Here is a 47,419-nt window from a genome sequence, read left to right on the forward strand (position 1 = left end):
TCAGCATGGAACTGCTACTGAAGAGACTGGCTCGCCAAAAGCTAAAATGTTTTTTATGAATCAAAGAGATTTCAATATTTTAGCAAATGCTACTGAACGTATTTTCCCTGAGGACGATTTAGGTCCAGGGTCAAAGGGCTTAGATGTGCCTTACTTTATCGACCATCAGCTAGCAGGGCAATATGGCAGTAATTCTAAAGAATACATGCATGGACCATTCGGAGAGGGTGCTCCAACACAAGGTTATCAGAGTCGTTTAACGCGTGCGGAAATTTTTAAGCAAGGTGTCCAAAGATTAGAATCGGAAGCACAGAATCGCTATAAAAAGAGCTTCAATGATATAGATGCTAAGCAGATGGATGAAATTTTAACTGCCTTCCAGAAAGGCGATGTACAAATGAGTGGCGTCACATCTGCTTTCTTCTTTACTTTATTACGTGCAGCAACATTAGAAGGTGCTTATTCTGACCCAATATATGGTGGAAATCGAAATATGGATGGCTGGCGTATGAAAGGCTTCCCTGGTCATCAAATGGCGTATATTTCTCAAATCGAAGATCCGAAATTCCAAAAAATTGAGCCTACTTCATTAGGTAGCCACTAATATAAGGGGGTTAGAAAATGGCAAAAACATTACCAGGTGTAGACGTTGTAACAGTCGGGGTAGGTTGGACCGGCGGCATTGTCGCTGCAGAGTGCTCGAAGGCAGGCTTAAAGGTCGTTGGCTTAGAGCGTGGACAAAAGCGCGGCACAGAAGATTATATGACAATCCACGACGAGTATCGTTATGCAATTCGTTACGATATAATGCAAAATCTTTCAAAGGAAACGATAAGCTTCCGTAATAATCGCAATATGAAGGCATTGCCTATGCGTCAGCTCGGTTCCTTTTTACTTGGTGAAGGGCTTGGAGGCTCTGGTACACACTGGAACGGTATGACGTATCGCTTTTTACCTTATGACTTTCAAATTAAAACATTGACGGATAAACGTTATGGTGCGAATAAACTTGGACCTGATTATTTATTACAGGATTGGGGATTAACATACGACGAACTTGAGCCCTATTTCGACAAATTCGAAAAAACGGCAGGTATTTCCGGAGATGACAAAAATCCATTTAGCGGAAAACGTTCAAATCCTTATCCTACTGGGCCTATGAAAATGACACCAATGCTTACGCAATTTGAAACAGCTGCAAAAAAATTAAAATTATCACCTTACATGGTTCCATCTGCAAACTTATCAGAAGTTTATAAGAACCCTGACGGTGAAACGATTAATGCCTGTCAATATTGCGGCTTCTGTGAGCGCTTTGGTTGTGAATATGGCGCCAAATCATCTGCGGAGGTTACTGTTGTTCCTACTGCAGTAAAAACAGGTAACTTTGACTTACGCTATAATTCCAATGTTGTTGAAATCTTAAAGAAAGGCAATAAAGTAACTGGTGTCCGATATATCGATACGATATCTGGTGAAGAATTTATTCAACCAGCAAACACTGTTGTACTTACTAGTTATGTCTTTAATAATGCCAAACTATTGATGGTCTCTAACATTGGGGAGCGCTATGATCCAGCTACTAGAAAAGGGACACTTGGAAGAAACTATTGCTATCAAATACTACCTGGAGCAGCAGGTTTCTTCGATGAGCAGTATAACACCTTTATGGGTGCAGGTTCACTCGGCGTAAGTTTAGATGACTATAATGGTGATAATTTCGACCATAGTGACTTAGATTTTATTCACGGTGGAAATATAGCTCTAACACAAACAGGTGCGCGCCCTATCGGCTCGAACCCGACACCCCCTGATACGCCAATATGGGGATCAGAATTTAAAAAGCAATCTATTCATTACTATACTCGCTCATTCGGGATTGGTGCACAGGGTGCTTCAATGCCACATAAAGAAAATTATTTGTCTCTTGATTCTACTTATAAGGATGCTTACGGCTTACCTCTAATGCAGTTAACGTACAACTTTACGGATCAGGATCGCGCACTTCATAAATATATTTCAGCACGTGCGGCTGACATTATGAAAGAAATGGGCGCTAAAATTGTTGTCCCAAATGCCGAAATCACTGATTACAATATTGTACCTTATCAAACAACCCATAATACAGGCGGAACAGTTATGAGCCTAAAACCCGAGGATGGCGTTGTGAATAACTACCTGCAGCATTGGAATGTAGAAAATCTTTTTGCTGTGAGTGCCGGTAACTTTGCACACAATAGTGGCTATAACCCAACAGGTACTTTAGGGGCACTAGCTTACCGCTGTGCAGAGGGTGTTGTGAAATATAGCAAATCAGGTGGTTCCTTAGTTTAAAAACTAGATGTTTTATTAAAAGGAGGCAAGACTATGGGAGGTCTTGGAGCAATTGGATTACCTGGGTTAATCATCATTTTAGTAATTGTTTTAATCGTGTTTGGTCCGAAAAAATTGCCTGAAATCGGCGGCGCAGTCGGTAAAACATTTGCAGAGTTTAAAAAGTCCACGAAGGGGCTTATTGATGATGAGGATGATCCAGCGAAAAAAGAAGAAAAAAAATCTGACGTTTCGTAGGAGGTTGTCCTATGGATCCATATGAAGAAGGAAAAAGAAAATATTTAAGTCCACTTGATAAGAAAGAAGCTGAGCCTCTCACCCATGTGGAGGCTTTTGTTGAAGTTCCAGTAGAGACAATTGAACAGGATGTGGTAGCTGGTGAACCACTTTTCCCAGTTGCATCATTACTCGAACATCTTACTGAACTACGAAAACAAATTATTAAAGGGCTTTTCGTATTTATTTTATTTTTTATTATCGTATTCTCTACTATTAATATTTGGTTTCCTTATGTAACACGAGGACATTCACTAATTATTTTAGGGCCATTAGAGGTTGTTAAATTTTATATGACGATTTCCACAACACTAGCATTCGGGCTATCTATGCCGTTTTTAGTTCATTTTTTGTGGAGCTTCGTAAAGCCCGGTTTAAAAGAAGATGAAAGCCGCTTCCTCGGTCTTTATGCACCTGTCATGCTTATACTCTTTTTATTAGGCGTAGCTTTCGGTTATTTTATTGTTAATCCACTCAGCTACTCATTTTTAGTAAGTGTAGGAGCAACTAATTTTGATGTTATGGTATCCGCAAACGAATACATGCATTTTTTAGTGATGACAACTATACCACTCGGACTACTCTTTGAATTACCGATCGTAGCCCTCTTTTTATCGTCTATTGGTGTACTAACGGCTGAATCCATGAAAAAAATACGAGGCTGGTCTTATATCGGGATGGGGGTTGGTTCTGCTGTAATTACACCACCCGATTTTATTAGCCAGTTACTCGTCTTAATTCCAATGATTATTTTATATGAAATAAGTATCTATCTTGTTAAACGTATAGAGCGTAAACAAATAGAAAGCACTGCGTAGCAAAGACGCAGTGCTTATTTTTTCTTTAATTCCATGACAACAATCTCTGGTGGATTAAAAATTCGTATAGGTACTGTACTATTACCTAATCCTCGACTAACGGCCATTGTTGTTGTTCCTGACTCAAAAACGCCAGCCGTATATTTTGGGAGTATTCCCTGTCCTCGTGCGAAAAGACCACCAATACCAGGGATTCGAACTTGTCCGCCATGTGCATGTCCTGCGAATACTAAATCAATTCCAAAATCTACATACGTATTAAACACTTCTGGTCGATGTGCTAGTAAAATCGTTAATATATTCGGTGGAACATTTTTTGTTGCTATCTTCAGCATTTCTTTCGTTGTTCTACCCGATAACGGATCTTCTATGCCAACAATCGCCAAGCGCTCCCCGTCGCGCTCAATAACGGTCGATTCATTGGACAATACATGTACACCTAACGATGATAGCTCCTCATAAATTACATTCACTTTATTCGTCGCTACTTCATGGTTTCCTAATACATAATAGACATCCGCTAATTTAACTAATCCTCTAGCAGCTTGCAAGCTTCGCTCCAAATCATACCGATTACTATCAACTAAATCACCTGTAATAAAAATCAGGTCAGGATTTGTTGCTTTCACCTTTGCTATGAGCTTCTCTTGCCGTTCGCCAAAGAGAGCATCCTGTAAATCTGATATTTGTGTAATGCGTAGCCCCTCGAAGCTGGCGGGCACTTTTTCTGACTCGAATTCATACTTGCTTACAACCAGCCAGTGATTGTTTACGTACAAAAAAATGACTATAAAAACAAGAAAAAAAGCTACATATAATAATTTTTTCAATCGCAATCGCTCACCCTAGGCTACTTTTTCATCAGAGTAATTTCGCCTTGGCGTAATTGCGTCCGGATTTTGAATTGTGCCCGCACAATTCATTCCCTTAAAATCCGCGACATCCGCCGGAGGCTTTGGGCCAACAAATGTTTTCTGTGCGGAAGCGTAGTGTTAACGCAGCGGCAGCAACATGATGTTGGTCACTCAGTCATTGCCACAGGACGTGGCGCTCTTAGACTGAGTTCCTCTATTTCAGTAGGTGTTTGGATATCCACTGAAAAGGAACACATTCGCTTTCATCTCACCACCTTCAGAGGTGGGAGCTTCTAGTGAATGAAGATAAAATCTGACCCCCCTATTATAAGCATAAAACAAAGTAATTGTAAGCACATACGCATAAAATCATTAGATTGCACAAAAAGAGTAACTCTAAAGTGTTACATTTAAAGAGGTCCCTCTAAATAGAGAATACAATAAAATTTATTAAAAAATCATGAATAGGTGGTGCTTTATGTGTTAAAAAATACAACTATAGTATCTTTTGCTTTAGTACTCCTCTTTTTTTGTACTGGGTGTTCTAATAATGCCCAAAAAATTATATTGGATATTGCCGATGAAAAAGGAAATTATAAAGAACGTATAGAAATCCTAGATAAAGACCAAGTTTCAATCGTAAATAAAATTCTTAATAACGCTAAATGGGAAGAAGAAAGTGAGGCATCATTTGGGTTATTAAAGTACAGAATGTCTTTTGCTTTTATCGATTCCAATAAAGAGGTTAAGTCTTCTTACTATTTAATTTATTTATATTCAAATGAACAATTAATTTTGGTAGAGAATGATGCGAAGTTTACTAAATTATCAATAGAAGATTCTAAAAAGTTATTTGATATACTACCTAGCGAAACTTGAAGATGATCGATAAGGCGACTACGTCATACAGGCAAAAGAATACCAATTGATTAACAAACTTAGCCGTGGAAAGTTATGAAGGTCCCGAAGAGATAAACCAAGATGAATACCTCAAAAAAAAACAAAAAACGCATTTAGATCCTCCTTTCAGAAAGTCTAAATGCGTTATCTCGTTTATAATACTTTCTCTAAAAAATCTTTCGCACGCTGTGTAGATGGTGATGCAAAAAACAGTTCTGGTGGTGCGTCCTCAATTAACTTTCCGCCATCAAGGAATAGTATACGGTCAGCCACTTCACGTGCAAAGCCCATCTCATGCGTTACGATTAACATCGTCATCCCAGTATCAGCAAGATTTTTCATAACAGCTAATACCTCTTTTACCATTTCAGGGTCAAGAGCTGAAGTAGGCTCGTCAAATAAAATTACTCTTGGATCCATTGCTAGTGCTCGAGCAATAGCAACACGTTGCTTCTGTCCTCCTGATAGACGGCTCGGATATTCATTGCGCTTATCAAATAGCCCTACTTTCGTTAATAAATCTTCAGCCTTTTTGATAGCCGCTGTCTTATCCATTCCTTTTACATTAATCGGTGCGTATGTTAAATTTTCAAGTACCGTTTTATGAGGGAAAAGATGAAAATGCTGAAATACCATACCGACTTCTTCACGGATTTTCATAATGTTTGTCCCTTTGTCCGTTAGAATGTCACCCGCAATTGTAATCTTTCCGCTCGTTGGCTCTTCTAATAAATTTAAGCAGCGCAGGAATGTTGATTTACCAGACCCTGATGGACCAATAATAGCAATTACTTCTTTTTCTTTAATTTCTGTTGAAATACCCTTAAGTACTTCGTTTTGTCCATATGATTTGTGTAAATCTTCAATTTTAATCACTTCTTCTCATTCCTTTCTCAATTCGTCTACCAAGGAACGTTAATACTAGCGTCATAATGTAGTAGATTACACCCGCAAATAGTAATGGCTCAAGATAGCGATATGTTGAACCACCTACAATGTAAGCTCGGCGCATAATATCAAGTGCACTAATAACCGTCACGACAGCAGTTTCTTTATTTAATGTAATAAACTCATTTACTAAAGATGGTAAAATATTTTTTATGGCTTGTGGGATAATAATATCCTTCATCATTTTTGCATATGGAATACCAAGTGCTTGTGCCGCTTCCATCTGTCCTTTATCTACCGCATTAATACCAGCGCGAATGATTTCAGAAATATAAGCACCTGAGTTTAACCCAAATGCAATAATAGCCGTTGGAACTGGATCAATTTGAATATCTAATAATTGTGGCACTGCATAATAGATAATCATTAATTGTAGTACGAGCGGTGTACCACGAAAAATTGATGTATAAAAATCTGCAAACCAACGTAAAACACTTACTTTACCAATTTTGCATAATGCTAGTAATATACCAACTATAAAACCGATGATTGATGCACCGATTGCAATTTGAAGTGTAACACCTATCCCTTTTAATATGTAAGGGATAGAGGGAATGATTGCTGTAAAATCTAAATTCACAGTGCCCCCTCCTTTCTTGTGCTCTTTTATAAGAAATGAAAGTATAAGCGATAGCTCTATTAGAGCTATCGCAGTTCAACTTACTTATTTAACTTTTAACCATTTATCTTCTAGCTCTTTAATTTTGCCTTCAGCAGCTAATTCTTTTAATGCTTTGTTAATTTTATCTTTAAGATCGCTACCTTTTGGAACAGCGATTGCTTTGAAATCTTCAGGTTGCTCTTTAACAGGGAATGCCTCTAGTTTATCGTTCGTATCAAGATAGCCTTTTGCTACACCACTTTCTACAATCCCAGCATCTAAACGTTTAGACATCATATCTTGGATAATTTCGGGAATTCGAGTACGTCCTTCAACTGTTGCATCTACTTCTTTAGCAATTTTGTTACCTAATTTTTCTTGGATAGAAGCGTTTTGAACACCTATTTTTTTACCAGCTAAATCAGCCTCTTTTTTAATTCCACTATCCTTTTTCACAATAAACACTTGCTCTGTTTGATTGTATTTATCAGAGAAATCTACAACTTTTTCACGTTCTTTATCAGGTGACATACCAGAAATAACAACATCCACTTTACCTGCTTGTAGAGCTGGCACTAGACTATTGAAATCGATATCTTGAACTTGCATTTCTGCACCAATCTTGTCTCCAACTAATTTAATTAAATCAATATCAAAACCAATAATATCTTCACCCTTTGCAGCGTCAACATACTCAAATGGTGCATAATCAGATGAAGTACCTACTTTTAAAACTTGCTTTTCTTCTGTGCCTTCGCTTGCGTTTGATTTTTTATCGCTCGCCTTATCATCTTTTGCGCCACATGCTGCTAATACGCCAATTACTAGAACAAGCATTAGCATGAAAATTTTGTTTTTCATATTCACGATCCCCTTTTTTTATGTTTTATTGTCTATAAAAATCTACGTTCTTGAAAATAATCAAATGGATATTTATTCACTTTAGAGAATAAAAAATCTATCTGCTAATAAGATATACCCTTTTGAAGTAATAATCAAGCAAAACTAAAAATTTTCCGATAAAACATTATACATTTAATTTTCTGATAAATCAATCTACTTAGATTTCCCTATAAAAAATAGGCTCATCACCATAACGTATGGTTGATTTCCGTTCCGGCTGAGCCCTTTCCTTGGGGCGTCCTACGAGCCATGAGGAGTCGCTGAGCCTCTACTCCAATCAACTTATACATGGCTTACCAAATGCAATCTCTAACTTTTGGTGATGAACATGTTTAAGCAGTTTTATTCAACAAAAGACCCCCAAAAATGGAGGTCAACCACTTATTTTATTTTTCATCTGCAAATAGCTTTTCCTTCAACTCATCCTCCCCAGACCCTTCTGCTAAAGGTACACGAGAGCGATACGCTGCACGACATATTAAATGCCCTGCTACAGGAGCTGTTACGAAAACGAAGATAATTCCTAAAATTAAACGTACACTCACATATCCATCATGCACCCAAAAGTAAATAAATGCGCCTAATAGACATGTTAAGACCGACAAAGTTGAACTTTTCGTTGCAGCATGTGAGCGTGTGTATACGTCCGGTAAACGAATCATCCCTAATGCACTAATAACACTTACAATGGAGCCAATCAATATAAGGATGACTGCCGCCCATTCAATCATTTGATTTACGTTCAACAATCACACCTCTTTCAATATATTTCGTAAACGCAATCGTGCCGATAAAAGCTAAAATCCCCAATATTAAAATAGCTTCTAAATACGCCTTTGTTTTCAAAATAATTGAGACGATAGCGATTGCTGAAAGTAAATTAACGCCTATTGTATCAAGTGCTATGGCACGATCGGGCAACGAAGGACCTCGAATCACACGAAACAGCGACAACGCAATCGATACACTGAATAACGCAAGAGCCAATAGTAAAATTTTTTCAGTCATTAACGTGTCACCTCCATGATTGCTTGTTCAAATTTCCCTATTGAACGAATGACAGCTTCTTTTGATTGTTCAATGTCCATTGCATGAATATAAAACATATCTCCCTCTTCAGAAACTTCCATCACTACTGAGCCGGGAGTAAGAGTGAGCAACAACGCCAGTGCTGTTATTTCCCAATCTCCTTTAAGCGCTGTTTTATACGTAAATATACCAGGCGTAATATTGAGCTTCGGCGTAGTAATTTGTCTTATTACGCTATAACTCGATAATAGTAGCTCCCAATTAAAGAGCCATAATAATTTAATGATTGAAAACACACGTCGTAAATAAAATTGCGTGCCATAAAAGCGATGCATAGCATATAAAATCCCTATTCCGACGATAAACCCCATTAAAAATGTCGAAAACTGTGGGATCACTTCATCCTGTAACAAGAGCCAAAGTGCTGCGATAAATAAATTTAAGATAAATTGCATCGCCATTATTTATTCACCTCACCTTGCCATGTTGTGCCATCTAGCACTGCATCAATATAGATGGATGGTGTGTAGAGCGTTTTTGCTGCATCTGTTACATACGGAGCCATCCATTCAGCTCCAATTCCTAAACCAATTGTACAAGCTGCCAATAATGTTAATGGCAAGACCATACGCCTTGGTAACGGCTTTTCATCCTCTAGACTAATAATGGTTTCGCCAAAGAATGAGGAGAGAAATATTCGTAATAGTGAATACAAAACAATTAAACTAGATAAAAATCCTAATCCTAGTAGAACAAAATTTTCGCCCTCAATAGCACCTTGTCCTATTAAAACCTTCCCTAAAAAGCCACTTAATGGTGGGATTCCAGCAAGGGAACACATGACAATAAAGAATAACCAGCCAAAAAGAGGGTAATTTCGAATAAGCCCACTCATTTTATCAATAACCGTTTCGCCCGTAACATACATCATCATTCCGACTGCTAAAAACAGCATGGCCTTAGCTACCATATCATGCATTAAATAGTATGTTACGCCCTGTAAAGCAGATTCCGTACCGATCGCTAGACCAGCTACTATAAAGCCAACACCAATCAGGACATTATAAGAGGCAATTGTTCTTACATCTCGCCCTGCTAATGCTCCCATACATCCAGCAATAATCGTAACTCCCGCCATAATTCCTAGCACCATATGAGTCACTTCAGTATTAGTTGGGAAAAGTAATGTAAAGGTGCGGACGAGCGCATAAATTCCAACCTTCGTTAATAATGCTGCAAAAAGTGCGGCTATAGCTGTTGGAGGTGCACTGTATGAGCCTGGAAGCCAGAAGAATAATAATAGACCTGCCTTCAAGCTAAAGACAATTAAGAAAATAAGAGCCACAGTCGTTATTAGTGGGTCAGCTCCTGCCTCCATAACACGGACAGAAATATGTGCCATATTCAACGTTCCAACGGTTCCATATAAAAAAGCTAATGCCACTAGGAAAATCCAAGATGCAACAATATTGATCAGCACATATTTTAACGCCTCGCGCAGTTGAACTTTATCGCCACCTAAACTAATAAGTGCATAAGAAGCAAGTAACATAACCTCAAAGCACACAAACAAGTTAAAAATATCCCCTGTTAGAAACGAGCCGTTAACTCCCGCTACCATAAGTAGGACAAACGGGTAAAAATACATCTTTTCAAAGCTCTTACCGATTGTAAAAATGGCATACAACAAACAAATGGCTGCCACTATATTCGCTACTAATACAAGAAGCATCGCGAATGAATCAGCAACAAATAAAATGCCAAATGGTGGTGCCCAGCCACTAAAATCAATACGCATCACACCTTGTTTTTGAATCTCTAGTAATAAAATGACACTAATAAAAACAACAAAGCTTAATGTCAGTAAACTAATGAAGCGCTGCAAAAAAACATTTTCACGTAAAAACACAAGTAAAATCGCCGTTATAACCGGCACAATTAATGGTAAAACAATCATATTACTCATCCGGCGTACCTCTCAATTCATCAAAATTCGCCGAACCGTTCGTTTTATAGGCTCGGTAACCGAGAACAAGTACGAACGCCGTTACTGCAAAGCTAATTACGATCGCAGTTAAAATTAATGCTTGCGGCAAAGCATCTGTATAAGGACCTTCCGATTCTTCTAAGAGTGGTACATCCCCCTTTTTCAGTCCACCCATCGTTAAAATCAGTAAATGTGCCGCATGCGATAAGACCGCAGTTCCTAAAATCACACGTAGTAACTGTTTCGAGAGGATTAAGTACGTCGCAACAGCTACTAATACACCAACTAACACTAGTATTAAAGACTCCATTGGCTACTCATCCTCACTTATACTTAAAATAATTGTGACTACAACACCTACTACCGTTAAAGCTACGCCAGCCTCGAAAATGGTTACCGTCGAAAAACCCATTTTCCCGAATATCGGTACATTTATATAACTATGTGTCTGCGTTAAAAACGGAACATCAAAAAATAGTGAGCCGATTGCTGTGCCTGTTGCAAGTAATACGCCAAGCGCTGCAACTTTTTTAAAATCAAATGGCATTCCTTTGTGCACCGTTTCAATGTCATACGCTAAATATAGTAGAACAATGCCAGAAGCCAGCACGAGACCACCTATAAAACCTCCGCCTGGAGCATGATGCCCTGCAAAGAATAAATAAATGCCAAGGGTTAAAATAATGAATACGACTGTCTTTGTGATAGTACGTAAAATGACGTCATTGATTTTCATGATCCGTTTCCTCCTTTCGTGGCTTTAGCTTCGTTAATGTATACACTCCTAAGCCAGCAATCAGAAGAACGACCACTTCTAGCATCGTATCAAATGCACGGAAATCGCCTAATATTGTGTTGACAATATTTGAACCACCCGCCAGTTCATAGGAATCATTGAAGTAAGTAGCCACTGGCTCAAAGCGATCAAAATGGACAACCGCTAAGCCTATTAATGTAACTGTGGCGCCAACGAAAATGGATATAATCACCTTCGACCATTGCGTTTTTTTGCGAGAGGCTTCCGGCATTAAATCCGGTAAATATTTAAAGCATAGAAGGAATAATGCAGTTGTCACAGATTCAACAACTAATTGGGTTAATGCTAAATCAGGAGCACGGAAAATAACAAAGAAAAATGCGATTGAATAGCCGAGTACGCCATTTAATAACATGGCTGTTACGCGCCCTTTAGCAAAAATCATCCATACTGCCGCGAACATCATGACAAACACTAAAATGAGCTCATAAGTCTCAATTGTGGAATCCTTCGCAAAATTAAATGCAATAGCATCTGACCAAATAAAGTATCCGGCAATTAACGCAACAAAACATACATAGATATAGACAAAATAATGCGTTAAATTACCTGTCATATAGCGATTAGTAAGCTTTGTAGAGCTATTTTCACTAAACTCAATCATTCGATTGTAATACGTATTGAATGTATGTCTTTGCGGGAATATCCGATACAAAGGCTTCCAGCTTTTTAACGTTTTAAATAAGATGATCCCAATAATAATTACACCAAGAGTCATTAACATTTCTGCATTAAAGCCATGCCAGGCATGAATATGTGGTGTTAATTCACTAGTTGATGGGAATGTTGGATAAATACTTGCCATAGCAGGCTCTAAAATATAATGCCCTAGTACGTTTGGGAAGAAGAAAATCCCAACTACAAAAAGGCACAGAATGATTGGCGAAAATAGCATACCTAATGGAGCTTCATGCGGTTTTTTATCCAACTTCTCTAGCTGTAGTTTTCCGAAAAACGTTCGACTGATCAAAATCATACAGTAAACAAATGTAAAGATACTCGCCACCCATGCCACTATTGGAAAGAGTAATCCCAAATCAGCAATTGAAAATGCCTTTACATCGCGAATAGCTAGTACTGCGGCGAAAAACATTTCTTTACTTAAGAAGCCATTAAACGGAGGTAAACCGGCCATAGAAAATCCACCAATGACTGCAATTGTGAAAGTTATCGGCATTAAGGCCATTAGCCCTCCGAGACGGCGAATATCGCGTGTGCCTGCCTCATGATCGACAATACCGACCATCATGAATAGTGCACCTTTAAACGTGGAGTGATTAATAAGATGGAACAACGCTGCAAAACTTGCCTGCGTATAAAGAACAGTATCTGCAGCATAACCGTAATAATGGCCTACTGATCCTAGCCCAAATAAACTCATAATCAATCCGAGCTGACTAATCGTTGAAAAGGCCAGTAATGCCTTTAAATCGGTCTGACGCACAGCATTAAATGAACCCCAGAACAACGTTACAAGACCAATCACACTTACTAGCCAGAACCAAACAGCCTCTCCTCCAAATACTGGAGAAAAACGTGCAACTAAATATATACCGGCCTTTACCATCGTTGCCGAGTGTAAATAAGCACTAACTGGTGTTGGCGCCTCCATCGCATCTGGCAACCAAATATGGAAAGGAAACTGTGCAGATTTTGTAAATGCACCGATTAGAATAAGGATTAACGCTGGGATAAACAGTGTATGATCTCGTATAATGCCCACATTGGCTACGATTTCGCGGATACTAAATGTACCCGAAGCTACATAGAGCATCAAAAAGCCTGCTAACATTGAAAGGCCACCAAAAACGGTAATTGTCATAGCTTTCCTTGCACCAGCACGAGATGCTTTTCGATGATGCCAAAATGCAATTAACAGGAACGATGACACACTTGTTAACTCCCAAAATGTGTATAAGACCATTAAATTATCTGAAAAGACGACGCCAAGCATAGCGCCCATGAATAGTAATAAATAGCAGTAAAAATGGTGAAGAGATTCTTTCGTTGATAAATAAAAAATAGAATATAAAATGACTAAACTACCTACACCCGTAATCAGCAAGCCAAAAATCATACTGAGTCCGTCGAGATAAGTTGTGAAATTTATATTAAAAGAGGGAATCCACTCATATGTATGAATAAACGTTTTACCCTCGGCAATTTGAGGAATGTAGCGCGCGAGTAAAAGAAACAAGATGAATGGAACGGATAAAACAAACCAGCCAAGATGTGCAACACGCCTTAGTCGCCTATAAAGTAGTGGAATAAGTGCAGCACAGACAATTGGTAAAAGAATCGCAAAGAGAACTATAACCAAGTGAAAACCTCCTACTAACAATTTCGTTCAGCAACTGTTTGATATGATGCGAAAAACTGTGTATATGAGAAAATAACCGATAATAAAGTATTCCCAAATCTACTGAAGTTACTACTGTTTTATACTTTGCTTCACGCACAAAAATCTATAACAATTGCTGGAGATCATTTAAAAATGAATAAAGCTAACTAACATATTAGAAATTCTCTTGAAATTTGATTCATGTAATAAAGTGTGTACTCCTTGAATCGGAAAGTAAGTGGTATGTGTTGAAGTGTCATCTATGATTTAATGATAAAGATCTAGTTCATTCAACATTCAGCACATATTTTATGCAGGGAGAAGCTTTTGATGATTACACTGCATAAAACCAGGGGAATTTTTCAGGTTTACTGAGAAGCCTGAATAACCAATAGCGTATTGCCTTAAAGCCTTTAGAAAATGGCGTGACTTTTGGAGAGATAATAGGTACACACTATCCATGTCACTATGGCGTACCAAGTCACTTGACTAACCATTTAACTAACTGCATAATAGTGTGGCATATAGAAGCAATTGGTTTAAATGCACGAAATGCATATTTCAAATAACTGTAAAATATAGAGATAACCCTGTTTCCTCAAGGTTTTCCCAATATATTATCATTAACTTTTATACGTTTTTTAGTATACAATATAAATGAGCATAATGCACTGCATCAGTATCGATTTTTGCTGTTTTAGACTAATTTTCTCAAAACCGACTGTAGAAATGACAAAATAACGACAAGATAAGAGGTGTTAATTTTTATGAAGCATGTAAAAGGGCGTTTAGACGAAAGTATATTAGTTTGTGTCTACTATGGGCTTAATGGTGAGCGATTAATACGACGTGGCCATAAAATGGCTACAATGTTAGATTGTCCGCTCTATATTCTTTCGGTCGATTCGCAACCCCTTGATGCATTTGATGTAGAGAAATCTAGCTACATTGAGCAATGGAAAAAGTTATCTGATGAGCTTGAAATTGAAAAATTCATATTACAAGATAATGAAAAGCGCCCCATACAAAAGGTTATTGCAGAAGTGGCAAAAAATTATGGAATTTCCCAAATCATCGTAGGCCAAAGTGCACAAAGTCGCTGGGAAGAGATTACCAAGGGTTCCTTCCTAAACGTCTTATTAAAAGAGGTTCCTTTTGTTGATTTTCACATCGTTGCTGTCCAACGTCCAACTGACGACGATGCAAACGATACATATGAAAAAGGTGTACGTGCTTATTTAATCCAAGAACACGAAGATTTTAAAGTAGCATTTACATGTCCTAAATATGTATCAATCGAAGGTATATTTTTCAAAGAGATTGGCACTGACTTTGATAATGGTATTTTTAAATTCACTTACAATGATAAAATGCATGAAGTTCACGTATCAGAAGGCTATGTACTAGATAAAGAAAAACTTCCGGCTGAATTTTTATCCCCATTACGTCAATAATAAAAACGCGTTTCTCTAACTGGAGAACGCGTTTTAGCTTATCTATAAAATAATGGATATAAATTAAAGTGTAGCATTAATCAAAAGTTGATTTTCACTCCGAGTTGGCGCTTTCCGCGGGCTTGGCTTCAATCTCCTCGTCACTACGTTCCTGCGGGGCTTTCAGCGCAAGCTCATCCCGCAGGAGTCGCCACTCTCCGTGAAAAATCAACAGTTCCTCATCATTGGTGAATAGCAAGCTGAACTAAAATAGTTTAATAACTTTGATTAAAATACTAAAAGTTCCAACCTATTTTATTCTCCCAATACAAGCCTCACCTTGGAGGAAACAGACTGTTTCGCTGCCCCTCTCAAAAAATCACCATACAGCTTTATGCAATCAGGCGTAGCATTTTTATCTTTCACTCTTACCTGATTGTTACACCGCCGAAGCTGGTTTATCCTTAGGTAAGAAAAATGCTACTAGTAATAATAATGGTAGTAAAGAAACGACCATCATCGTAAAATCAATACCTTTATGATCCATTAATACACCAATTACCATCGCACCGATTGCACCCATTCCGAAGGCAAAACCAGTTGTTAAACCAGCCATTGTACCAATCTTTGTCGGAACAAGCTCTTGTGCATAGACAACTGTTACCGAGAAGCTAATCATAATGAGTGTACCGATAATCACTAAAAATATCATTGCTGCCCATAACGGTACATAAGGCAATGCTAAACAAAATGGCATCGGCACAACAACGGACAGTAAAATAACGTTTTTTCTACCAATTCGATCTGATAATGAGCCTCCGAAAAATGTGCCAACTACGCCAAAGGCCATAAAGGTGAAAATTAATATTTGTCCAAGACGAAGGCTAACATCATAATGATCCATTAAATAAAACACATAGAAACTTGTAATATTAGTTGTATAAAAGGATCTCGCAAAAATAATCGTAAATAGTAACGTCAACGCAATGCCTACTTGTTTCTTTGTTAATGGAGGCAAATTAGAAACTAATACTCGTTTTTTCTTTGTCAAACGTTCTTGCTCTAACTGCTTTCTATACCACGCTGCAATTTTGCTCAATATAACAATACCTATTGCTGCCACTACTAAGACAATTGCGGCACCACGTTGCCCAAAAATATCAAAAATATAAGCACTAATTAGTGGTGCGAGTGCTTGCCCAGAGTTACCCCCAACTTGATAAACTGATTGAGCAAGTCCTCTTTTTGAGCCTGCCGCCATAAATGAAACACGTGAACCTTCAGGATGAAAAATAGCTGACCCAAACCCTAAAAATAATACTGCGATAATAATTATCCAATATTGTGATGTGAACGCTATAATAGCAATGCCTATGAATGAGCTTGCCATACCAATCGGTAGAGCGTAAGGCATCGGCTTTTTATCGCTAGCAAAACCAACAACAGGCTGCAAAGCAGAGGCAAACATATTTAATGCAAACGAAATAAGACCTATTTGTGTGAAAGTTAGTCCTAAATCACTCTTCAATATCGGGAACATCGCTGGAATAACAGCTTGCATCGTATCATTGATAAGATGGGCAACAGCTATTGCTATCATTATTGGATAGACTGGATTGTTAAAATTCTCTATTTTCTTATTCATATCGCCACCTACTTTCTAATTTTTGTAAACTTTAGGTATAAGAGATCGTCGCATACTATTGACCTTTTTGCACAAGCTATTCATTGAAAATAGCAGTTTTAAGGGAGTTGATTTATGTATGAATATAGATGAATTTTTTAAAGCCGATTTTTGGGAAATGATACTTAGGGCAACACTTTCCTTCTTTGCTCTACTCATCGTAACTCGATTACTAGGGAAAAAACAACTTGGGCAACTAACCTTCTTCCACTATACAACAGGTATCACATTCGGTTCCATTGCTTCTGAAATAGCAGCACAGGCGGAAACACCCTTTTTAGATGGTCTTATTGCCCTCATTTGGTGGAGTATCTTAACATATATCATGACCATCATTACCATTAAATCTAAAAAAGCTCGTGTAATTGTTGATGACAAGCCAACAATCCTTATTCAAAATGGTCTTATTTTAGAATCTGCCTTAAAGAAAAATCGTTTGCATATGGATGAGTTAGCAATGATGCTACGGGAGCAAGCCATATTCTCTATACAAGATGTACAATATGCATTACTGGAAACTACGGGTAAACTAAGTGTACTACCAAAGCCCGCTGAGCAACCAGCTACGAAGCAAGATGTAAAAGCCGATGTTACACCACCAACCTATATACCAACAGAAGTAGCTTCAGATGGGAAAGTTATTTATGAAAACTTAGTTGAACTTGAATTAACGGAAGATTGGCTTATGAAAAAGCTGAAAAAGCAAAATGTCCAATCCGTAGAAGATGTTTATTTTGCTCAAGTTCAAGGAAACGGTTCCTTATATGTAAGCTTAAAAGACAAAGCAAGACGATCAAGCCCTTAACAGCTTGTATCGTCTTGCTTCATCTTTTTTTACAATATTAAATTTTCGTCATCGATGCATTCTTCTTCATTGTCCAAATTCCTATGCTCACACAAATTATCAAGACGACTATTGTAATAGATAAAGTCCACCAATAATCCGACATCTCCATTGTGCCTCTCATTAATTGAACGCCATATACCGGTAATTTCCAAGGTGATATTGTCCAAAACGCCCCCACTACAGAATCCAATATTTGTCCAATAAATATGACAGCGAATGCACATGTTGTTGCTACCACTGTTTTAAAGGCAGCACTCATCATTAATGTCACTGCTATCACAAAGAGTAGCCAAGAAAAATACGTGAAAAAACTTGCCACAAGTGGCCCTATCTCAAATGTCCCATAAAGCACGACCGTATAGTATATGCTCGCAGCAAAACCAGCTAAAATACTAACAAGGCCAACAGTACTCATGATGATAAATTTGCTCATAAAATAAGCGCCGAACGATATAGGACGGACGTACAATAAAGTAGCCATTCCACTTGCTCTTTCTTTACTAATGGTCCCTACGAAAGTAGCCATTAATACGAGTAAACCTATCGTTTGAAACTGTCCAATGGTAGCTTGTAATAGGTCAACTGGCATTAATTCTGGCATCAACATTTCAAAGCCTTCTGGTACATTACCAACAGCATTTAAAATATCCATCATATAATAGTTTGTTAGTGGATCGCTCATACCGAGCAAAGCAAATACAAGAGGTATCCATAAAAACTTCCAGCTTCGCCAAGCTTCTTTGAATTCCTTTTGCAGAAGTACATTAAATCCTCTCATATTTTTCTCGCCACCTTCATGAAAATCTCTTCAAGTGATGCTGTTTGTCGCTCCACTTTTCGTATTTTATAAGGACAACTACTCAAATGTTGAAGAAGATCCTGCATACTCGGTTGCTCATCAATAATTTCTATATATACATGGTTGCCCTTTGCTTCTCCTATAAGTTCAGACTGACTGGCAAAAAGTTGTGCCTCTTTTTCAGTGCCAAACTCTACAACATAATTTGATTCATCGAAACGTTGTCGAACTTCACGTAATGTCCCCTGTTCTACTAGCTTTCCACCACGTAAAAACAATAATTGATCTGTCATCTCTTCGGCATCATTTAAAATATGTGTCGAATATAAAATCGTTGTTTCTTGCTGTAAGCCCTTCAATAAATCAAGAACTTCCCTACGACCTACTGGATCCAATGCAGACACAGGTTCATCCAATAACAGTAATTTAGGCTTATGAACAATTGCCTGGGAAATTCCAAGACGTTGCTTCATGCCACCAGAAAACGTGGAAATTTTCTTATTTAAATCATTACCTAGACCTACAAACTCAAGTGTTTTTTGTGCTTCTGCTTTTGCTTTTTTTGCTGGTACACCATTTAACTTTGCCGCCATTTCAGTAAACTCTAACGCACTTAACCAAGGATGGAATTGCGGATATTGTGGCAAGAAACCGATATTAGCTCTTAAATCACCACCCAGCATTGTTACTCTTCCGGAGGTTGGTTTTAATAAACCTGTTAGCATCGATAATGTCGTAGTTTTGCCAGCGCCATTTGGTCCAATTAAAGCTGTCGATGTGTTTTTTTCTAATGTGAACTCGATTCCATCCACAACTACTCTCTCTGCATATTGCTTTGTAAGTCCTGTTACCTGAAGTAATATTGTCATGATTGTTTTCTCCCAACTATAAAGTATGCAATCGATCCAATATAACTAGTAAAAACAATAAGAAACACCCATAAAATTTTAGGCCCATTTGTGGCATGGATTTTACGTAAATCAACTAGAGCAACAATCATTAAAATAAATTGAACCACAATTAGTGGTGCTATGACTGCCCACGGAACTTTCGCTAACTCCTCCATCATACTGCTCACCTCATCTTTGTTATATTATCACTATAACAAAATCTGTTCTAATCTGTATAGCACAATTTTATGTATCTGCAGTTACAAACATTCCGGCTGAGCACTTTCCCAGGGTGTCCGATGAGCCTCATCGCTTGCGTTATAAGATCTCATCAGTGACGCTGATCCCCAAGGAGTCGCTCTGCCTTCACTCTGATCAATTTAACAAATATCATCCATATGTTTCTTCCACCTATATCGGGTATGCATTAATTCGAATCAAAACCGTTAGAACCATCGATTGCTAACGCCATAGCTAAAGCGTAGAATGTGCGACGTGCTCCGGCACAGTTTGGAGATTCTTTATCAGTTGTAGTTAGGTCTGTAGCCGAGCTAACATTCCCATCTGTATTTGAAGCATCGGCTAATATATCTAAGCGGGCTAAATCCCAAAGACCTGAACGACCGTGTGATGGGAAGGCACTTTGACCATGTAATGCTCGACCAACTTCAAGTTGGAGTTTAATTGCTTCCCCGATTTTATTATTTATACTTGCAAGTCCTTGACCTGTGAATCCAGGATAAACATTGAACAACCCAACCATGGCTTGATTGATCCCCTCGCCTTTATTAGGTATTTGCCACGGATTTTTAATCAACTCGGATGAACCTAACATAGCATTTTCTGGAATGTACATCCCCCAATATTTAGCCTGGCTAAACAAATTATTAATTAAAGTGTTTTTGATAGTTGAATAGTTTGTAAAAATATCTTGGTAGGTATTAATCATCTGAACTACCATAATTCCTGAATCTGAATCAGAATTTGGAACAAGATTGTACCATGATGAAACTGTTGGATTTTCAATCAAGCTTGCAAAGATTTGTAAGAATGTTATTGCAAATGTATTATATGCCGGCGAATCAAATCGAGATCGTAGCATATTATTCGTTAAGTTTACTTCGGAATATCCATGAACCGGAAGAACTCTTTTAGCCGTTAATGCATCGTTAAATGGCTCTTGTTGAAAACACCCTTTAGAATCATTAGCAACTGACGTATTTGAACCCCAATGAGTATAGCTAAGAACATCTCTGATAGCATTTTTCAAATTATATGCAGGATTTAATGAAGCTCCAGTCTTATTTACTTTTACATCATAAACATGTGCCGCCATCCATAAAGCAATTGTATTTAGCGATTCGTTAAGAATAAATCGCTGGTTTTTAGTGTTGAAATAGGCATGATGATCTATATAATCTCTACCACTTGTTCCTGGTTGAATACCAGCAAAAGAAACTTGTCCTGAGCTATCGAGAACTGTTGGCATCTCTAAGTATTTTTTTTGAGGTTCGGTGGATAAATCTGCGGTAGTTATCCAGTATCCTATTTGACCCGAATATGGTCCAGTAGCAAAACGGTACGCTTTTTCTGAGTCATTGTATGTCCAAGCAGACGGAGTCCGATGATACATTAAAGCATGGTATTCTATAGAACTTAATACTTCATTAGCAAAATAGTCTCTGTATCGCACTAACAACTCATCTACATTAGAAAGTGATACATCGCTTTGAGATTCATCCAACTTTTTAAGCATCGCTACACCAAGATAAAGAAAGCCTGCTAATGGATTGATTGACGGAAAATTATATGTTCTTTCCAAAAGTTTAGGAATAACCGTATTAACCATTTCCTTGTAAACTGCATCACGCTCTCCAACCAATGCCTTTTGTTGAGCGAACTGGGCGCAGAACATCATTAATTGCCCAACACCTTGTTGATAGGTGGAAGCATCACTTGTACCATTTAACAAATGATTTTGGAAAAATTTCCGCACTCGTGGATATCGACCTTTATCCTTCTTATAAGGATGATTTAAAGATATCTGCTCGTTAGACAATAGAAAAGCTTCAGTAAAGGCTTGAGCCTCTTGTAAGGGTGTAAATGTAGTCAATTGATTCACTCCTAAATTTGTATTTTTAACTTACAAACATTAAAGTGAATTATATTTTCAAAAATAAACCAATTTATTATTTTTTATGCTTATCACCATAACGTGGAGTTGTATATCCAACTTTTTTGTTTTATCGACATCCACCATTCAAAGCGCAAAAATGTATAATTCACTAACTAAAAAAAGAAGATGTACCAAAGTTGAAAAAACCTTTTGGTACATCTTCTCATTTATTTGTATAGCTTCTGCAAAGCATCTGCCATTTTTGGACGAATTGTTACTTGTGGTCGGGCGTTCTTTACGACCTCTTCCGCTTCCGCTAGAGAGTTGGCCATGCCAAGTTCCAGTAATACAGCAGTGGCAGCGACTCCCGCGCGACCTCCTCCGCTTCCGCAATGGAAGTACACTTTTTGCCCCTTCTCATAGGCAGAAACAATTTCTTTCGCAACTTTTTGAATAGATGGTGCTACTTCTATGTCCTCATCAGCAATTGGCATATGCTTGTACGCATATGAAGCCGCTTCTTGCTCCTCATTAGATAAGCCATTTACTCGAACATCAATGACAATATCAACCGTTTCTTGTTCAAAAGCTGAATCTGCATCTTTCGCACCGCCAAAGAATAATCGATCCTTTACTAATACATCGTAATTTTTCTCCATTGTATGCACGCTCCAAACGACTATTTAAGTAAATGCTTAATATCATCATAAAATGGAAGAGCTGTTAATGCCCCCGCTTTAGTGGCTGCTAAAGCACCTAGCTTATTGCCAAAGCTTACACAACGAACAAGTTCCTCTTCCGTTGTAGGTAAACCATTGTAATGAACATCGCGTAATACACCAGCCATAAATGCATCTCCAGCACCTGTAGTATCTACTGGCACAACCTTTTCTGTCGGTACATGGATAACCTCACCATTTAATACCGCATATGTGCCATTTTCCCCTACTGTTACTAAAATAATGGGCACTAAATAACTGTTTAATTGCTCAATGCCCTCTTCCAAGCTAGTTGTTTCTGTCAAGAAAAATAATTCTTCATCAGTAACCTTTAAAATATCTACGTGCTCAAAAAATGACGTGATCGTGTCGCGGCAAACCTGCTCACTGCTCCAGCGTAAAGGACGAATATTCGCATCCATTGCGATAATTGCCCCTTTTTCCTTTGCCATCTCTACAGCAGCGCGTGTTGTATCAAGGGCTGTAGGATGGAACATTGTACCTGAGCACACAGTTAAAGCAGATGCATGTTTAAATGCTGCTTCATTTAATTGTGTTGCTTCTACTTGTAAATCTGGCGTCTCATCGACATAATCTTTAAAAATCCGCTCACATGCTTCTGTTAAATGTACATAGACACCACTAACACGCTTCGTAGGGTTAAATACTGCATAATCTAGGCTTACCCCTTCTTGTGCAAGGCCATCTCGAACAAACTGAGAACCTTCGTCATCTCCTGTGATCGTAATTAATGACGACGGAGCACCGATACGGCTAATTCCCGCAGCAACATTTACCGTTGCGCCACCCATATATTTAGTAAATGATGTGTTTGTTACATCATCAGCGATATAGTCAATAAAAGCATCTCCATAAACTAAAATATAATCCTTATCTTCCTTTGTCATTGTTGTCCTCCCGAAACTCTAGTCATTATAGATTAACACGAAAATTGATGTCGTATAAAGTTTTAAACTTTCGGAAAAATAGTATCAGAATATCACCATTTACCCAAAAACTTGAGTCATCCTCTATCTTTGTTATACTTGCCTATAGAAAGGTAGGGATTTTGACAATGAGTATTACAATTCGACAAGCGCAACCACAGGATGCCCATGCCGTTGTACCATTAATTATTGATGCGATTGGTGATATTGCCAACCGTTTAACAGGTGAACAAACAGCGAAAGCCGTTGAACAAGAACTTACTGTACTATTCAAGCGTGAGGACAATCGACATTCCTATTTAAATACTTTTGTTGCTATGGAGAATGAGCAAGTATTAGGAACTCTTGTTTACTATAATGGTGTCGAAGCCATTCATATGGATGCAAATCTCGTAAAATGGCTTGAAGAAAAAAATGCGCCATCCATCATCATCGATAAAGAAGCTCATGAAGATGAATATTATATTGATACTATTTGTGTAGCACCAGAAGCTCGTGGTAAAGGAATAGGAACATTATTACTGCAATTTGCCATTGAGGAAACACAAAAACGAGGCTATACAAAATTATCATTAAATGTTGAAACAGAAAAAGAAGACGCTCGTCGCCTTTATGAACGCATGGGCTTTGTCATTACTGAGCCATGGTCCATAATCGATGAACCATTTCATCATATGGTAAAGCAATTTTAGGAAGTGAAACAAAAAAACATGAAGAAAAATTTATTTTATCCTCTTTTAATTGTCATTGCTTCTAGTAGCTACGGTGTACTATCGACAATTGTCAAAGTAGCTATGCAGCATGGCTTTACAACAGGAGAGGCAGTATCAAGTCAATATATTATTGGCTTTATGCTTGTTGCAACTATTTTTATAGTGACACAAAGACAATTACCGAAGCTTTCTAAAAATGGACTGCTTATTTTAGTGTGCGCCGGGATATTTACTGGGACTACAGGGATTATATACGGCGAATCATTAAAGTATCTACCAGCTTCTCTTGCAGTAGTAATGCTCTTCCAATTCACTTGGATCGGCTTATTAATAGATTGCGCACTTCATAAACGCTTACCAAGTCGGACTGAAGTGATTTCCATCATTGTATTATTTGCTGGGACTATTTTAGCAGCTGGCGTACTAAATGTAGATTTAAGCGGTATTGCTATTCAAGGCTGGCTACTAGGCTTTGCTGCTGCCTTTACCTTTGCTTGCTTTATTCAATTTAACTCTCGTCACGTGGAAGGTATTACAACTACATCACGCGTGTTGATTGTTTCCTTTGTCGCTCTGATCATGATTAGTATTTTCCTAAACCCTGAAGTACTTTGGAACGGCAAATTATTTGCCGGCGGTTTATGGAAATTTGGACTAGCATTAGGGCTATTCGGTATTATTTTGCCAATTTATTTATTCTCTATAGCTGTTCCGAAAGTAGGAGGAGCTCTTGCCTCTATTTTAAGTGCTATGGAGTTGCCTGTTGCCGTAACCGTTTCAGTTATTGTTCTCCATGAACCATTAACTTCTTTACAAATAGCGGGTATTATTTTAGTTATTTTAGGTATGATGCTACCGACAATACTTTCGCAACGACGACAAAAGGAAAAATCTTTAGAACCTATCCGTAAGTAAATACTTTAATCTAAAATTAGAAAGGGAGATGTATCATTTTTTTGATACATCTCCCTTATTTCTTTTATAAACCAAGCGCTCGGTACATAAAAGCTGTAAATTGTGCGCGTGTTAAGTTTTCATCCGGTCTAAAATTACCGTTTTCATCGCCTAATGTGAATTTTTTAATTATTCTAACATCAATGCCGGGTTTTAGTATTATACTGATAGTATGTAAGTTTTTCACTATTAGGGAGGGGGAAGATTATGCAGAAAACACGTATTTTCGGTTTTTTACTTGTGCTGATGCTTCTTGTCTTAGCTGCTTGTAGTAGTGACAAGACTGCTACAAAAGATAGCGACAAAACGTCCAGTTCTGAAAAGACCGATGTAGCAGCTAAGCCATCTGGAAAGCTTGTTATTTATACAGGGCGCGATGAAGAGATGGTGCAAAAAGTAATCGATCAGTTTAATGAAAAGTACCCGGACATTGAAGTGGAATTTTTAACGATGGGCGCACAGCAAATTTTAGAACGCCTACGTGGTGAAAAAGCAAATCCTCAGGCTGATTTTTGGTGGGGTGGTACGCAATCTGCACTAACTGTCGGCGCCAATGAAGGTTTACTACAAGCTTGGAAGCCTAGTTTTAACGACTCCATTGATGCGGCTTATAAAGATGCAGATGGTCGTTGGTTTGGTGAAATGTTACTGCCAGAAGTTATTATGATTAACAAGGATGTATTAACGAAAGAAACGGGTCCACAAGATTGGGATGATTTATTAGATCCAAAGTGGAAGGATAAAATTTTAATTCGTGGTGTGTTAGCATCTGGGACGATGCGTACTATTTATTCATCTATGATTTTACGTCAAGGTGCAGATTCGCCTGAGAAGGGCTACGATTGGTTATTAAAATTAGATGCCAACACGAAGGAATATACACAAGATCCAAATGCACTTTATTTAAAGATGACACGACAAGAAGGCAGTGTTTCTTTATGGAATTTACAAGATATTTTATTAAAGAAATATACGACTGATTATCCGTTTGATTATATTTATCCGAAAAGTGGTGCACCGATTTTAGTTGATGGTGTTGCTGTTGTCAACAATGCCAAAAACTTAGAAAATGCAAAGCTCTTCGTAGAGTTCTTATTTGAAAAAGGAATGGTCACTCAGCTAGCAAACGATTACTATCAAATTCCTACTCGCTCAGATATCGATAAAGCTACAATGCCTGAGTGGTATAAAGAATTAGACTTAAAAACGTTTGATATAGACTGGAAACTCATGACTGATAAAGAAGCAGAATGGATAGAGTATTGGGATAACAATATTAAAGGACGCGGAAAAAAGTGATCGAGGACTAAAAAGTTGTGAACCTGTCCTATGTTGCTGACAGGTTACTCACAAAAAATCAGGAATGATATTTGTTAAAACGTATGCCATGTATATAAGTTGATTGGAGTGGAGACTGGGCGACTCCTTGGGGATCAGCGATAGAGGAACGAAGGCTAAAACCATCACGTCCTGTGATAACGCCTTCGTGTTGGCGCGAGACCCTGGAGCGCAGCGGATGTTTTCTGTGCGAAAGCGTAGCGACAGCAACAACAAAAGCGGCTCATCGGACGCCCCCAGGAAACGCCCAGCCGAAACGGAAATCAACCCTACGTTATGGTGATGCCTTTTAATATCATAAAACAAACATCTACGAATATTGTTCATATTTTTGAGCCTCGAGTAATTTTTGCTCGAGGCTTCATGTAACTAATTTTCTAACGAGAAAGGAGCATTTCAGTTGAAAAGTGTCAAAATAAAAAATGTCTCTAAGAAATTCGGTCACATTCATGGCGTAAAAGATTTAGATCTTCATATTAAAGCTGGTGAATTTTTCACCTTCCTCGGCCCAAGTGGTTGTGGGAAAACGACTACACTAAGGATGATAGCCGGCTTTTATTACCCAACAGAAGGGAAAATTCTTTTTGATGATTTTGATGTGACAAGGCTTCAACCTAATAAACGGAATATCGGTATGGTGTTTCAAAATTATGCTCTCTTTCCACATATGACGGTAGATGAAAATATCGCCTTTGGATTACAAGTACGAAAATTTTCGAAGTCGGAGATCAAACAAAAGGTTGACCGTATTAGAGGGCTCGTTCATTTATCGCAATATGGTAATCGGAAAATTAATGAATTATCTGGTGGGCAGCAGCAACGGGTTGCATTGGCAAGAGCACTTGTGATAGAGCCTGATATTTTATTGTTAGACGAGCCATTGTCGAATTTAGATGCTAAATTACGCGAAGAAACGCGCATTGAAATAAAACGTATTCAATCCGAGCTCGGTGTTACAACCATCTATGTTACGCATGATCAAATGGAAGCTATGTCCATGTCAGATCGGATAATGGTCATGGAAAATGGGAACGTCAGACAAATCGGTACTCCACAAGAAATTTATAATCGACCTTCAAACCGCTTCGTAGCAGATTTCATTGGTGAGACAAACTTAATTGAGGCGACAATTGATGCTGTTAATGGTGACGATGTACAAGTAAAAACAGCAAGTGGACTTGTTCTGACTGGGCGAAAGCAACAAAGCTCCCCCACTTTAACGCATATGATTGGAGACAAAGTGTTTATTTCTATTCGCCCTGAATCCATTAATCAAGGTACTGGTGAAAACACCTTAACAGGTAAAATCACTTTTGTTGAATTTACGGGAATTAGTGTGAACTATATTGTGGAATGTCTAGATTTTTCACTAAAAGTAATGATTATCAATATGAACGGTCAATTGAAAAAAATTGGCGAAGACATCACCTTAAATATAGCCCAAGATTCACTGTATTTTTTGGGAGAATAGGAGGGTAACAACATGGAAAAAACACACCTCAATCCTTCTGAAGGAAATGCATGGACACGGCTAACTAGGTCAAATTGGTTTGTCTATATTTTAGTTGCACCTTTATTTTTAGTGTTGTTTGCCTATGTAGTATACCCGTTCTATCAAACTTTTACAGAAAGCTTTTCTGGTGATAATGCGCTATCTAATTATAAAAATTTCTTTAGTATAGCTAGCCCAGCAAATATAGAAGCATTATGGACTAGTATTTATATATCCGTTATCAGTGTTATTTGCTGTGCAATCGTCGGTGTAACTATGGCATTTTTGCTGGAACGCTATGATTTCCCAGGCAGACGGATACTCTCTGTTTTAGTATTGGTACCTATGGCCCTTCCGCCGCTAGTAGGTGTGCTGTCCTTTACATTTTTGTATGGAGAAAGTGGAATTTTCCCACGTGCGTTTCAGCACCTATTCGGTTTAGAGCAAGTTCCGTTTTCATTAAAAGGCATATGGGGGGTTATCGTAGTACATACATTCACTATGTACACTTACTTCTACTTAACCGCCTCAGCAGCTATAAAAGGTCTTGACCCAGCCTTAGAAGAAGCCGCAACTAGCTTAGGTGCCGGGCGTGTTCGAGTATGGACAAAGGTTATTTTGCCCATGTTAACACCCTCGATTGTTGCCTCATCCTTACTCGTATTTATGATTTCTATGGCATCCTACACTGCACCTTTAATGTTCGGTGTTGAACGCACGATGACGATGCAAATCTATTTATCACGTACGAATGGGAATTTAGATATGGCAGCGACACAATCTATGATTTTATCCTTTGTGTCCATTACCTTTTTAATTATTATGCGCTGGTATCAAAACCGCCGAAATTACCAAAATCTCAGCAAAGGTATTAGTGTTCATCGATCTGAAGTGTCTTCAAGAGGCATGAAAGTTATGGCGACTATTGCGTCTTTCATAGGTACATTAATTTTAATTTTGCCGATATTAGTGCTTATATTAATTTCATTTTCCGTTGATGGTGCATGGAAAACGCAAATTCTCCCAACAGACTATACATTGGATCATTATCACGCTCTTTTTACAGATGAACGGACGTGGCGACCGATTTGGAATTCTGTTCGAATGGGGATTATTGCCACACTAGGCAATATCATTTTCGGTGTTGCAGCAGCTTATGCTATGGTACGGTTAAATTTTAAAGGTAAAACATTACTCGATATTTTAATCATGGTTCCTTGGGCATTGCCGGGAACGGTTGTAGCTGTCAATTTAATCGCAGCTTTTAGTACGGAAAATATTTTCTCCTTTAATCAGGTTCTTATCGGGACGTTCTGGATTTTGCCGTTAGCTTATTTTATTAGACATTTACCTCTTGTTTTCCGATCTACCTCGGCATCACTTGTGCAATTAGATCAATCTATCGAAGAAGCATCGCGAAGTTTAGGGGCAACATGGTGGTATTCATTTAGACGTATTGTACTGCCACTTACATTTACCGGCATTTTAGCAGGGACATTACTTGCACTTGTTCAAAGCTTTGGCGAATTCGTAGCGTCTATTCTTCTTTACAGTACGTCAACAATCCCATTATCAGTGGCGATATTCCAAAAATTATATTCCTTTAAATTTGGAACTGCTTGTGCATATGGTGTCTTACAAATTTGTTTAATTTTAATTGTACTTATTATTTCCGAGAAGTTATCTAAAGGCAGTGCTGGTTCGGCCATATAACTGCTAATCTACTAGGAGGCAATAACTATGTTTGAAGATTTCCGCAACAAAACCCAGCGAGAAGATGGGATGATCTTCCCTTCTAATATTTATCGAAAAATTGTCTTGCAGCCGGCTTACGATGAAGCCAAGAAAAACTTTTTAACAATTATGTTGCAAATCAATATTGCACACTTAAAAATGTTAGAAGAACAGGGTTTAGTTAAAAAAGAAGAAGCTAAAGAAATTGGTGCTGCTTTAAAAAAACTAGACTTGAACTATTATCGTATAGAGGATTACAGCCCGCGATATGAGGATTTGTTTTTCCGCATCGAAAATAAATTAATAGAGCTTGCTGGTGATGTTGCAGGGAATCTTCACATTGGTAGGAGTCGTAATGATATGGGCATTGCCATCTATCGCATGACTTTAAGAAAAAAATTGTTGTTGCTTATGCAAGAATTACTGACTTTACGGGATGATTTAATCGCAGCTGCTGAGGAGCACGTTGATACGATTATGATTGGCTATACACATACGCAGCAGGCTCAGCCAACAACCTTTGCTCATTATTTGAAAGCTGTCATCGATCAACTTGAACGAGACTTTGAACGTTTACAGCATGTCTATAAAACGGTGAATCGCAGTAGTATGGGGGCTGCGGCATTAACGACAACAGGCTTCAATATTAATCGAGAGCGCATGCGTGAGTTATTGGCATTCGATGATATTATCGAAAATGCGTGGGATGCTGTTGCTGGAGCAGATTATATTGCAGAGGCAGCGAGTATCGTGCAACTTGCAGCACTTAATCTTGGCCGCACATCCCAAGATTTCTTACTATGGGCTACACAGGAGTTCAATGCATTTACGCTGGCAAGCCCGTACGTGCAAGTTAGCTCTATCATGCCACAAAAGCGCAATCCTGTTTCGATCGAGCATACACGTTCATTACTATCAGCGGTTGTTGGTGATGCTAGTACAGTATTACAAATGGTACATAATACACCTTTTGGAGATATCGTAGACACAGAGGATGATATGCAACCATATTTATGGCGCGCCATCGACCGTTTAATAGGTATTTACAAACTATTTGGTTCGCTTGTTGTCACGATGGATGTAAACAAGAAAAAACTAAGAAATCGAGCAGAAAATAGCTTTGCCAATGTTACAGAGCTCGCCGATACGTTTGTGCGCTCTGAAGGAATTTCCTTCCGCCAAGCACATAGTATTGTTAGTAAATGTATTAAAGTATTGCTCTCTCATGGGGAGGAATCTCTAGCAAGTCTTACATGGGGTCTTGCCAATACACAAGCTAAATTAATTACTGGTAAACCATTAAAAATTTCTGAGGAAGATTTTTATAGCACATTAAAACCAGAAACTTTCGTTGGTGTACGTACATTACTTGGTGGTCCAGCGCCCGTAACGATGAAAGAATCTCTTGAACGCTCCAAGGCAAATTCTCAAAACCTTAAAGAGTGGGTTAGCTTGAAAGAGTCTATGATTGTTGAGGCAGAAAAACAATTAACAGTAATAATCGAGGAATGGAATCAATGATGGAATGGCTACTTATTATTGACGGTGGTGCTACAAAAACGGCATGTGCGCTCGTACATGCCGAGTCTGGTGAAATAAAATATACAACATCAACAAGTGGCTCGAATTATCAAGCAATCGGTGCTGCATCTGCTACAGAAATATTGCTAGCATTATTATTAAATGTGCAGGACTTTTTACAACAGCAAGAGGACTCACATATTGCCGTTGCTACCTTTGCAATGGCTGGGATTGATTCTCCCAAAGATCACGAAGCTGTATCAGCAATCGTTCATAGTGCACTATCTACATTACAGCTAAAGATAGATACGCTTATTATAGAAAATGACGCACAAGCCACTTTACTTGGTGTTACTGCTGGACAGGCAGGCGCATTACTCATTGCTGGAACAGGAGCCATTGCGTACGCATATGATGGTACACAAATAGTACGTGCAGGTGGTTGGGGGCATCGTGCAGGAGATGAAGGCAGTGGCTATTGGTTAGGACAAGAGGTTATACGCGCCATTTTCCGGATGGAAGACGGGCGTGGTGAGCCGACCCTATTAAAAAGTACTGTCTATGATTACTTACGGATCCAAGATGTTACAGAGCTAGCTTCATGGCTGTTTTGTCCATCCTACACGAACGCGCAGCTTGCAAAAATGGGTGCATTTTTGGCAGATGCCGTGACCAAAAAGGATTCATGTGCCATTCAAATATCAATGCGTGCTGCTCACGAATTAGTACTCCTTGCATGCGCTGTGTTGAAAAAAATTGACTATAAGGGCGATGCATTCAGCCTTTATTGTAATGGTGGTGCCGTTAAGCATAATCCATTAATTTTCAAAACATTTTCACAGGAAATGAAATCGATGTATCCGCAAATTGAAGTTTCTCTGTGTCAGCATCAACCTATCCATTATCTTATAAAGCGAACAAAAAAAGCCTATGACAGTTTGTAATGTCATAGGCTCTTCATGTTGTTGAAAAACTAGCCACTCTGCAAAACGTGGGGTTGATTTCCGTTCCGACTGAGCGCTTTCCTGGGGGCGTCCGATGAGCCGCTTGGGCCAACACGATGTTGGTCACGAAGGCGTTATCACAGGACGTGATGGTTTTAGCCTTCGTTCCTCTATCGCTAATCCCCAAGGAGTCGCCCAGTCTCCACTCCAATCAACCACTACACATAGTATTTACCTTCTGGAATGTCACTCATATCGTTTTCATTGATAACGTTAAAGTGCCATTTTTTTCAGCTCATTTGTTGTGAAATACAAATAGTTGTCCTGCACAAATAAATCCTTCGTTTCTTCCCTATTTAATACTGTTTCTCCGCTTCCATCCGGGCGAATCTTTGTTAAATACGCTCCGTGTGAATAATTACTAAAATATAGCCAGCCATCTGCATAAACGATGTACTGTGCACGTGATTTAGAGACGCGTTTCGATTTACCTGTTTGTAAATCAAGCACGTACAACTTATTATCATCAGCAACATTACTATAAAATATTTGTTGCCCTACTTGTGTAGCGAAATCTACATTATGAAAGTAGCTATACATTGCACTCGTTGCTTTCGGGTAGTCTTTAGCAATCCACGTATGATCCTTTGCCATCGTTCGATCATCCACTAAAAAGTATTGATAGCGCACCGCTCCTTTACGATCAGGCACCGGGTCATTCCATGTAGTATCGAGGTGATACCATTGACCATCCAGCTTTACTAAATTCCAAGCATGTCCTTCCTGTCCGACATAGCCTACGATATATTTTGTTTCTATACCTAGCTTTTGTAACATCGAATGAGCCAGCAACGCATAGCCCTGACAAACGCCACCATGTTCTGCAAGCACTGTATAAGCGCTATGTGGACTTGAATTCGTTTGATCCGTATAGGCGGTATTGGCAACGATATAATCATTAACAGCCCTAACCTTCTCTACATCACTTAATGATTTCTTATTGATAGAGGCTACAATCTCTTGCACATTCATTTCAACGAATGCTGCCTGTTCTGGAGTCATTAAATAACTTTGCTCTCCAAAGATTTTGGCTGTTTTTCTTCCATATTCAAAACGAATTGAATGCTTACTAATATGTCCATATACATAATCATCTCGTTTTATAGCCTTTTCATAGGCTTCTTCCACTAGCTTTTCAATTCGTTGTGTATCGCCTTTATATTGAATCTCAAACGCAGGTGAAAAACTACTATAGTACGCATACATCGCATCAGCCATTTCCTTTGCATTTGTTACAACTAACTTTGCTTCAGGTTTTTTGGCTACAGGAGCTGTAACGGCTCCTCCTTCTTCTGGCTTTTCTTCTATAGGTGTGGCCGTTTCAATGGAGGTATTCTCTGAAAGTTTAGCAGTAACATCTATGATTTTGTCCTTTGTTGAAAGAAGCATCGTTTCTATTTCATCATTATTTGCCCAAGTTATTACTTGTTGTACAACTGCTTTACCAGCCGTATAAATAGGGTCAATAAAAATAATTAAAATTACGATAATGGCTAATTTTTTCCACAAAATCCTCACCTCCAACCGTTTTCCTGTTTTCATTATATACAAAAAAAGCACAAAGGACTCACTTGGAAGTCCTTTTGTGCTTTCATTTTATAAGTAGATAAGAATATTTGAAGTTTATTTTATTTTAAGCTTCTGTTCTTTGCCATTAACATTATAAACTAAATAGTTATCATTAATTCTTAAATCAGAAACTACTTGCTTCGCGAGCACCTCAGTTTTCAATGTTTTAAGATTTAATTTTGTTAAGTAGCCACTGTTACTGTAATCACTGAAATATAAAAAGTTATCCGCTCCTGTAATATACAAGGCGCGTTTATCAATAACTATTGTTTTCTTACCACTTGCTAAATCAAGCGTATACAATTTATCTTTATCTGCCGTATTGCTAAAGTACAGTGTATTATTAACCTGATAGGCAAAATGAACATTTTGCATATAGCTATATTTTGTACTTGTTGCAGCAGGATAATTTGATGCTACCCATTTATGATCTTTCTTTAGCTGTGCATCCGTTACTAAAAAATAATCGTACGAAGAAGCACCGAAACGATTTGGTAATGGATCATTCCATGTCGTATCTAAATGATACCATTCACCTTCAACCTTCACTAAATTCCATGCATGTGCCTCGTTACCATTAACAGTACCAACAACATATTTTACATCGAATCCAGCTTGTTCTAACATTTTATAGGCTGTTAACGCGTAGCCCTGACATACAGCTTGTCCTTCCATTAACAATGCATAAGCACTATGGGGACTAGCCTTTGTTTTAGTACCATATGTTGTATTTGACACTATATAATCATTAATCGCTTTTACTTTTTCGAATTCTGTTTTCATTGAAGGCTTAATAATCGTTTTTAATATTTGATCTACCTTTTTTTGTACGGCCGCTTCTTGCGTTTGGTTTGTCAAATATTTCACTTTAAATGTCACATTGCCCGTTGAGTCTGCAGAAATAGAAGTACTTTCCATATGACCACTCGCATAGACCGCTTGCTCCTGTGCTTTTTCAAAGGACTCCATAAATTTCTTTTTAAAATCGGTCATTGATCCACTATATGTAATTTTAATTTCGGGAGCGAAATTATTTAATTGCTTTACGATTTCTGTTGTGAATTGATCCCAAGTCGTTACTTTTGTATCAGCTACTACATTATAAGCAAACACAGAGGAAGTATTTACTGAGCGAGCGTCTGCATTTTGAGCATATGCTGCTGTTGGACTTAACATCAGTAATGCTGCTCCGCTTATCAACCATTTCTTCACAATAAATCACCTTCCATTTGTTATATTCTTGTAATTAGAATAACAGAGAAAGGAACTACAAATCTATCCGACAAGTTCACTATCCATGACTTTTAACTATATACACAACACTTAACATATAGGTATAAACTCCCTTAAATAAAATATAAGTATCGAATTAAACTATATTTTTGTAAAAAAATAAAAACTCACTCCATTTTGAGTGAGTTTTCTATATATTAATGATCTTTTTTTAGGGTAGGCTTCTCTTTATTCAACGACTTTTCACTACTAAATTGACTGCTTCTTGAATAGCTTCATTCATTTTCTCGCCATCACCTTCAGCATTTTGTACACATTCTAAAAGATTCGTACTAACAATGACACCAACTGTACGATCTACCGCTGAGCGTACTGCCGATAATTGAGTAATGACTGCCTTACAGTCCTTTTCTTCTTCCATCATTTTCAAAATTCCACGTAGCTGACCTTCCATCCGTTTCACACGATTTTTCACTTGATCTGAATATTCCATCATCATTGCTCCTTCTTTCCATACTCGCTACGTTCTTGAGTAATTATTATTCTTTATCCTAGCTGTAACTATTTTTTCTTTGGTTTTAAATAATTCATAAGCATTTTAGAAATAATTGATCCTGCATTTGTTATTTCATCATAATGTATCACTGAATTTTTCTTTATTCGTAGCTGACCTATCTCTACTTCAAAAATTGGACACTTTCTTTTAAGTGCAGTAACTAACATATTTGTGTCGTAGTCATATCGTTCACCTTTTACTTTTATTAACCATGGTAGCTCCTTTATAGAAATAAACCGTAAACCTGTTTGTGTATCCATTAGTTTTCTATGATAAAGGATTTCAAAAAACAAACTTGTTGTTCGATTACCCCAATATGATAAAAACGTGCTGTCTGAGGAATGGAAGTTACGTACTCCTAACACAATTCCTTCAGAAAATACCTTTGTCATTGTTAAAACTAGCTTTACATCTTGTAAAGTATGTTGGCTATGTGCACCTACTGTAATAACACCTTGAAACATACCCCTTTGCGCCCTTACATAGGCAAAGGCTGTTTTTAGTGCGCCACCCTTACCAATATTGTTGTCATGCTCTAGCACTCGACAGCAGTCAATCTTTTTCAACTCTTCAAATACACGTACATATTTTTGATCGCTGCCATCATTGACAATAATAACTTGGTTAATGGTGGTGGCTAATAATTGATGGACATAGGTTATAAGTGACTGTTGTGGATTATAGGCTGGTATAATTGCCGCAATATTTTTCATCATTTCTATCCCCCGGATAACATGAAACTTTGACATATGCACTCGCTAGTAATCGTTACTGGAACTTCAACGAATCTCCTTATAACAAATAGTATCATGTATCGAGGACAATTCAACAATAACGGTATTTTCCCGATATATGAAAAAAGAGGATATCTTCGTAGCGTATGGTTGATTTCCGTTCCGACTGGGTGCTTTGTTGTTGCTGTCGCTTCGCTTTCGCACAGAGCAAAGCTTCCTGGGGGCGTCCGATGAGCTGCTTGGGCCAACATGATGTTGGTCACGAAGGCGTTATCACAGGACGTGATGGTTTTAGCCTTCGTTCCTCTATCGCTAATCCACAAGGAGTCGCCCAGTCTCCACTTCAATCAACTAATATACACGGTATACGTTTTAACAAATTAAACATCCAGATTTCGTGATGAGCAGAAAAAGAATAATGTTATGAAAGTGGTGAGTTCTATCGTCATACAATATGAAATTCTCCAAGATCAATGTACAAAATTAAAAACTTTATACTTGGTTAAATTGGCTAATAATTTACAGGATGCTAGCTCGCTCGCCATCGCAAAACCAGCTATATCTCTACAAAAATCACTCCTTGTACTAGAGGAAATTCTATATGAACTTTATAAGCTGGAAATGCATACCGAACCGAAGCTAAAAAATATTCGATCATTACTCAATAATCGTAGCTTTGTTGCAAAAATTCATCCACGTCGTATTTATTTATTAATGAATCTTGTAAGCAAAATGACTTCTAGTAATAGTAGTGAAGTTGTAGAGACAAAGGCAGCAAAAATTGTTCTTGATTATATAAGTGATATTGTAGAGTGGTTTATTGAACGCTATGACCGTACCTTAAAGGCAAAATTGGTACGCAGAGGCTCCAGCCTTAAAGATATAACTTCAGCTTTTGATATAAATACGCTACTTCAAGATGACCAATCAACTGAGGCCTACAAAACCGCAGCAGACTGGTTTGAGCTTGCCGCGAAACAAGGGAATGCAAGTGCTCAATATAATTTAGGGGCTCTTTATAATCAAGGGCGTGGTGTTAAGAAAGATTATGCAATCGCAAAAATGTGGTATGAACGCGCCGCTGCGCAAAAAGATGCAAACGCACTTTATAGCTTAGGCGTACTCTATCATTTAGGTCATGGTGTTGTACAAAATTATGAGGAAGCCGCTCATTATTATAAAGCTGCTGCAGATTTAGATAACGCAGATGCACAGTACAATCTAGGAGTCCTATACAATCAAGGACTCGGTATGCCACTAAACTTTGCCGAGGCAGCAAAATGGTACATGTTAGCAGCCAATCAAGGGAATACAAGCGCTCAAAATAATCTTGGATTCCTTTATCACAATGGAACTGGTGTCGAGCAAAGCTATGAGGAAGCTATAACCTATTTTGAAATGGCTGCATTGGCTGGTGATGCAAGTGCTCAGTATAATCTTGGTTATATGTACCTTAAAGGTCGTGGCATCTCACAAAATTTTGAAGAAGCTGCGCAATGGTTCCATTTAGCTGCACTTCAAGACCATACAAATGCAGAATTTCAATTGGCTATGCTATATAACACTGGACAAGGTATTCCTCAAGATCACCTAGAGGCTATAAAATGGTTTAAGCTCGCAGCACATAAAGGACACTTGAATGCCCAATACTGTCTCGGTGTGCTCTATGTTAAAGAAAACGATATAACTTTAGCTGAGACATGGTTACAGCTAGCCGCTGACAATGGACATATAAGTGCGGGCTTTGAGCTTGGACGTATTTATGTATACCACCTCCAGCAACCTGAAAAGGCACTCCCTTACTTCAAAGCTGCTGCTGAAAAGGGTTATGCTGATGCTCAGTACGAGCTCGGATTATTATATGAAGCTGAATTGAATTATGATGAAGCAATAAAATGGTGGAGGACCGCTACTGATCAGTCCCATATTCAGTCTGAATATCAATTAGGTTTATTATATGAGCATGGATTGGGGATCGAGCAGGACTTAGAAGAAGCACGACGCTGCTATCGACTAGCAGCCATCCAAGGACATTCAGGTGCTCAATATCAACTCGGTAATTTATTTGATAAGGGCAAAGGTGTCAAACAGGATTATACTGAGGCTGCAAAATGGATTGAACAAGCTGCCACTAAGGGACATGCCAAAGCACAATATCAATTAGCTCAAATGCACAGTCATGGGCAAGGGGTACCGAAAGATTTTGCGAAGGCTGCCCAGCTGTATCGGCTGGCTGCCAATCAAGGGCATCAAAAAGCACAATTCCAGCTTGGTATGCTTTACAAAAAAGGACACGGTGTTGCACAGGATTATACTGAGGCAACAAAATGGCTTAAGAAGTCTCTTGAAAATATAAAATAAAGGACTCGTTAGCATAGCGTGGGGTTGATTAAAAGATTCACATACAAAACTGTGTGTGAATCCTTTTACTTTATTTTATCGCTAAGTCCCCACCCCAATCAATTTCCAACTTTTGATAACGAGCAAAACAAAACTGTTCTTCATAAAAAATACCATGTCACCTCTTATTAAAGACAGTGACACGGTATGTTGATTAGTTTTTCATTTCTTCTTTTTGATCTACCATAAATGTTGCAACGATGAATAAAGCAAAGCTAATTAATAGTGTTGTTCCACCTACGATAAAGAAAACCGTTGTAAATATTCTGCTAAAACTAAATGGATTTAAATTGTAGAACCACATGCCTAGTGTTAAGCCAAAGACGCCGAGAATGGCGGACCAACCATGTGCTGCCACTAATTTTTGTGATTTCACTTTAAAGGCACGATAGAAAATACCCCATGCAAACATACTTAACCAACCTACGAGCAAAATATGTGCATGTATCGGTCTATATTCATAACTACCTGAGCCAGACATATGTGAGCCTAGATACGTACCTAATAAGGCAAAAATCGCAGCAAGACGAATAAGACGTATACTCCATTTTTGTTCCAAACGATAACCCCCCTAAGTTTTTTCAACTTAGTTAGCAGTTTATCTTGTGAACATGAACTTTACATGAACTCCTCATTACAGTTTAGGTAAGTGGACACGGACCTTTGTACCGGAATTCATAACACTGTCCATATGAACATTTCCTCCATGTAACTCAGCAATTTGCTTTACGATGGCTAGTCCTAGCCCAGTACCTTGTTTTGTTCTGGACGCATCTACTCGATAAAAGCGATCAAATACCTTTTGTTGTTGTTCGGCAGTCATTCCTATGCCACTATCCTCAATAAGCACTTCAACTGAGGTTGAGGATTCTTGCAAGTGAATATGAATCTCTCCACCTACGACATTATATTTAATGGCATTCGTCAATAAATTATCCCACACATTTTGTAATAGCCCAGCATCACCATCATATGTCACTGGTTCAAGTTGATACGATAATTGTACATTTGCTTCTTCAAGCTGCCAGCGGTATTTTCTTACTGTTTCCTTTAATTGCTCATCTAAACGATAAGATTCACGCTTTAACAACCTTGTAGATTGATCGAGTGACGTTAGTAAAAGTAATTGTTTAGTTAATGTCGACATACGCTTCGTTTCTAGCTCAATAATCGTTGTATATTCCTGCCTTTCCTTGTCGGTCAGCAAGGGATTCTTTAGTAAATCTACATAGCCTTGAATATTCAACAATGGCGACTGAAAATCATGAGATACATTACTTATAAATTCTTTACGTATTCGATCATTTTCCTGTAATTTTTCTGTCATGACATTAAAACTAAGCGCTAATTGTCCAATCTCATCCGCTCGATCTATGTCCAGTAGCGTATCGAATTTTTCATGTGCAAGCTGATGTGTTGCCTCCGTTAGCTGTGTGATAGGGCGAATTAGTGCCTTAGCAAAAAGTAGCATTCCCAATAGACTAAGTACTGTCATCACAAGAATTAGTCCTCCAAGTATCGTATGCACCTCAGAAAACAACAAGCGAATATCAGGTCTAATGAACAGTGCATACTGCTTATTTTCATAAGTGAATGGCACACCTATCGTATTAATTAACTCATTCGCAAAAAAGCCTGTCACAAAAGTCTCTTTTGGAAAATCACGCATACCATGATAAATTCCCCCGTTTAAAACATGCTTGACTGTATTAGACGGTAGTGTTTTATCTCGATACTCACCGCCAAAGAAATGTCCTTCGTTACCAGTTGTTGCATAAATTTGATAACCTATTTCACCAAGAGTCGTTAAATAATTATCTAAATCGTCAGGCTTTGACGACTCAATGTATTTCGCAATATCCTGCGCAATCTTCACATTTTTAGCATCATTTTTTTCCTTCACAACTTGATGATAATAAGTATTTGTCGCTAAAAAGCCGATACACAAGCTACCGATCATAACGAGCATCGTCGTGACAACAAATTTGCTATATAACGTTTTCATCATGCAATAACCTCAAGCTTATAGCCAACGCCACGCACCGTTGTAATCTCAACACCTGATTCATAACGATACAGACGCTCACGAATCCGCTTCACATGTGTATTTAAAGTCTGCTCATCTCCATCGTAGTCATAGCCCCACACTTGCTCCATAATAAAACTACGTGTAAATACCTGATTCGGGCGGGATGCTAGTAATGCCAATAGTTCAAATTCCTTTAAAGGCAGAACAAGTGTATCTTCCCCAATGACAACCTCAAAGCTTCGACGATCTATAACGAGCCTACCCACCTTGATGGTTACCTGATTTTTCTTATCAAATCTACGCAATATCGCGGCTATGCGAAACAGCAATTCTTTAGGTTCAAAAGGCTTCACAACATAGTCGTCTGAGCCTGCCAAAAACCCTCGTTCCTTGTCCTCAAGCTCACCTTTTGCTGTTAATAACAATACAGGAATATCATAATCCTGGCTCAATGTTTCGGTTAATGTATAACCATCCATTCCCGGCATCATAACATCTACAACAGCCAAATCAGGCGAGTTTCCTTCAAGTAATTTAAGGGCCTGTTGTCCGTTTTCCGCCTGTATCACCTGATAGCCCTCTCTTGTCAGATAAATATTCACTAGCTGTAAAATATGTACATCATCATCTACAACGAGAATTTTCATTCAGGTTTACCTCCATCCAACTTGTTTCCTGTAACAAAAAATCCGCTCCATTCCGCGAACAATCTGCAAGCATTGCGTTGCTCGCAGTCCAAGCAGCAGTGTAGCTAATTTTTTTCATAACAACTTTCATTTATATTATAACGAAAAGAAAGAAATAAACAGCAATATAAGTAACGGCAAACCGATTACAATATAGCCTCGAGGATTTGCAAAATTCATCGTCCAACCTACCCCAAAGCGTTTCTCTACAAAAACGGAAGGATCTTGACGATTCACATAAATTAATCCACCCTTCCAATAGCGATCCTCATCAACATCCATTACTTCTGAAACGACTTCATCCCCATAGTTCACTCTCAGCTTGCGTTTTTTCCATGCGTAAACAAGGACTGAGCTCAGAACAAGCAATAAGAACAAAATAAATACCGGTAGTAGACGTTTTCCTGTAGTCATTGAAGGATAGATGTTGCTTAGCTGTAATACTGTAAATAATACTGTAAAGGCATAGCTTAATAACATAATGCCCCAGCTCATATACTTTCGACTTTTTAGCTGATCTTCCAATGATTCTTCTTTACGATTTACAGCCAACTTGATTGCTGAACGCTTTATAGAATCTACAATTCCCCACATCATACATTGCATCATCAACATAACAAGCGGCAGTGAAACCGCAGTAAAATATGTTTTGCTTCTCCAAGAATCCGCTTCACCGCTAGGTCCCCAGTGTACAGCAATGTGATCTGGTATTTGATCATAATGGCGGAATGTAAAGATTATTAGAAACACCGTAACACCAAAAGGGATTACATAAAATGGCCACGGAAGTATTTCATCACGACTACGTGCCGTTAAGTCAACTGCACGCACTTGTTTTATATTTAAGCCCCATTGCTCTCCCTTTTTAAGTTTTAAAACTTTTTGATGGTTTATCCAATATAATGTCATACTGACTGCAAGCATTGCAAATAAGCATCCAAGCAGTAAAATAGTTTGCATAAATTCAGATTGTGCAAAGTAATAATAGCTAACGATCATCATTATTAATAACATGACACCAGATATTCCAACGATTTGAGCATAATACTTTTTCATATTACGTAATGCAAGATGTTTTACATTTTGTTCAGGTACAGTAACGCCAAAAATGATTGTCTCACGTACTATATATGGAACAAATACTTGTAGAGCTAATGTTAAGAGGTAGACAGTTAAGAAAACGAAAAGTAGCATTTGCTACACCCCTTCTGCAGGTATTTGCAAATCAGAAAATACCTTTTTTATCATGTGCTCGATTTGCTCAGCTGTTGCGCCGAGCACCATTCCTTCTACCACAACAGGCTTTAAGTTTTTTTCAATTTGTTGTAATTGTTCAGGAGTTAACGCTCGTTCCTCTGTTGAACGAATAATAGCACCTGATTTGGCTCTAATAGTAATGATCCCCTTTTCCTCTAGCTCATGATAGCTTTTATTAACCGTATGCATATTTACGCCCAGATCAGCCGCTAAACTACGTACAGATGGTAGAGTATCTCCTGGTTTCATTTCTCCTCTTGCAATACCTTCAATAATTTGCCGTGTTATCTGTTCATAGATGGGGACATCAGATTGTGGCTCTATTTGAATAAACATTACTATCATCTCCAAAATTGTTATATAGCTAATATAACAAAATAATTAGTCTTTGTGCATAAAAATGAGACCAATTGAACAATCAAAAATAGAAATGTCTCATGATTAATTCGAGACATCCCCTTACAATGTTTAGAAGATAAAAAAAATGCCTTACAAGCTCCCCATCTAAGCTCGTAAGACATCCTTTACCCTTTTAAATCCCTTTATTCATGACCCCTTTTTTTAACCGTGTTCATTTTTTAGTAAGGAACGGGGGAACAGACCCCGCCCGTTACAATAGTGGAATAAGGTGGACTCCATTCGAGTTCAGTCCACAACAATTTAGGAAAGTTAGGATATGTTCGTTTAGTAGATTCGTATCTCAAATCAATTATGCCTCGGATAATAGCGTTCGGAGGCTTTAACCTTCTTTCAGCGATTGCTGACAGCTAGTTAAGCTAATTTTTCGTAACCTGGAAGCGTCAAGAATTCCACAAATTCGTCTTGTTCAATTAAAGATTTAAACAGCTCAGCAGCTTCTTCATAGCGGCTACTGATATAGGCTTGTTCCCCAACAGCCTCTTTAATTTTCACAAGCTCTTCCTCCAAGATATCTAGTACAAAGGCCAATGTAATACCACGGCCATCATCCAAGACACCTTTTGGATGACGAATCCATTGCCATACTTGTGTACGAGAGATTTCTGCAGTTGCAGCATCCTCCATTAAGTTGTTAATCGGTGCAGCCCCGTTGCCTCGTAGCCAAGAAGCAATGTACTGAACCCCTACACTACAGTTAATGCGAAGACCTTCAAGTGTAATTGTACCTTCTGGTACAGCTACTAAATCTTCCGCTATAACATTTACATCCTCACGCTTTTTATGGATTTGGTTTGGTGTCGTCATAATCGCGTCAAACTGTTCCATTGCCGTTGCAACCATACCCGGATGCGCTACCCAAGTACCATCGTGGCCATCTGTTGCCTCGCGACGTTTATCTTCTGCAACCTTTGCAAACGCTACAGCATTCGCATCGTCATCCCCTTTAACAGGGATTTGCGCTGCCATACCGCCCATCGCAGGAGCATTACGTTTATGACATGTTTGAATACATAAAGACGTATATGCCTTCATGAATGGTACAGTCATTGTTACTTGCCCACGGTCCGGTAAAATTACATCAGGTTGATTGCGCAGACGTTTGATATAGCTGAAAATGTAATCCCAGCGTCCACAGTTCAGACCAGCTGAATGTTCACGTAGTTCATATAAAATTTCATCCATTTCAAATGCTGCTAAAATGGTTTCAATTAATACAGTAGCTTTAATTGTCCCTTGTGGAATTCCGATATAATCTTGTGCAAACACAAAGACATCATTCCATAAACGTGCCTCCAAATGGCTTTCAAGCTTCGGTAGGTAGAAATAAGGTCCCGTACCTTGCGCCAATGCATTTTTAGCATTGTGGAATAAATACAGACCGAAATCAAAGAAACTACCAGAGATCGGTTCACCATCCACTAGTACATGCTTTTCAAGCAAATGAAGACCACGTGGACGAACTAATAACACAGCTGTGTTTTCGTTTAATTTATACGTTTTACCATTAGATGCTTGTGTAAATTCAATTGTCTTATTAATAGCATCACGCATATTAATTTGACCACCAATCATGTTTTCCCATGTCGGAGCAGATGCATCCTCAAAGCAAGCCATAAACATTCTTGCACCAGAATTTAATGCATTAATAACCATTTTCCGGTCAACAGGTCCTGTAATTTCTACACGACGATCTTGCAAATCTGCTGGAAGTGGTGCAATTGTCCAATCTCCCTCACGGATATGCTTTGTGTCTGGTAAGAAGTCGAGTTTCTCACCTGCATCAAGGCGCTTTTGACGCTCTTGGCGAGCCTCTAACAGCTCTTTTCGACGAGCATCAAATTTTTCGTGCAGGGCAAGAACAAACTCAAGGGCTTCTGGTGTTAAAATTTCTTTTGTTTGCTCGTTTTGTTCCCCAACAATTTTAAGCTTACCTGTTATTGCTTGTTCCATCCGTTGTTTCCCCCACCTTTGCGAATTTAAGTAGTCATCCCCCGCTTTAGGAGGAGCGGAGGAGACTAATCTATGATTATGAATTTAGGAATACGCGTACTCTATGAAACTTAAACGAATTGTTCAGTCTCTGTAGAACCAGCCATAGCTGTTGTAGAAGAAGTACCACCAGAGATAACTTGAGATACATCATCAAAGTAACCAGTACCTACTTCACGTTGATGGCGTGTAGCTGTGTAGCCTTTTGATTCTGATGCAAACTCAGCTTGTTGTAGCTTAGAGTATGCAGCCATACCATTATCTTTATAATCATGTGCAAGCTCAAACATAGAGTGGTTTAATGCGTGGAAACCAGCCAATGTTACGAATTGGAATTTATATCCCAATTTACCTAACTCGCGTTGATATTCTGCGATTTCTTCTTCCGATAGATTTGCTTTCCAGTTGAAAGAAGGTGAGCAGTTGTATGCTAGTAATTTACCTGGGAATTCAGCATGAATAGCTGCCGCAAATTCACGAGCTTCCTCAAGAGACGGTTTAGAAGTTTCACACCAGATCAAATCTGCATATGGCGCGTAAGCTAAACCACGAGCAATCGCTTGTTTGATACCTGGTTTTGTACGGAAGAAGCCTTCTGGAGTACGTTCACCAGTAATAAACTCAGCATCACGTGGATCGATATCAGATGTTACCATATCAGCAGCATCAGCATCTGTACGAGCGATTAAAATTGTATCAACACCCATTACATCTGTTGCAAGACGAGCAGCAATTAAGTTACGAACGGCATTTTGTGTTGGAAGTAATACTTTACCACCTAAGTGACCACACTTTTTCTCAGAAGCTAATTGGTCTTCTAAGTGAACACCAGCAGCTCCAGCTTCAATCATTCCTTTTACAAGCTCAAATACGTTTAGAGGACCACCGAAGCCAGCCTCAGCATCTGCTACGATCGGAGCGAACCAATCAAATTGATCTACACGTCCTTCAGCATGATCGATTTGGTCTGCACGTTGTAAAGCTTGGTTAATACGCTTAACTACTGCTGGAACAGAGTTTGCTGGATATAAGGATTGGTCAGGGTACATTTGACCAGAAAGGTTAGCATCAGCAGCTACTTGCCAGCCTGATAAGTAGATTGCTTTTAATCCTGCTTTTACTTGCTGTACAGCTTGATTACCAGTCAATGCACCTAATGCATTAATGAACGGTTCTTCGTGTAAAGAGTTCCAAAGTCGAGCCGCACCTTTAGTCGCTAAAGTTTGTTCAAGTACTACAGAACCCTGTAGCTTAATAACCTCTTCAGCTGAATATGCGCGTTCAATACCAGCCCAACGAGGATTCTCTGCCCATTGTTTTTCTAATGCTTGGATTTTTTCTTGACGTGTTGACATATTAAAATTCCACCTTCCCCTTTGTATACAATATACTCTGTTAAAAAACTTTTAATTTGCTGTTCCATAACAGGTTTATTTGTTATAAATTAATATATAACAGTGCATCTGAATTTTCATTATTTTTAGATAAAATACCAAATTTTAATGATAAAACTGCTTTTTTGGGCGACGAAATTTGGTAAACTGTTTACAAACAAGGGGGATATTCACAATGAATAATGAGTTTAATTCTTTGCCAAAAGATATATCGCAACAGTTTATTTCAATGTTAAACGACTGGGTTCCAGCCAATTCATCCATTGCAATTGCTGCTGAAAACTCCTATATCTATTTTCATTCTGGACATCAAAATATTAACTTGGAAATAGGTCAACAAGTACAGTCTGGTAGCATTGCTGAGCAAGTACTACGCACAAGGAAACGAACAGATGCCGTTTTAGATAATTCCTTTTTCGAAATACCGTATTATGGGATAGGTTATCCTATAAACATATTAGATGTGCCTGCAGCACTTGTTGTAGTATTACCTTCAACGTTTACCGAAAAGAAATTGGAGCCATTTCAATTTTTAACTGGAAAGCAAGAAGAGGAATGGAATCCTGTTGCAATTGAAAAAATCTCTCATATTGAAAGCCTGCAGAAAAAAACGTGGTTTTACGTGGAGGGGGAACAATTTAAAACAAGTATTACTCTTAAAGAACTTCAAATGCGTCTACCATCATCTTTTATTCGCATTCACAGGTCTTATATTGTTAATATTCATTTCATAAAAAAAATGGCTCGTGATCTTACTTCTAATTTTATTGTCACTTTAAAGGATGGCAGTGAACTACCCGTTAGCCAATCTTATTTAAATAATCTTCGAAACGCCCTTGAATTTTAGATTTTGCCTTGCATAATTGTTGTTGCTGTCGCTTCGCTTTCGCACAGAAAACATTTGTTGCTGTCGCTTCGCTTTCGCAAAGAAAACATTGCTGATTGAAAATAAAAGGCTGTCCTATACATTTATTGTATAAGACAGCCTAAAATATAAAAAAGCCTGAGAAATCTCAGACTTTAGATTGCCTAGCGACGTCCTACTCTCACAGGGGGAAGCCCCCAACTACCATCGGCGCTAAAGAGCTTAACTTCCGTGTTCGGTATGGGAACGGGTGTGACCTCTTTGCCATCATCACTAGACTATTGTCGG

General features: G+C 38.4%; 49 protein-coding genes and 1 rRNA gene (1 of these 50 running past the window's edge). 18 read left to right on the forward strand and 32 right to left on the reverse strand.

Features of this window, described 5'->3' with window-relative positions; all coding sequences use genetic code 11:
• The 4 genes in view from ACYQ73_RS25190 to tatC are tightly spaced (at most 33 nt apart) and all read left to right on the forward strand, a layout consistent with a single transcriptional unit that may run on beyond the window.
• Window positions 1–604 carry the 3' portion of a gluconate 2-dehydrogenase subunit 3 family protein gene (locus ACYQ73_RS25190; RefSeq protein ID WP_460014958.1) on the forward strand. The gene continues 143 nt to the left of window position 1, outside the view, so the window shows 604 of its 747 coding nt (coding positions 144–747); its start codon lies off the left edge, out of view; it ends in the stop codon at window positions 602–604.
• A gap of 17 nt (window positions 605–621) precedes the next feature.
• Window positions 622–2,334, forward strand: a complete 1,713-nt coding sequence (locus ACYQ73_RS25195) for a GMC family oxidoreductase (RefSeq protein ID WP_460014959.1) — start codon at window positions 622–624, stop codon at window positions 2,332–2,334.
• 33 nt (window positions 2,335–2,367) lie between these two features.
• A complete protein-coding gene (tatA, locus tag ACYQ73_RS25200; RefSeq protein WP_370079604.1) occupies window positions 2,368–2,571 on the forward strand; it encodes a twin-arginine translocase TatA/TatE family subunit in 204 nt (67 codons plus the stop codon).
• An 11-nt stretch (window positions 2,572–2,582) separates the two neighbouring features.
• A complete protein-coding gene (gene tatC / locus ACYQ73_RS25205; protein WP_460014960.1) occupies window positions 2,583–3,428 on the forward strand; it encodes a twin-arginine translocase subunit TatC in 846 nt (281 codons plus the stop codon).
• A 14-nt stretch (window positions 3,429–3,442) separates the two neighbouring features.
• Here tatC and ACYQ73_RS25210 read toward each other — a convergent pair whose 3' ends face one another.
• A complete protein-coding gene (locus ACYQ73_RS25210; RefSeq protein ID WP_460014961.1) occupies window positions 3,443–4,258 on the reverse strand; it encodes a metallophosphoesterase in 816 nt (271 codons plus the stop codon).
• A gap of 504 nt (window positions 4,259–4,762) precedes the next feature.
• Here ACYQ73_RS25210 and ACYQ73_RS25215 point away from each other — a divergent pair.
• Window positions 4,763–5,161, forward strand: a complete 399-nt coding sequence (locus ACYQ73_RS25215; protein ID WP_460014962.1) for a hypothetical protein — start codon at window positions 4,763–4,765, stop codon at window positions 5,159–5,161.
• A gap of 174 nt (window positions 5,162–5,335) precedes the next feature.
• On the opposite strand, the gene ACYQ73_RS25220 is transcribed toward ACYQ73_RS25215, so the two are convergent.
• The 10 genes from ACYQ73_RS25220 to ACYQ73_RS25265 form a co-directional block, all read right to left on the reverse strand.
• Window positions 5,336–6,058: an amino acid ABC transporter ATP-binding protein gene (locus ACYQ73_RS25220; RefSeq protein ID WP_460014963.1), complete on the reverse strand. Its 723-nt coding sequence runs from the start codon at window positions 6,056–6,058 to the stop codon at window positions 5,336–5,338.
• Window positions 6,051–6,710 carry an amino acid ABC transporter permease gene (locus ACYQ73_RS25225; protein ID WP_460014964.1) on the reverse strand — a complete coding sequence of 220 codons (660 nt, stop codon included), beginning with the start codon at window positions 6,708–6,710 and terminating at the stop codon, window positions 6,051–6,053. Before ACYQ73_RS25225 ends, ACYQ73_RS25220 begins: the two co-directional genes overlap by 8 nt.
• Before the next feature lie 84 nt (window positions 6,711–6,794).
• Window positions 6,795–7,592, reverse strand: a complete 798-nt coding sequence (locus ACYQ73_RS25230) for a transporter substrate-binding domain-containing protein (protein ID WP_460014965.1) — start codon at window positions 7,590–7,592, stop codon at window positions 6,795–6,797.
• Between the two features lie 428 nt (window positions 7,593–8,020).
• A complete protein-coding gene (locus ACYQ73_RS25235; RefSeq protein WP_049663614.1) occupies window positions 8,021–8,380 on the reverse strand; it encodes a Na+/H+ antiporter subunit G in 360 nt (119 codons plus the stop codon).
• Window positions 8,358–8,642, reverse strand: a complete 285-nt coding sequence (locus ACYQ73_RS25240) for a Na(+)/H(+) antiporter subunit F1 (protein ID WP_049663615.1) — start codon at window positions 8,640–8,642, stop codon at window positions 8,358–8,360. The genes ACYQ73_RS25235 and ACYQ73_RS25240 overlap by 23 nt, the downstream gene beginning before the upstream one ends.
• Window positions 8,642–9,124, reverse strand: coding sequence for a Na+/H+ antiporter subunit E (locus tag ACYQ73_RS25245; RefSeq protein WP_460014966.1), 483 nt, complete (start codon window positions 9,122–9,124; stop codon window positions 8,642–8,644). Before ACYQ73_RS25245 ends, ACYQ73_RS25240 begins: the two co-directional genes overlap by 1 nt.
• Window positions 9,124–10,629 carry a Na+/H+ antiporter subunit D gene (locus tag ACYQ73_RS25250; RefSeq protein WP_460014967.1) on the reverse strand — a complete coding sequence of 502 codons (1,506 nt, stop codon included), beginning with the start codon at window positions 10,627–10,629 and terminating at the stop codon, window positions 9,124–9,126. Before ACYQ73_RS25250 ends, ACYQ73_RS25245 begins: the two co-directional genes overlap by 1 nt.
• Complete coding sequence (locus ACYQ73_RS25255; protein ID WP_400728698.1) at window positions 10,622–10,960, reverse strand: Na(+)/H(+) antiporter subunit C; 339 nt, start codon at window positions 10,958–10,960, stop codon at window positions 10,622–10,624. Before ACYQ73_RS25255 ends, ACYQ73_RS25250 begins: the two co-directional genes overlap by 8 nt.
• Before the next feature lie 3 nt (window positions 10,961–10,963).
• Window positions 10,964–11,386 carry a Na(+)/H(+) antiporter subunit B gene (locus ACYQ73_RS25260; RefSeq protein WP_049663623.1) on the reverse strand — a complete coding sequence of 141 codons (423 nt, stop codon included), beginning with the start codon at window positions 11,384–11,386 and terminating at the stop codon, window positions 10,964–10,966.
• A complete protein-coding gene (locus ACYQ73_RS25265; protein WP_460014968.1) occupies window positions 11,373–13,787 on the reverse strand; it encodes a Na+/H+ antiporter subunit A in 2,415 nt (804 codons plus the stop codon). The genes ACYQ73_RS25260 and ACYQ73_RS25265 overlap by 14 nt, the downstream gene beginning before the upstream one ends.
• Window positions 13,788–14,575: 788 nt before the next feature.
• On the opposite strand from ACYQ73_RS25265, the gene ACYQ73_RS25270 reads away from it, so the two are divergent.
• Entirely contained in the window at window positions 14,576–15,262 is a 687-nt protein-coding gene (locus ACYQ73_RS25270; RefSeq protein ID WP_460014969.1) for a histidine kinase, read from the forward strand.
• A gap of 418 nt (window positions 15,263–15,680) precedes the next feature.
• Here ACYQ73_RS25270 and ACYQ73_RS25275 read toward each other — a convergent pair whose 3' ends face one another.
• Window positions 15,681–16,886, reverse strand: coding sequence for an MFS transporter (locus ACYQ73_RS25275; protein WP_460014970.1), 1,206 nt, complete (start codon window positions 16,884–16,886; stop codon window positions 15,681–15,683).
• 118 nt (window positions 16,887–17,004) lie between these two features.
• On the opposite strand from ACYQ73_RS25275, the gene ACYQ73_RS25280 reads away from it, so the two are divergent.
• Entirely contained in the window at window positions 17,005–17,730 is a 726-nt protein-coding gene (locus ACYQ73_RS25280) for a DUF421 domain-containing protein (protein ID WP_460014971.1), read from the forward strand.
• Window positions 17,731–17,767: 37 nt separating this feature from the next.
• Here ACYQ73_RS25280 and ACYQ73_RS25285 read toward each other — a convergent pair whose 3' ends face one another.
• The 6 genes from ACYQ73_RS25285 to ACYQ73_RS25310 form a co-directional block, all read right to left on the reverse strand.
• Window positions 17,768–18,550, reverse strand: coding sequence for an ABC transporter permease (locus tag ACYQ73_RS25285; RefSeq protein WP_460014972.1), 783 nt, complete (start codon window positions 18,548–18,550; stop codon window positions 17,768–17,770).
• Window positions 18,547–19,440: an ABC transporter ATP-binding protein gene (locus ACYQ73_RS25290; protein ID WP_460014973.1), complete on the reverse strand. Its 894-nt coding sequence runs from the start codon at window positions 19,438–19,440 to the stop codon at window positions 18,547–18,549. Before ACYQ73_RS25290 ends, ACYQ73_RS25285 begins: the two co-directional genes overlap by 4 nt.
• Window positions 19,437–19,640 (reverse strand): PLDc N-terminal domain-containing protein, encoded by a 204-nt coding sequence (locus ACYQ73_RS25295; protein ID WP_460014974.1) that lies wholly within the window; start codon window positions 19,638–19,640, stop codon window positions 19,437–19,439. The genes ACYQ73_RS25290 and ACYQ73_RS25295 overlap by 4 nt, the downstream gene beginning before the upstream one ends.
• A 248-nt stretch (window positions 19,641–19,888) precedes the next feature.
• Window positions 19,889–21,574: a hypothetical protein gene (locus tag ACYQ73_RS25300; RefSeq protein ID WP_460014975.1), complete on the reverse strand. Its 1,686-nt coding sequence runs from the start codon at window positions 21,572–21,574 to the stop codon at window positions 19,889–19,891.
• A gap of 230 nt (window positions 21,575–21,804) precedes the next feature.
• Entirely contained in the window at window positions 21,805–22,236 is a 432-nt protein-coding gene (locus ACYQ73_RS25305) for a protein-tyrosine phosphatase family protein (RefSeq protein WP_460014976.1), read from the reverse strand.
• Between the two features lie 20 nt (window positions 22,237–22,256).
• Window positions 22,257–23,204, reverse strand: a complete 948-nt coding sequence (locus ACYQ73_RS25310) for a carbohydrate kinase family protein (RefSeq protein ID WP_460014977.1) — start codon at window positions 23,202–23,204, stop codon at window positions 22,257–22,259.
• A 167-nt stretch (window positions 23,205–23,371) separates the two neighbouring features.
• Here ACYQ73_RS25310 and ACYQ73_RS25315 point away from each other — a divergent pair, with 167 nt between their 5' ends.
• Both ACYQ73_RS25315 and ACYQ73_RS25320 read left to right on the forward strand, forming a co-directional pair.
• Window positions 23,372–23,935, forward strand: coding sequence for a GNAT family N-acetyltransferase (locus ACYQ73_RS25315; protein ID WP_460014978.1), 564 nt, complete (start codon window positions 23,372–23,374; stop codon window positions 23,933–23,935).
• Between the two features lie 18 nt (window positions 23,936–23,953).
• Window positions 23,954–24,871: an EamA family transporter gene (locus ACYQ73_RS25320; RefSeq protein WP_460014979.1), complete on the forward strand. Its 918-nt coding sequence runs from the start codon at window positions 23,954–23,956 to the stop codon at window positions 24,869–24,871.
• A 64-nt stretch (window positions 24,872–24,935) separates the two neighbouring features.
• Here the strand turns inward: ACYQ73_RS25320 and ACYQ73_RS25325 are convergent, their stop codons facing one another.
• Window positions 24,936–25,097 carry an S-layer homology domain-containing protein gene (locus ACYQ73_RS25325; protein WP_460014980.1) on the reverse strand — a complete coding sequence of 54 codons (162 nt, stop codon included), beginning with the start codon at window positions 25,095–25,097 and terminating at the stop codon, window positions 24,936–24,938.
• 20 nt (window positions 25,098–25,117) lie between these two features.
• On the opposite strand from ACYQ73_RS25325, the gene ACYQ73_RS25330 reads away from it, so the two are divergent.
• Complete coding sequence (locus ACYQ73_RS25330; protein ID WP_460014981.1) at window positions 25,118–26,209, forward strand: extracellular solute-binding protein; 1,092 nt, start codon at window positions 25,118–25,120, stop codon at window positions 26,207–26,209.
• Between the two features lie 48 nt (window positions 26,210–26,257).
• Here the strand turns inward: ACYQ73_RS25330 and ACYQ73_RS25335 are convergent, their stop codons facing one another.
• Window positions 26,258–26,575, reverse strand: coding sequence for a hypothetical protein (locus ACYQ73_RS25335; protein WP_460014982.1), 318 nt, complete (start codon window positions 26,573–26,575; stop codon window positions 26,258–26,260).
• Between the two features lie 73 nt (window positions 26,576–26,648).
• Between ACYQ73_RS25335 and ACYQ73_RS25340 the strand changes: the two genes are divergently transcribed.
• The 5 genes from ACYQ73_RS25340 (at window position 26,649) to ACYQ73_RS25360 (ending at window position 32,207) form a co-directional block, all read left to right on the forward strand.
• On the forward strand, window positions 26,649–27,719 hold the full coding sequence (locus ACYQ73_RS25340) for an ABC transporter ATP-binding protein (RefSeq protein ID WP_460014983.1): 1,071 nt from the start codon (window positions 26,649–26,651) through the stop codon (window positions 27,717–27,719).
• 12 nt (window positions 27,720–27,731) lie between these two features.
• The gene (locus ACYQ73_RS25345) at window positions 27,732–29,453 is read left to right on the forward strand and encodes an ABC transporter permease (RefSeq protein WP_460014984.1); all 1,722 of its coding nucleotides are present in this window, start codon (window positions 27,732–27,734) and stop codon (window positions 29,451–29,453) included.
• Between the two features lie 27 nt (window positions 29,454–29,480).
• Window positions 29,481–30,995, forward strand: coding sequence for an argininosuccinate lyase (gene argH / locus ACYQ73_RS25350; protein ID WP_460014985.1), 1,515 nt, complete (start codon window positions 29,481–29,483; stop codon window positions 30,993–30,995).
• The gene (locus tag ACYQ73_RS25355) at window positions 30,992–31,939 is read left to right on the forward strand and encodes an N-acetylglucosamine kinase (RefSeq protein WP_460014986.1); all 948 of its coding nucleotides are present in this window, start codon (window positions 30,992–30,994) and stop codon (window positions 31,937–31,939) included. Before argH ends, ACYQ73_RS25355 begins: the two co-directional genes overlap by 4 nt.
• A 94-nt stretch (window positions 31,940–32,033) precedes the next feature.
• Window positions 32,034–32,207, forward strand: coding sequence for a hypothetical protein (locus ACYQ73_RS25360; RefSeq protein ID WP_460014987.1), 174 nt, complete (start codon window positions 32,034–32,036; stop codon window positions 32,205–32,207).
• Window positions 32,208–32,212: 5 nt separating this feature from the next.
• Here ACYQ73_RS25360 and ACYQ73_RS25365 read toward each other — a convergent pair whose 3' ends face one another.
• From ACYQ73_RS25365 to ACYQ73_RS25380, 4 genes are all read right to left on the reverse strand, one after another.
• Window positions 32,213–33,508, reverse strand: coding sequence for a transglutaminase domain-containing protein (locus ACYQ73_RS25365; protein ID WP_460014988.1), 1,296 nt, complete (start codon window positions 33,506–33,508; stop codon window positions 32,213–32,215).
• A gap of 114 nt (window positions 33,509–33,622) precedes the next feature.
• Window positions 33,623–34,780 (reverse strand): transglutaminase domain-containing protein, encoded by a 1,158-nt coding sequence (locus tag ACYQ73_RS25370; protein WP_460014989.1) that lies wholly within the window; start codon window positions 34,778–34,780, stop codon window positions 33,623–33,625.
• Window positions 34,781–35,033: 253 nt separating this feature from the next.
• On the reverse strand, window positions 35,034–35,294 hold the full coding sequence (locus ACYQ73_RS25375) for a metal-sensitive transcriptional regulator (protein WP_004233098.1): 261 nt from the start codon (window positions 35,292–35,294) through the stop codon (window positions 35,034–35,036).
• A 68-nt stretch (window positions 35,295–35,362) separates the two neighbouring features.
• A complete protein-coding gene (locus tag ACYQ73_RS25380) occupies window positions 35,363–36,073 on the reverse strand; it encodes a glycosyltransferase family 2 protein (RefSeq protein ID WP_460014990.1) in 711 nt (236 codons plus the stop codon).
• A gap of 248 nt (window positions 36,074–36,321) precedes the next feature.
• Between ACYQ73_RS25380 and ACYQ73_RS25385 the strand changes: the two genes are divergently transcribed.
• Both ACYQ73_RS25385 and ACYQ73_RS25390 read left to right on the forward strand, forming a co-directional pair.
• Window positions 36,322–36,492, forward strand: a complete 171-nt coding sequence (locus ACYQ73_RS25385; protein WP_460014991.1) for a hypothetical protein — start codon at window positions 36,322–36,324, stop codon at window positions 36,490–36,492.
• A 106-nt stretch (window positions 36,493–36,598) separates the two neighbouring features.
• Window positions 36,599–38,452, forward strand: a complete 1,854-nt coding sequence (locus tag ACYQ73_RS25390) for a tetratricopeptide repeat protein (protein WP_460014992.1) — start codon at window positions 36,599–36,601, stop codon at window positions 38,450–38,452.
• A 193-nt stretch (window positions 38,453–38,645) separates the two neighbouring features.
• Here the strand turns inward: ACYQ73_RS25390 and ACYQ73_RS25395 are convergent, their stop codons facing one another.
• The 7 genes from ACYQ73_RS25395 to aceA form a co-directional block, all read right to left on the reverse strand.
• Window positions 38,646–39,050 carry a hypothetical protein gene (locus ACYQ73_RS25395; protein ID WP_460014993.1) on the reverse strand — a complete coding sequence of 135 codons (405 nt, stop codon included), beginning with the start codon at window positions 39,048–39,050 and terminating at the stop codon, window positions 38,646–38,648.
• 75 nt (window positions 39,051–39,125) lie between these two features.
• Window positions 39,126–40,496, reverse strand: a complete 1,371-nt coding sequence (locus ACYQ73_RS25400; protein WP_460015004.1) for a sensor histidine kinase — start codon at window positions 40,494–40,496, stop codon at window positions 39,126–39,128.
• Window positions 40,496–41,167 carry a response regulator transcription factor gene (locus ACYQ73_RS25405; protein ID WP_460014994.1) on the reverse strand — a complete coding sequence of 224 codons (672 nt, stop codon included), beginning with the start codon at window positions 41,165–41,167 and terminating at the stop codon, window positions 40,496–40,498. The genes ACYQ73_RS25400 and ACYQ73_RS25405 overlap by 1 nt, the downstream gene beginning before the upstream one ends.
• 135 nt (window positions 41,168–41,302) lie before the next feature.
• Complete coding sequence (locus ACYQ73_RS25410; RefSeq protein ID WP_460014995.1) at window positions 41,303–42,400, reverse strand: DUF1648 domain-containing protein; 1,098 nt, start codon at window positions 42,398–42,400, stop codon at window positions 41,303–41,305.
• 3 nt (window positions 42,401–42,403) lie between these two features.
• Complete coding sequence (locus ACYQ73_RS25415) at window positions 42,404–42,799, reverse strand: GntR family transcriptional regulator (RefSeq protein ID WP_460014996.1); 396 nt, start codon at window positions 42,797–42,799, stop codon at window positions 42,404–42,406.
• Between the two features lie 435 nt (window positions 42,800–43,234).
• Window positions 43,235–44,833: a malate synthase A gene (aceB, locus tag ACYQ73_RS25420; RefSeq protein WP_460014997.1), complete on the reverse strand. Its 1,599-nt coding sequence runs from the start codon at window positions 44,831–44,833 to the stop codon at window positions 43,235–43,237.
• A 110-nt stretch (window positions 44,834–44,943) separates the two neighbouring features.
• Window positions 44,944–46,227: an isocitrate lyase gene (gene aceA, locus ACYQ73_RS25425; protein ID WP_460014998.1), complete on the reverse strand. Its 1,284-nt coding sequence runs from the start codon at window positions 46,225–46,227 to the stop codon at window positions 44,944–44,946.
• 214 nt (window positions 46,228–46,441) lie between these two features.
• Between aceA and ACYQ73_RS25430 the strand changes: the two genes are divergently transcribed.
• Window positions 46,442–47,113, forward strand: a complete 672-nt coding sequence (locus ACYQ73_RS25430; RefSeq protein WP_460014999.1) for a LytTR family DNA-binding domain-containing protein — start codon at window positions 46,442–46,444, stop codon at window positions 47,111–47,113.
• A 180-nt stretch (window positions 47,114–47,293) separates the two neighbouring features.
• Here ACYQ73_RS25430 and rrf read toward each other — a convergent pair.
• A 5S ribosomal RNA gene (gene rrf / locus ACYQ73_RS25435) occupies window positions 47,294–47,409 on the reverse strand.
• Window positions 47,410–47,419 lie beyond the last annotated feature (10 nt).

Source organism: Lysinibacillus sp. CTST325 (assembly GCF_054665055.1).

Bases quoted from the DNA above. Each gene is read 5' to 3' on its own strand.
- ACYQ73_RS25195 (WP_460014959.1), top strand. From the start codon at position 622: ATGGCAAAAACATTACCAGGTGTAGACGTTGTAACAGTCGGGGTAGGT.
- tatA (WP_370079604.1), top strand. From the start codon at position 2,368: ATGGGAGGTCTTGGAGCAATTGGATTACCTGGGTTAATCATCATTTTA.
- tatC (WP_460014960.1), top strand. From the start codon at position 2,583: ATGGATCCATATGAAGAAGGAAAAAGAAAATATTTAAGTCCACTTGAT.
- ACYQ73_RS25230 (WP_460014965.1), bottom strand. From the start codon at position 7,592: ATGAAAAACAAAATTTTCATGCTAATGCTTGTTCTAGTAATTGGCGTA.
- ACYQ73_RS25240 (WP_049663615.1), bottom strand. From the start codon at position 8,642: ATGACTGAAAAAATTTTACTATTGGCTCTTGCGTTATTCAGTGTATCG.
- ACYQ73_RS25245 (WP_460014966.1), bottom strand. From the start codon at position 9,124: ATGGCGATGCAATTTATCTTAAATTTATTTATCGCAGCACTTTGGCTC.
- ACYQ73_RS25250 (WP_460014967.1), bottom strand. From the start codon at position 10,629: ATGAGTAATATGATTGTTTTACCATTAATTGTGCCGGTTATAACGGCG.
- ACYQ73_RS25255 (WP_400728698.1), bottom strand. From the start codon at position 10,960: ATGGAGTCTTTAATACTAGTGTTAGTTGGTGTATTAGTAGCTGTTGCG.
- ACYQ73_RS25260 (WP_049663623.1), bottom strand. From the start codon at position 11,386: ATGAAAATCAATGACGTCATTTTACGTACTATCACAAAGACAGTCGTA.
- ACYQ73_RS25270 (WP_460014969.1), top strand. From the start codon at position 14,576: ATGAAGCATGTAAAAGGGCGTTTAGACGAAAGTATATTAGTTTGTGTC.
- ACYQ73_RS25275 (WP_460014970.1), bottom strand. From the start codon at position 16,886: ATGAATAAGAAAATAGAGAATTTTAACAATCCAGTCTATCCAATAATG.
- ACYQ73_RS25280 (WP_460014971.1), top strand. From the start codon at position 17,005: ATGAATATAGATGAATTTTTTAAAGCCGATTTTTGGGAAATGATACTT.
- ACYQ73_RS25285 (WP_460014972.1), bottom strand. From the start codon at position 18,550: ATGAGAGGATTTAATGTACTTCTGCAAAAGGAATTCAAAGAAGCTTGG.
- ACYQ73_RS25290 (WP_460014973.1), bottom strand. From the start codon at position 19,440: ATGACAATATTACTTCAGGTAACAGGACTTACAAAGCAATATGCAGAG.
- ACYQ73_RS25295 (WP_460014974.1), bottom strand. From the start codon at position 19,640: ATGATGGAGGAGTTAGCGAAAGTTCCGTGGGCAGTCATAGCACCACTA.
- ACYQ73_RS25305 (WP_460014976.1), bottom strand. From the start codon at position 22,236: ATGGAGAAAAATTACGATGTATTAGTAAAGGATCGATTATTCTTTGGC.
- ACYQ73_RS25310 (WP_460014977.1), bottom strand. From the start codon at position 23,204: ATGACAAAGGAAGATAAGGATTATATTTTAGTTTATGGAGATGCTTTT.
- ACYQ73_RS25315 (WP_460014978.1), top strand. From the start codon at position 23,372: ATGAGTATTACAATTCGACAAGCGCAACCACAGGATGCCCATGCCGTT.
- ACYQ73_RS25320 (WP_460014979.1), top strand. From the start codon at position 23,954: ATGAAGAAAAATTTATTTTATCCTCTTTTAATTGTCATTGCTTCTAGT.
- ACYQ73_RS25330 (WP_460014981.1), top strand. From the start codon at position 25,118: ATGCAGAAAACACGTATTTTCGGTTTTTTACTTGTGCTGATGCTTCTT.
- ACYQ73_RS25335 (WP_460014982.1), bottom strand. From the start codon at position 26,575: ATGAACAATATTCGTAGATGTTTGTTTTATGATATTAAAAGGCATCAC.
- ACYQ73_RS25345 (WP_460014984.1), top strand. From the start codon at position 27,732: ATGGAAAAAACACACCTCAATCCTTCTGAAGGAAATGCATGGACACGG.
- argH (WP_460014985.1), top strand. From the start codon at position 29,481: ATGTTTGAAGATTTCCGCAACAAAACCCAGCGAGAAGATGGGATGATC.
- ACYQ73_RS25355 (WP_460014986.1), top strand. From the start codon at position 30,992: ATGATGGAATGGCTACTTATTATTGACGGTGGTGCTACAAAAACGGCA.
- ACYQ73_RS25360 (WP_460014987.1), top strand. From the start codon at position 32,034: ATGAGCCGCTTGGGCCAACACGATGTTGGTCACGAAGGCGTTATCACA.
- ACYQ73_RS25375 (WP_004233098.1), bottom strand. From the start codon at position 35,294: ATGGAATATTCAGATCAAGTGAAAAATCGTGTGAAACGGATGGAAGGT.
- ACYQ73_RS25380 (WP_460014990.1), bottom strand. From the start codon at position 36,073: ATGATGAAAAATATTGCGGCAATTATACCAGCCTATAATCCACAACAG.
- ACYQ73_RS25385 (WP_460014991.1), top strand. From the start codon at position 36,322: ATGAGCTGCTTGGGCCAACATGATGTTGGTCACGAAGGCGTTATCACA.
- ACYQ73_RS25400 (WP_460015004.1), bottom strand. From the start codon at position 40,496: ATGAAAACGTTATATAGCAAATTTGTTGTCACGACGATGCTCGTTATG.
- ACYQ73_RS25405 (WP_460014994.1), bottom strand. From the start codon at position 41,167: ATGAAAATTCTCGTTGTAGATGATGATGTACATATTTTACAGCTAGTG.
- ACYQ73_RS25410 (WP_460014995.1), bottom strand. From the start codon at position 42,400: ATGCTACTTTTCGTTTTCTTAACTGTCTACCTCTTAACATTAGCTCTA.
- ACYQ73_RS25415 (WP_460014996.1), bottom strand. From the start codon at position 42,799: ATGTTTATTCAAATAGAGCCACAATCTGATGTCCCCATCTATGAACAG.
- aceB (WP_460014997.1), bottom strand. From the start codon at position 44,833: ATGGAACAAGCAATAACAGGTAAGCTTAAAATTGTTGGGGAACAAAAC.
- aceA (WP_460014998.1), bottom strand. From the start codon at position 46,227: ATGTCAACACGTCAAGAAAAAATCCAAGCATTAGAAAAACAATGGGCA.
- ACYQ73_RS25430 (WP_460014999.1), top strand. From the start codon at position 46,442: ATGAATAATGAGTTTAATTCTTTGCCAAAAGATATATCGCAACAGTTT.